55 protein-coding genes and 1 other RNA gene (2 of these 56 only partly in view) are annotated in these 57,671 nt (G+C 41.2%); 25 read left to right on the top strand and 31 right to left on the bottom strand.

Annotated elements, in window-relative coordinates:
- Positions 1-109: the 5' portion of a glucose-6-phosphate isomerase gene (gene pgi, locus HUS61_RS10470; protein ID WP_175082793.1), read on the bottom strand. Its footprint begins 1,538 nt before the window's first position; the window shows 109 of its 1,647 coding nt (coding positions 1-109); it begins with the start codon at positions 107-109; its stop codon lies off the left edge, out of view.
- 348 nt (positions 110-457) lie between these two features.
- On the opposite strand from pgi, the gene HUS61_RS10465 reads away from it, so the two are divergent.
- Positions 458-1,489, top strand: coding sequence for a LacI family DNA-binding transcriptional regulator (locus HUS61_RS10465; RefSeq protein ID WP_175080223.1), 1,032 nt, complete (start codon positions 458-460; stop codon positions 1,487-1,489).
- Positions 1,490-1,561: 72 nt separating this feature from the next.
- Here HUS61_RS10465 and HUS61_RS10460 read toward each other — a convergent pair whose 3' ends face one another.
- The 3 genes from HUS61_RS10460 to HUS61_RS10450 all read right to left on the bottom strand — a co-directional run bounded on the left by HUS61_RS10460 (position 1,562) and on the right by HUS61_RS10450 (position 5,214).
- Positions 1,562-3,817 (bottom strand): aminotransferase class V-fold PLP-dependent enzyme, encoded by a 2,256-nt coding sequence (locus HUS61_RS10460; RefSeq protein ID WP_175082794.1) that lies wholly within the window; start codon positions 3,815-3,817, stop codon positions 1,562-1,564.
- Positions 3,818-3,935: 118 nt separating this feature from the next.
- Positions 3,936-5,003, bottom strand: coding sequence for an AI-2E family transporter (locus HUS61_RS10455; protein WP_062566945.1), 1,068 nt, complete (start codon positions 5,001-5,003; stop codon positions 3,936-3,938).
- A complete protein-coding gene (locus HUS61_RS10450; RefSeq protein ID WP_054563605.1) occupies positions 4,996-5,214 on the bottom strand; it encodes a hypothetical protein in 219 nt (72 codons plus the stop codon). Before HUS61_RS10450 ends, HUS61_RS10455 begins: the two co-directional genes overlap by 8 nt.
- A 155-nt stretch (positions 5,215-5,369) precedes the next feature.
- Here HUS61_RS10450 and HUS61_RS10445 point away from each other — a divergent pair, with 155 nt between their 5' ends.
- The 5 genes from HUS61_RS10445 to HUS61_RS10425 are packed head-to-tail and all read left to right on the top strand — an operon-like array spanning position 5,370 to position 8,905.
- On the top strand, positions 5,370-6,035 hold the full coding sequence (locus HUS61_RS10445; protein ID WP_175082795.1) for a hypothetical protein: 666 nt from the start codon (positions 5,370-5,372) through the stop codon (positions 6,033-6,035).
- A gap of 1 nt (position 6,036) precedes the next feature.
- Entirely contained in the window at positions 6,037-7,497 is a 1,461-nt protein-coding gene (locus HUS61_RS10440; protein WP_175082796.1) for a M48 family metalloprotease, read from the top strand.
- Between the two features lie 54 nt (positions 7,498-7,551).
- On the top strand, positions 7,552-7,899 hold the full coding sequence (gene arsC, locus HUS61_RS10435) for an arsenate reductase (glutaredoxin) (RefSeq protein WP_054563602.1): 348 nt from the start codon (positions 7,552-7,554) through the stop codon (positions 7,897-7,899).
- Positions 7,899-8,453: an NAD(P)H:quinone oxidoreductase gene (gene wrbA / locus HUS61_RS10430; RefSeq protein WP_063528399.1), complete on the top strand. Its 555-nt coding sequence runs from the start codon at positions 7,899-7,901 to the stop codon at positions 8,451-8,453. The genes arsC and wrbA overlap by 1 nt, the downstream gene beginning before the upstream one ends.
- Positions 8,450-8,905 (top strand): DUF2069 domain-containing protein, encoded by a 456-nt coding sequence (locus HUS61_RS10425; RefSeq protein WP_062566939.1) that lies wholly within the window; start codon positions 8,450-8,452, stop codon positions 8,903-8,905. Before wrbA ends, HUS61_RS10425 begins: the two co-directional genes overlap by 4 nt.
- Positions 8,906-8,991: 86 nt before the next feature.
- Here HUS61_RS10425 and HUS61_RS10420 read toward each other — a convergent pair whose 3' ends face one another.
- Together HUS61_RS10420 and HUS61_RS10415 are read right to left on the bottom strand one after the other, a co-directional pair.
- The gene (locus HUS61_RS10420; protein ID WP_175082797.1) at positions 8,992-10,329 is read right to left on the bottom strand and encodes an ankyrin repeat domain-containing protein; all 1,338 of its coding nucleotides are present in this window, start codon (positions 10,327-10,329) and stop codon (positions 8,992-8,994) included.
- Between the two features lie 300 nt (positions 10,330-10,629).
- Positions 10,630-11,223 (bottom strand): phospholipid-binding protein MlaC, encoded by a 594-nt coding sequence (locus HUS61_RS10415; protein ID WP_062566938.1) that lies wholly within the window; start codon positions 11,221-11,223, stop codon positions 10,630-10,632.
- 235 nt (positions 11,224-11,458) lie between these two features.
- Between HUS61_RS10415 and HUS61_RS10410 the strand changes: the two genes are divergently transcribed.
- Both HUS61_RS10410 and HUS61_RS10405 read left to right on the top strand, forming a co-directional pair.
- Positions 11,459-11,995, top strand: coding sequence for an acyloxyacyl hydrolase (locus tag HUS61_RS10410; protein ID WP_175082798.1), 537 nt, complete (start codon positions 11,459-11,461; stop codon positions 11,993-11,995).
- A gap of 39 nt (positions 11,996-12,034) precedes the next feature.
- Entirely contained in the window at positions 12,035-12,181 is a 147-nt protein-coding gene (locus HUS61_RS10405; RefSeq protein WP_175080216.1) for a DUF2897 family protein, read from the top strand.
- 33 nt (positions 12,182-12,214) lie between these two features.
- On the opposite strand, the gene HUS61_RS10400 is transcribed toward HUS61_RS10405, so the two are convergent.
- Both HUS61_RS10400 and bamC read right to left on the bottom strand, forming a co-directional pair.
- Positions 12,215-13,582 carry a YjiH family protein gene (locus HUS61_RS10400; RefSeq protein ID WP_175080215.1) on the bottom strand — a complete coding sequence of 456 codons (1,368 nt, stop codon included), beginning with the start codon at positions 13,580-13,582 and terminating at the stop codon, positions 12,215-12,217.
- Positions 13,583-13,653: 71 nt separating this feature from the next.
- Positions 13,654-14,715: an outer membrane protein assembly factor BamC gene (bamC, locus tag HUS61_RS10395; RefSeq protein WP_175082799.1), complete on the bottom strand. Its 1,062-nt coding sequence runs from the start codon at positions 14,713-14,715 to the stop codon at positions 13,654-13,656.
- 368 nt (positions 14,716-15,083) lie between these two features.
- Here bamC and HUS61_RS10390 point away from each other — a divergent pair, with 368 nt between their 5' ends.
- Positions 15,084-15,617 (top strand): glycine cleavage system protein R, encoded by a 534-nt coding sequence (locus tag HUS61_RS10390; RefSeq protein WP_054553746.1) that lies wholly within the window; start codon positions 15,084-15,086, stop codon positions 15,615-15,617.
- Between the two features lie 10 nt (positions 15,618-15,627).
- Positions 15,628-16,107: a thioredoxin-dependent thiol peroxidase gene (gene bcp / locus HUS61_RS10385; protein ID WP_055199277.1), complete on the top strand. Its 480-nt coding sequence runs from the start codon at positions 15,628-15,630 to the stop codon at positions 16,105-16,107.
- A gap of 226 nt (positions 16,108-16,333) precedes the next feature.
- Here the strand turns inward: bcp and queE are convergent, their stop codons facing one another.
- Positions 16,334-16,999, bottom strand: coding sequence for a 7-carboxy-7-deazaguanine synthase QueE (gene queE, locus HUS61_RS10380; protein WP_175082800.1), 666 nt, complete (start codon positions 16,997-16,999; stop codon positions 16,334-16,336).
- A gap of 122 nt (positions 17,000-17,121) precedes the next feature.
- On the opposite strand from queE, the gene queC reads away from it, so the two are divergent.
- Positions 17,122-17,802, top strand: a complete 681-nt coding sequence (queC, locus tag HUS61_RS10375) for a 7-cyano-7-deazaguanine synthase QueC (RefSeq protein ID WP_268795049.1) — start codon at positions 17,122-17,124, stop codon at positions 17,800-17,802.
- Between the two features lie 40 nt (positions 17,803-17,842).
- On the opposite strand, the gene HUS61_RS10370 is transcribed toward queC, so the two are convergent.
- The 4 genes from HUS61_RS10370 to HUS61_RS10355 all read right to left on the bottom strand — a co-directional run bounded on the left by HUS61_RS10370 (position 17,843) and on the right by HUS61_RS10355 (position 22,431).
- Positions 17,843-20,017: an exonuclease domain-containing protein gene (locus tag HUS61_RS10370; RefSeq protein WP_175082801.1), complete on the bottom strand. Its 2,175-nt coding sequence runs from the start codon at positions 20,015-20,017 to the stop codon at positions 17,843-17,845.
- A 66-nt stretch (positions 20,018-20,083) separates the two neighbouring features.
- Entirely contained in the window at positions 20,084-20,272 is a 189-nt protein-coding gene (locus tag HUS61_RS10365; protein WP_054553751.1) for a DUF3185 family protein, read from the bottom strand.
- A gap of 75 nt (positions 20,273-20,347) precedes the next feature.
- Positions 20,348-21,757, bottom strand: coding sequence for a cell wall metabolism sensor histidine kinase WalK (locus HUS61_RS10360; protein WP_175082802.1), 1,410 nt, complete (start codon positions 21,755-21,757; stop codon positions 20,348-20,350).
- Entirely contained in the window at positions 21,757-22,431 is a 675-nt protein-coding gene (locus HUS61_RS10355; protein WP_175082803.1) for a response regulator transcription factor, read from the bottom strand. The genes HUS61_RS10360 and HUS61_RS10355 overlap by 1 nt, the downstream gene beginning before the upstream one ends.
- A gap of 175 nt (positions 22,432-22,606) precedes the next feature.
- On the opposite strand from HUS61_RS10355, the gene HUS61_RS10350 reads away from it, so the two are divergent.
- The 3 genes from HUS61_RS10350 to HUS61_RS10340 are packed head-to-tail and all read left to right on the top strand — an operon-like array spanning position 22,607 to position 26,592.
- Positions 22,607-24,550, top strand: coding sequence for an LTA synthase family protein (locus HUS61_RS10350; RefSeq protein ID WP_175082804.1), 1,944 nt, complete (start codon positions 22,607-22,609; stop codon positions 24,548-24,550).
- A gap of 15 nt (positions 24,551-24,565) precedes the next feature.
- Positions 24,566-26,191 (top strand): phosphoethanolamine transferase, encoded by a 1,626-nt coding sequence (locus HUS61_RS10345; protein WP_258536012.1) that lies wholly within the window; start codon positions 24,566-24,568, stop codon positions 26,189-26,191.
- 20 nt (positions 26,192-26,211) lie between these two features.
- Positions 26,212-26,592, top strand: a complete 381-nt coding sequence (locus HUS61_RS10340) for a diacylglycerol kinase (RefSeq protein WP_175082805.1) — start codon at positions 26,212-26,214, stop codon at positions 26,590-26,592.
- On the opposite strand, the gene HUS61_RS10335 is transcribed toward HUS61_RS10340, so the two are convergent.
- From HUS61_RS10335 to HUS61_RS10315, 5 genes are all read right to left on the bottom strand, one after another.
- Positions 26,589-26,822, bottom strand: coding sequence for a hypothetical protein (locus HUS61_RS10335; protein ID WP_054564076.1), 234 nt, complete (start codon positions 26,820-26,822; stop codon positions 26,589-26,591). The genes HUS61_RS10340 and HUS61_RS10335 overlap by 4 nt on opposite strands.
- 79 nt (positions 26,823-26,901) lie before the next feature.
- Complete coding sequence (locus tag HUS61_RS10330) at positions 26,902-27,651, bottom strand: hypothetical protein (protein ID WP_175082806.1); 750 nt, start codon at positions 27,649-27,651, stop codon at positions 26,902-26,904.
- 3 nt (positions 27,652-27,654) lie between these two features.
- A complete protein-coding gene (locus HUS61_RS10325; RefSeq protein WP_175082807.1) occupies positions 27,655-28,374 on the bottom strand; it encodes an SIMPL domain-containing protein in 720 nt (239 codons plus the stop codon).
- 154 nt (positions 28,375-28,528) lie between these two features.
- Complete coding sequence (locus HUS61_RS10320; protein WP_063528277.1) at positions 28,529-29,374, bottom strand: HDOD domain-containing protein; 846 nt, start codon at positions 29,372-29,374, stop codon at positions 28,529-28,531.
- A 187-nt stretch (positions 29,375-29,561) separates the two neighbouring features.
- Positions 29,562-29,861, bottom strand: coding sequence for a hypothetical protein (locus HUS61_RS10315; RefSeq protein WP_063528276.1), 300 nt, complete (start codon positions 29,859-29,861; stop codon positions 29,562-29,564).
- 280 nt (positions 29,862-30,141) lie between these two features.
- Between HUS61_RS10315 and HUS61_RS10310 the strand changes: the two genes are divergently transcribed.
- The 4 genes from HUS61_RS10310 (at position 30,142) to HUS61_RS10295 (ending at position 35,183) form a co-directional block, all read left to right on the top strand.
- Complete coding sequence (locus HUS61_RS10310; protein ID WP_175082808.1) at positions 30,142-31,932, top strand: ATP-binding protein; 1,791 nt, start codon at positions 30,142-30,144, stop codon at positions 31,930-31,932.
- A 225-nt stretch (positions 31,933-32,157) separates the two neighbouring features.
- Positions 32,158-32,358: a hypothetical protein gene (locus tag HUS61_RS10305; RefSeq protein WP_058586260.1), complete on the top strand. Its 201-nt coding sequence runs from the start codon at positions 32,158-32,160 to the stop codon at positions 32,356-32,358.
- A 244-nt stretch (positions 32,359-32,602) separates the two neighbouring features.
- The gene (locus tag HUS61_RS10300) at positions 32,603-33,982 is read left to right on the top strand and encodes an alpha-amylase family glycosyl hydrolase (RefSeq protein WP_175082809.1); all 1,380 of its coding nucleotides are present in this window, start codon (positions 32,603-32,605) and stop codon (positions 33,980-33,982) included.
- A 226-nt stretch (positions 33,983-34,208) separates the two neighbouring features.
- Entirely contained in the window at positions 34,209-35,183 is a 975-nt protein-coding gene (locus HUS61_RS10295; RefSeq protein ID WP_175082810.1) for a transposase, read from the top strand.
- A gap of 444 nt (positions 35,184-35,627) precedes the next feature.
- Here HUS61_RS10295 and ffs read toward each other — a convergent pair.
- An RNA gene (gene ffs / locus HUS61_RS10290) (signal recognition particle sRNA small type) lies at positions 35,628-35,724 on the bottom strand.
- A gap of 136 nt (positions 35,725-35,860) precedes the next feature.
- The gene (locus HUS61_RS10285; RefSeq protein WP_175082811.1) at positions 35,861-36,724 is read right to left on the bottom strand and encodes a DUF3014 domain-containing protein; all 864 of its coding nucleotides are present in this window, start codon (positions 36,722-36,724) and stop codon (positions 35,861-35,863) included.
- A gap of 134 nt (positions 36,725-36,858) precedes the next feature.
- Here HUS61_RS10285 and HUS61_RS10280 point away from each other — a divergent pair, with 134 nt between their 5' ends.
- Entirely contained in the window at positions 36,859-38,004 is a 1,146-nt protein-coding gene (locus HUS61_RS10280) for a patatin-like phospholipase family protein (RefSeq protein WP_054562027.1), read from the top strand.
- 7 nt (positions 38,005-38,011) lie between these two features.
- Here HUS61_RS10280 and HUS61_RS10275 read toward each other — a convergent pair whose 3' ends face one another.
- Entirely contained in the window at positions 38,012-39,985 is a 1,974-nt protein-coding gene (locus tag HUS61_RS10275) for a monovalent cation:proton antiporter family protein (protein ID WP_062566896.1), read from the bottom strand.
- A gap of 139 nt (positions 39,986-40,124) precedes the next feature.
- Here HUS61_RS10275 and HUS61_RS10270 point away from each other — a divergent pair, with 139 nt between their 5' ends.
- A complete protein-coding gene (locus HUS61_RS10270; RefSeq protein WP_175082812.1) occupies positions 40,125-41,021 on the top strand; it encodes a GGDEF domain-containing protein in 897 nt (298 codons plus the stop codon).
- A gap of 25 nt (positions 41,022-41,046) precedes the next feature.
- Here the strand turns inward: HUS61_RS10270 and HUS61_RS10265 are convergent, their stop codons facing one another.
- From HUS61_RS10265 to lpxB, 6 genes are all read right to left on the bottom strand, one after another.
- Positions 41,047-41,391, bottom strand: a complete 345-nt coding sequence (locus HUS61_RS10265) for a hypothetical protein (protein ID WP_062566895.1) — start codon at positions 41,389-41,391, stop codon at positions 41,047-41,049.
- Positions 41,384-42,694: a tRNA lysidine(34) synthetase TilS gene (gene tilS / locus HUS61_RS10260; RefSeq protein WP_175082813.1), complete on the bottom strand. Its 1,311-nt coding sequence runs from the start codon at positions 42,692-42,694 to the stop codon at positions 41,384-41,386. Before tilS ends, HUS61_RS10265 begins: the two co-directional genes overlap by 8 nt.
- A gap of 91 nt (positions 42,695-42,785) precedes the next feature.
- Positions 42,786-43,742: an acetyl-CoA carboxylase carboxyl transferase subunit alpha gene (gene accA, locus HUS61_RS10255; protein ID WP_054553102.1), complete on the bottom strand. Its 957-nt coding sequence runs from the start codon at positions 43,740-43,742 to the stop codon at positions 42,786-42,788.
- Positions 43,743-43,758: 16 nt separating this feature from the next.
- Positions 43,759-47,250 (bottom strand): DNA polymerase III subunit alpha, encoded by a 3,492-nt coding sequence (dnaE, locus tag HUS61_RS10250; RefSeq protein ID WP_175082814.1) that lies wholly within the window; start codon positions 47,248-47,250, stop codon positions 43,759-43,761.
- Complete coding sequence (rnhB, locus tag HUS61_RS10245) at positions 47,250-47,855, bottom strand: ribonuclease HII (RefSeq protein WP_175078522.1); 606 nt, start codon at positions 47,853-47,855, stop codon at positions 47,250-47,252. Before rnhB ends, dnaE begins: the two co-directional genes overlap by 1 nt.
- Entirely contained in the window at positions 47,845-49,002 is a 1,158-nt protein-coding gene (lpxB, locus tag HUS61_RS10240; protein WP_175082815.1) for a lipid-A-disaccharide synthase, read from the bottom strand. The genes rnhB and lpxB overlap by 11 nt, the downstream gene beginning before the upstream one ends.
- A 421-nt stretch (positions 49,003-49,423) precedes the next feature.
- Here lpxB and HUS61_RS10235 point away from each other — a divergent pair, with 421 nt between their 5' ends.
- The 5 genes from HUS61_RS10235 to cydC are packed head-to-tail and all read left to right on the top strand — an operon-like array spanning position 49,424 to position 55,814.
- The gene (locus tag HUS61_RS10235) at positions 49,424-51,010 is read left to right on the top strand and encodes a cytochrome ubiquinol oxidase subunit I (protein WP_058586269.1); all 1,587 of its coding nucleotides are present in this window, start codon (positions 49,424-49,426) and stop codon (positions 51,008-51,010) included.
- Positions 51,007-52,146, top strand: a complete 1,140-nt coding sequence (gene cydB, locus HUS61_RS10230) for a cytochrome d ubiquinol oxidase subunit II (protein ID WP_063530294.1) — start codon at positions 51,007-51,009, stop codon at positions 52,144-52,146. Before HUS61_RS10235 ends, cydB begins: the two co-directional genes overlap by 4 nt.
- Positions 52,147-52,158: 12 nt before the next feature.
- Complete coding sequence (cydX, locus tag HUS61_RS10225) at positions 52,159-52,311, top strand: cytochrome bd-I oxidase subunit CydX (protein WP_175078524.1); 153 nt, start codon at positions 52,159-52,161, stop codon at positions 52,309-52,311.
- Entirely contained in the window at positions 52,301-54,061 is a 1,761-nt protein-coding gene (gene cydD / locus HUS61_RS10220; RefSeq protein WP_175082816.1) for a thiol reductant ABC exporter subunit CydD, read from the top strand. The genes cydX and cydD overlap by 11 nt, the downstream gene beginning before the upstream one ends.
- Positions 54,054-55,814, top strand: coding sequence for a thiol reductant ABC exporter subunit CydC (cydC, locus tag HUS61_RS10215; RefSeq protein WP_175082817.1), 1,761 nt, complete (start codon positions 54,054-54,056; stop codon positions 55,812-55,814). The genes cydD and cydC overlap by 8 nt, the downstream gene beginning before the upstream one ends.
- Here cydC and HUS61_RS10210 read toward each other — a convergent pair.
- From HUS61_RS10210 to lpxD, 4 genes are all read right to left on the bottom strand, one after another.
- Complete coding sequence (locus HUS61_RS10210) at positions 55,811-56,179, bottom strand: septal ring lytic transglycosylase RlpA family protein (protein WP_175082818.1); 369 nt, start codon at positions 56,177-56,179, stop codon at positions 55,811-55,813. The two genes, cydC and HUS61_RS10210, sit on opposite strands and share 4 nt — an antisense overlap.
- A 111-nt stretch (positions 56,180-56,290) precedes the next feature.
- A complete protein-coding gene (gene lpxA, locus HUS61_RS10205; protein ID WP_175082819.1) occupies positions 56,291-57,061 on the bottom strand; it encodes an acyl-ACP--UDP-N-acetylglucosamine O-acyltransferase in 771 nt (256 codons plus the stop codon).
- A gap of 2 nt (positions 57,062-57,063) precedes the next feature.
- A complete protein-coding gene (gene fabZ / locus HUS61_RS10200; RefSeq protein ID WP_054562040.1) occupies positions 57,064-57,516 on the bottom strand; it encodes a 3-hydroxyacyl-ACP dehydratase FabZ in 453 nt (150 codons plus the stop codon).
- 10 nt (positions 57,517-57,526) lie between these two features.
- Positions 57,527-57,671, bottom strand: partial view of a UDP-3-O-(3-hydroxymyristoyl)glucosamine N-acyltransferase gene (lpxD, locus tag HUS61_RS10195; RefSeq protein WP_054562041.1) — the 3' portion only. 896 nt of this gene lie beyond the right edge of the window; the window shows 145 of its 1,041 coding nt (coding positions 897-1,041); its start codon lies beyond the right edge, outside the window — the gene reads right to left on this strand; the stop codon is at positions 57,527-57,529.

Genomic DNA, 57,671 nt, shown 5'->3' with positions numbered 1-57,671 from the left:
CGAAACGCGTGCTATCTTTGGCAAATAAATCTTTAAGATGAATTTGTTTCATCTTCTTGGCACTTTCAGATAGTGCTTGCCAACTAGCTAATTGCGAACGGCTGCTCATATATATAATCCCCTCAAAACTTGCAACAAACTGATTTTTAACTATCTTTTTATTAATGTTGAATAAAGACAGCAATTAAAAACACGATGAAAATTAACACTAAGTTAAAATGACAACGCTGTCAATGTTCTACTTTTACATTTTATAGTCGAGATAATAGCGCAATTTTTCTCTTTTGACACCGGTATCATAAAAATTATCTCAATTATTTTACTGCTAATTTGGTAGAACATTAGATACACTAACTAACTTATATTAAATATTGATGTACCTATTCAGAAAAAGCGCTCTGGTGAACACTTTTCGATATTATTATAATACAAATATAACTAACTATAAAGTAACAGTATGAAAGTAACCATAAATGATGTAGCCAAACTCGCTGGTGTTTCAATGAAAACCGTATCGCGAGTAATTAATAAAGAGCCATCGGTCAGAAAAAAAACGTACGACATAGTGATGGACGCTGTTAACACGTTGAACTATCAACCAAACCTTGCAGCTCGAAACCTAGCAGGCACATCGTCTTTTACTGTTGGTTTAGTTTATGACAACCCGAATGCTTATTATGTCATCGATATGCAAAATGGTGTGTTGTCGCGCTGTAAAGAAGAAGGCTATGAGCTGGTGATTCATCCATGTAACTACCTTGATGGCAACATGGAAGAAGACTTTAAAACCATGATCAAGCGCTCTCGCTTAGCAGGCCTTGTATTAACGCCACCGCTGTCAGAGCAAAGCAGTATCATCGAGATGCTTGATGAAATGGGTATTCATTATGTACGCGTACTCTCTGGTCGCCCTACAGAAGAAGACCAAGACACTTGTATCTATGTGAACGACTACGCCGCTGCGTACGAAATTACTTCTCACCTACTCTCGCTAGGCCATAAGAATATTGGTTTTTTATGTGGTGACAAAGAGCATAAATCAACAACTGAACGCTTAGAGGGTTATCAGGCCGCATTAAAAGATCACAGCATCTCGATGAATGATGAGCTGATCTATGAAGGCCAGTATTCTTTTGAATCAGGTGTAGAAGGTGCAAAAGCATTGCTGGGTGAAAATAACCCTAAAAACATCACTGCCTTACTAGGCGGTAACGATGAAATGGCAGCAGGCGCGTTATTCGCCTCACGCTTAATGGGGATCGAAATTCCACAACAATTATCAATTACCGGCTTCGAGGACTCACCGTTCTCGCGTCAGACTTGGCCTAAACTCACTACAGCTCATCAGGCAAATGATGTGATTTCGCAGCATGCAGCGCGTTTACTGTTTAGAAAAACCCGTGGTGCACGTAATCAAGATAAGGACATCATCACGACCTTTACCCCTTCATTAGTGGTACGGGAAAGCTCAGGCCCAACCTCAGCTTAATTTATTCAAGTTACGAAAAAGCCGCTCTATAGCGGCTTTTTTAATGACTGATTTATATGTACTTACTAAACATTAAAGCAATGCTAAACCGCCATTTAAGTTATAAACGTTTTCAAACCCTAACTGCGACAAGTTGTTTGCGGCTTGTTTAGAGCGATTACCACTTCGGCAAACCAAAATGTAGCTATGGTCTTTCTCAAGCTGCCCTTGCACGATGGCGTTTGCCATACGACTGAGTGGAATATTGATCACTTTACTATCAGCAACTGTGAATATTTCAGCCAAATTATTCGCACCATGCTCATACGGTTCACGAGTATCAATTAAGTAAGTGGCTTTATCGTTTAGCATTACTTTAGCATCACTTGCAGCAAGCTGTTTCATTGGCGCACTTTCAAGTGTTTCAACATAGCCACAAAGAGAATGACTTACAGTATGCTTTTGCTCATCCGCATGTTGCTTTAATTCAACAAACTCATCATCTGATACTTGTTCACTTAATAGTTTTGCTAATAACGGCGTCGTTGCCTTTTGAGCATGCCAATCCATAGCAAAACATTGCTGATAATCATGCCCTGAACAAATTACCGTAGAATCTTGCACTGCCATAGCAAGTTGTTTTAATGATTGAGCCATTTTCGCAGCATCGCCACCGCTAATTGCTGTGTTACCTAAGCCACCTGGTAGGATTAAATCACCACAGAAGCAATAGCTGATATCACCGCTTTGTGTATCTGACAATAAATAGCTAACACTATCGTCACTATGACCCGGTGTCGCTACTTTAGTTAAGCGTGCATCGCTTAATTCGATGGTTGCTGAATCTTTAGGCCAGCCAAGTTCATCTATTTCATTAGCAACAAAGCGTTCTGCGAGCTCTTTTGATAATAAACAACGAGCCGATAAACGCTCTTGGTGATTGTGGGTATCTAAAATCGCTTTGACTGATAGACCTTGTGTCGCGACAATTTTCGCCATACGCGGAATAAGCTCGATAATAGGATCAATCACCACTGCGTTTTTATCGCTGTCTACATATAGCCAACAGCACGCTGCTTGATGACGTAGCTGTGTTAAGCCAATCGCACACACTTCGTGTTGAGGCGATGTACTATCAGACACAACCAAGCAGTTTGCTTCTAGAATCGGTTTTAAAGAGCGGATTTTTTCACAAGCAAAGTCAATTTCTTGCTGGCTTGCAGCTGGGCCGAATGACATGCGAATCGCATTTTCACTTTGCCAATCACTGGCTCCCATCGCATCTAAAACAAAACTACGATTTGCACCTGAGCTACACGCAGAGCCGCCACTCACACGGATACCCGCAGCATCAAATAAATCCATTACTTCTTTACTGGTTAATTCGTTCACAGCAAAGTTTAATGTTGTTGGCACTGAATGCTCAAAACTGTGATTAAACGTGATGCTACCAAAGGTGTCTGTTAATGCAGCTAATAATTGCTCGCGAAAAGCATGTAGCTGCTCAATTGGCTTGAATGTTTGGTTTTGTTTATCAAGTAATAACGAGAACAGCTTATTTAAACCGGCAATGCCTGGTAAGTTTTCGGTGCCTGAACGCATACCGCTTTCTTGACCGCCGCCAGCAATAAATGGTGTATACGCACTGCCTTTACGAATATAAAGTACGCCAATACCTTTAGGGGCATACAATTTATGGCCAGAGAATGGAGCGTAATCAATGGTTGTTTGGCTTAGCGCTAAGTTGGTTTTACCTAATGCCTGTACGCAGTCAACCATCCAAGCCACATGGCTGTTTTCACTACGAATGACTTGCTCAATAGCGCTTAAATCTTGGAATACACCGGTTTCGTTGTTCACTGCCATGGTACAAATCATCAGTGCATTCGCAGCATGTTTGCGAATAAAATCGTGATCTAAAATACCGTTATTATCGACAGGAATAGCTAATACCTGTGCGTTTATATCAAGCACGCTGTTCCAATGTTTTAGGGTATTTGGCACCGCTTTATGTTCTGTTGCCCCATAAAGTAATACCGGATTCTCGATTTGATGACTTTTTGCAGCAATAAGCGTAGAAACAACCGCCGTTTGAATCCCCTCTGTTGCACCAGAGGTAAATAAAATATCACCGTCGGTAGCGCCAATGACTTCACGTGCTTTGTTACGCGTTTGTTCTAATAAGTGTTTTGCTTGAATACCCGTAATATGAGAGCTTGATGGGTTACCAAAACAGACTTGCATCGTGTGCGAAACCACATCGGCAATTTCAGGAAGTACAGGAGTCGTTGCATTCGCATCTAAATAAATTTGCTGATTAGCATCGTCAGGAAGGTAAAAATTTGCCATGTAAAACGCACCATATTACTAAAAGATATATCTTATAACCTATTTTACATTTTTCACGGCTAAATTATAATAATCAATTAGTCAGTAAAGTGCGTTTTCTATACTTTTTAAGACTAAGCTAACCTTCTATTAGCTCAACCTGCTTAGAAGACCAGGCATTTATAAGCGCTTTTACTAATGAAGCCAGCGGTATTGCAAAGAACACCCCCCAAAAGCCCCATAAACCGCCAAAAAACAATACCGCAACGATGATAAACACAGGGTTTAAATCTACCGCTTCAGAGAACAGTAACGGCACTAACACATTGCCATCAAGTGCTTGGATCACGCCATAGATAATTAATATGGTCCAAAATTGTGTTTCTAAACCAAACTGGAATAACGCCACCGCAGCGACAGGAATAGTCACCAATGCCGCTCCTACAAATGGAATAAGCACAGATAAGCCAACTAACACGCCAAGTAAAGCCGCATAGCGAAGATCAAGCACAGCAAAAGCAATAAAAGATGCTGTACCAACAATTAAAATCTCAAATACCTTACCGCGGATATAATTCATGATTTGCTGATTCATTTCTTGCCAAACCTGAATAATCAAGCGGCGCTGCTTAGGCAATAAGCGTTCGGCACTTTGTGTGAGCTCTAATTTATCTTTAAGCATAAAGAACACCAGGAGCGGCACTAAGATCAGATAAATCAGCCAAGCTGCCACATCTTTTATCGAGGTAAGTGACACCGATAGCACCAACTGACCAAACTCAATCGCTTTGGTCTCTACACTGGTAACAATTGATTTAACCTGATCTTCAGTAATCAAACTTGGGTAATCTTCAGGAAGATGTAAAAGCAGCGCTTTACCTTTTTCAATCATGTAAGGGGTTTCTTGAACTAGATTGCTGGTTTGCTGCCAAAGCACAGGCCCCATGCCGACAATAATCATGATCATCAAGCCACTGAATACCAACATAACAAGAATCGTTGCGGTAAAGCGTTTTAAACCCAGCTTTTCTAAGTGAGCAACAGGCCAATCAAGTAAATAGGCAATCACCAAGGCAACTAAAACTGGCACGATTAACGAGCCAAAGAAGTAGAAAAATGCAAAGGTTGCAATAAGCAGTAACAACAAGGTTACTGAATGGGGATCAGAAAATTTATTTTCGTACCAGGCTTTTACATACTCAAACACGAATGGGCTCCACAGTTAGTACACCTAATTCTAGGTCAATTTTAAAATGGTAATGATGTTTTTCTAAAAATCGCTGCATATCGTCCGTTGCCTCAGCAGCATTAAATGTAAAAGTCACGGGTTGTTTAATTGATGTTGCCTTATTCAACCCTAATTTAAACTGAATAAATTGTTGAGGGCACTTATAGCCTCTTAAATCAACCGTTAACATAGCGAATCAACTGCGTTATTAATATGAATAATAAGTATAAGGTGTAGGCTGCTTGCGAAAATAAGTCTTTATAATGAGAAACAACTCATTTTTTTCTTAAAACACGCAAAACAATAGTTTATCCTTAATCTATAACTGGTAGTAAAGGAAACTCCATGCCTGGCTCGCATAATAAAGCGCAATTACCTGCGAATCCAACTCTTAAAGAGATAAACTGGTATAAAAAACAAATAAACTGGGGCGAGCTGCCGCCTTTTTATCATATGGTGGCATCATCGGTTAGCGAATCTGAAGGGATTTTAGACCACGGTTTTGATAATGCCGTTAAACAATTAATTGATCCACGCAACTGGAACCTTGATTTATTAGGTGGTCATGAAACCGACTTGGGCGAAATTATCTGTGAGCAAAAACCGCGAATAGCTTTGCATCAGAGCTTTACGGACCGAGGTTTCGAATTATGGGCCTACCCTTATGCTAAAGATGTTATGGTAGACCAATACATCAAAGACAATCGCTTTATGGAATTTAAGGTGTGGGATCCGCACACCATGAAAAACCTCATTCGCTTTAACCAGCTTCATAAATTCATCGCTTTTTACTTTGAAAGAGGCGATAAAGCTGACAAAGCCTTAATTCTTCACGCCCATAAAGTAGCGCATAAAATCATAACTTTTTTACAACGAGAGTTGAACGTTGTTAAGCTAGATGGAGTCACAATAAAAGATTTCTATCAATTGTGCGAAAAAGACAGCCGAGCATGCAGCGACGAAATAGACTTAGCAAAAGTCATGTTAGGTGAGCAAATCAACAAGGAATAAGATGCGACTAAAATCAGCCTTTATTACACTGTGCAGTGCATTACTGACGTTTTCAATACTGCATAGTGAGCCGTTGAAGGCGCAAACAAACTTCAAGCTGCCCGATTTAGGGACCTCAGCTTTACAGGCTTTGCCGATTGAGAAAGAGCAAGCGATCGGTGAAGTGATGATGATGCAAATTCGTGGCTCATCACCCGTTGTAAGTGATCCTGTTCTTGATGAGTACCTGACCACTTTGGGCCGTCGTTTAGTCGCAAACGCCAACGATGTGCGTTTTCCATTTTCATTTTTCTGGCTAAACAACGCTGAAATTAATGCCTTTGCCTTTTATGGTGGCCATGTGGGTGTGCATACGGGTCTTATCGCACAAGCCGATAACGAAAGCCAATTTGCCTCAGTACTTGGGCACGAAATAGCTCACGTAACGCAGCGCCATTTAGCCCGTCGTATTCAACAGCAGCAAGATAACAGCGCGTTAACTATCGCTGGTATGATTGCAGGTATTTTAGCAACCGTTGTTGCACCAGATGCCGGCATAGCCATTATCTCAGCAAACCAAACACAAGCGGCATTTAGTCAATTAACTCATAGCCGTGCTGCTGAACAAGAGGCAGACCGTATTGGTATGCAGACCTTAAACAATGCAGGGTTTGATCCTCGCCAATCGAGTGAGTTTTTAACTAAACTTGCTGCACAAATTCGCTACAAATATAAGCCGCCAGCCTTTTTGCTCACTCACCCATTGCCTGAAAGCCGTGTCTCTGATGTACGCTTACGTGCCGAGCAGTATCCAAAAAGACACTACTCCGACAGCCTAGAGTTTAACCTAGCTAAGAGTCGTGTTATTGCTCGTTATCAGCAAAAATCAAAAGCCGCTGAAGATTTGTTTCGTAAGTTAATGCGTGAAAATACCGTTCATAACGACACTGCACTTAAGTATGGCTTGGGTATTAGCTTGTTGGACCAAAAAAAGCTTGATGAAGCAGCCAGCATTTTGAATCCATTGCTTGAGCAAGATCCAAAGAACTTATTTTATATTGATACCCACACCGACTTACTCATTGCGCAAGGTAAAGCGAATGAAGCAGTAGAGTTTTTAGCTAAGTTAGATATCGATAGACCTAACAATCAGGTGATTGCCTTAAACTATGCAAATGCCGCTATTGAAGCTAAACAATTTGAGCTTGCTGAACGTATCTTAAAATCTTATTTATTAGCAAAACCTGAGAACAATCTTGCCAAAGAGCTCATTGCTGATGTCTATAAAAAGCAAGAAAATATGGCTTCCTACCATGAAGCGCATGCCGATGTGCTTGCCCAATATGGCGCTTATTTAAAAGCAGCTGATGAAATTCAAAAAGCACTAAACTTTGTTGAGCCAGAAGAGCTAGTTAAACAACAACGTTTAAAAGCCCTACTTACACAATACCGTCAATTACAAAAAGAGCTTGCGAGACTTTAAGTCTCGCGGCGCTTGCCCTAAAATAAGCCAAATTATTAAATGTGAGAACACACTATGTCTGTGACTATTTATCATAATCCACGTTGTTCAAAATCGCGTGAAACACTTGCCCTATTAGAAAGCAATAACGTACAACCAAGTGTTGTTGAATACCTAAAAACACCGCTTAATGAACAACAAATCTCGACTTTAATTAGCCAACTGGGCTTTACTTCAGCGCGTGAATTAATGCGTACTAAAGAAGACATCTACAAAGAGCTTGAGCTTAAAAACGAACAAAACGAAGACAAATTAATTGCTGCAATGGCTGCCAATCCAAAACTAATCGAGCGCCCAATTGTTGAAAATAACGGTAAAGCTGCTCTAGGTCGTCCACCAGAAAACGTATTAAGCGTACTTTAATGGCTATAAACATTGTTGTGCTATACCACTCAAGCCATGGCTCTGTAGAAGCAATGGCGCATGAGATAGCCGAGTCGATTGAGCAACAAGGTGCTACAGCCTTGCTGCGCACATTTGTAAAGCGACAGCCACACGATATTGTGATCAGCAAAGACGATCTTATTAATTGTGATGGCTTAGCCTTTGGCACCCCTACGCGATTTGGCATGATGGCCTCACAAGCAAAAAGCTTTTGGGAAACCACCAGTGATCTATGGCTTAAAGGTCAGCTGATAGATAAACCTGCTTGTGTTTTTTCGTCATCAAGCAGTATGCATGGTGGTAACGAAGCCACCTTGTTGAATCTATCTTTGCCACTGTTACATCATGGCATGATGCTGCTAGGTGTGCCTTATGAGGTGCCTGAGTTATTAGCAACTGAAACCGGCGGTACGCCATACGGTGCGACTCATGTGGCCGGTAGCAATAACAGCAATGTATTAAGTAAAGACGAAATTAAAATTTGCCAAAGCGTTGGAAAACGCTTGGCACTGATTGCGAGTAAATTACAATGAGCTTGGAACCTGAGCTAAATCAGCCTGTTGCCAAAAAACCAATTACAAAACGATTCCAACGTTTTGCACTGATTGGTTATATCGGCTTATTAGTTTTAATGCCAATTTGGCTGTTTTTAATTGCCCCAAGAGAAGGCCACAGTAACGCCTTTATCTTTGTTGTTTATATACTGCCTCTACTGTTACCACTTAAGGGCATTATTCAAGATAAGCCTTACACCTACGCGTGGGCAAACTTTATCGTGATGTTCTATTTTATTCATGGATTTACATTACTATGGGTCGCACAAGAACAGCTGATTTGGGTATTACTTGAGTTAACCTTTGCTAGTCTGATGTTTATTGGCTGCACCTATTATGCTCGCCATCGCGGACAAGAGCTTGGCCTTAAGATACGCAAATTAAAAGAAGAGCTGGCCGAAGAAAAAGCCGCTCATGAACACGATAAATAATACCGATTCGTTTATCAAAAAATGAAACAAAAAACGGCAACTTAGGTTGCCGTTTTTTTATGTCACTTTATATAATTTTTATGTGATCACACCAACTCTGCCAAGGTGGCTAGTGCGACAATACTTGCCAGACCCACTTGGCCTGTTAAGCTAAATAATGAGAACAACCTTAAAATAAACAGCCCCCATGGATGGCGAATATGCGGATAAAGCGCACAGCGTTTCAAGCTTGTGGCAAAGAAAAAGCATAAGATCGAAACCAGCGTAAAACTCAGCGTTAACTCACTTTTAATAGCAATGCTATCGTCAAAAAAGAAGAACAACTGCACAGGTAGTAACACAGTTACAATCGCATGTAGTAAGTGCACTTTTTTAACGCGATCAAACTGCCCTTCTGGCGAAAGCTCTTTAATGCCAAAGTCATGCTCAAGGCACTTGACTAAGTTATCCGCTTTAATGCTAACTGCTAGTCGGTAGCAACTTAGACCGTCGTTGTTACGAACTCTAAAGTCATAGCCCGCTTTTAAAAGCAATACCAGTAAAGGTCCATTCTCGGCTAATACAGCGTAATGTAATGCTGTATTACCTTTATTGTCTTGGGCTTTCTTATCTTGATGTTCAAGTATTGTCTCAACAACATTCACATAGCCTTTTTCAGTAGCCCACATAAATGCTGTTTTACCGTTTTCGTCAGCTAAAGCACCTGTTGCGCCTTGCTCAATGAAACGCTTTGCCATGGTTTGTTTAGCATTTTCGTGGCTTAAGTGGGCTAGTAAAGCTTGTTCAAGTAACGATGCTGAATCAACATCAGGTGATACAAGTTTTAGTAAGGTGAAGTAATCTTCACCGTGAGCAACTTTTTCAGCCGCAAGCGCTGTTAATGGTTCAAGATCAGCCACTGAATCAGGAATAAAACCACTAAAACGCTCTCTAAAGTCAACTTCGGTCCACAACTCTAATACATCGTCCGCAGACATTTTTGCACCGTGATTAAGAACATGTTCAATCACAGTAAAATAGCGACGATTAAATAACTGGTGGATGAGAGTTATAGGCGTTTTAACAGCCGATTGAGCAAATGCGCTAGCATACTTCTCTAAGCGCTGGCATAACATTAAAACAAGACTTTCAGGGGTGTAGTCGTTTTCTAAAAAATGCGTTTTCATAGCATTAATATAATGCAACGCAGCTTCATCAAACTCAGAAATATGTTGGAAATAACACTCTTCAAACGGTTCAAGAGGAGTCAACCAAGTAAGGTAGTAAATAGGCGGAAGAACCGTCGTACACACACCGTCATCTTCATTAGTAGAACGACATGCCGGCCAAGCTTCTAAAGCATCTAAAATATAGGCCCCGTTTTGCTCAGCTAATCCTTTGATTAGTAACGGGTATTCCTTTGGCCAAATCAGTACATTTTCCATTAAAAAAACACAACTCCGCTGCACATTATTCGATGTCTTATTAAGCAACTAGTTATAGCAAAATTTAACTGACAGTTTGCTTAATATTGCGACCAATAACACAGTATCTGAACAGATACTTTGGTAAACAAGAAAAGTAGCATGATTCTACCACAGAGGGTTACAGGTGCTAGCGCAAAGTAGGTGATTTTTAAAGAAAATAGAAAAGCAGCGGCACATGGACGGTACTCACTGCTTGGTTGGAGACTGAAAGTAGCTAAAATGCTCGATGAGGTGAAGGTAATCGAGCTTTTGGCTAACTTACTTACTTGCTAATTCGCTTGTGACTTCGTCAATACCTACTTGACTGATGCGCTGCAATACTTCTTTTTGCTTCGCGCTTAACAGTGAAATACCTTCAGCAACGATATCGTATACTTTCCACTGCTTATCTTTGCCTTGACGTAATTTAAAGTGCAGATCGATGGCTGGCGCATTATCATCAACAATTTGCGTTTTAACAGTTGCATAACCATCGTCGATGAGCTGCGATTGATCAAAAATAACTTTTTGCCCTGTGTATTTCATTAGTGCCCCGGCATACGTTACTGTTAAGTAATGCTCAACCGCAGCAATAAAATCAACAGCTTGCTCACGGCGTAGGCCTTTAATGTGCTTACCTAAAAGCTTATACGATACAAACTTAATATCCATGTGCGGCAATAAGCGTTTTTCTACAATGTTCGCCATTGCTTCTGAGCTTGCATCGCCTTTTGCATTTACATTTGCGATATCAACAAATAAATCTGCTGTGACTGATTCTAATAGTTGCTTAGGCGAGCGGTCTTCACTGGCAAAAGCAGTTGCTGTAAAAAGCGCAGCAATTAGCAAAAATGAGTTAACTAGTTTGGTCATCGTATTCACCTCTCAACGAAAATTTTCGCTAATATACCGATATTAAACCCATAAAAAAAGAAACAATCCGACACCGTTTTAATGCCAATTTAGCACCAATAAATTTTTCCCATAGTTTTCAGTTAATTGCTAAAAAATATGAGAATGTGCACAGCTTCTGTGTTTTTACGCACATTGAAAAGTTCTTACCCCCGCCCTTATCTACTTGCTCACAGTCATAATGAGAAGTACCGAGATGAAACTAAAACACCCACTAAAAGCACTTATGTTAGGTGTAGCCGCCCTACTAGCAACACCGACTTATGCTGTTTCAAACCATGGCTATGCCGTTGATTACATTCAAGGTGAAGGTGATGTAAAAGGCTTAAAGCTGGCCTACCAATACCATATCCCCAATGAAAAGCTGCCCTTTCAACACGCCCGTTTGTACTTCGAGTCTAGTTTTAATATTTGGCAGTATGGCAAAGACAATAAACATCAAACGAATATCGTGTTAGCTATGTCTCCGGTGATCCAATACCCTGTATTTAATGTGAAAAACATGCCTGTTTATGTAGAGTTTGGGATTGGCGTTTCACTGTTGGATGACACCCATTTTGCAGGTAAAAACGTTAGTACTCACTATCAGTTTGAGGATAGGTTGGGCCTAGTTGCCGATCTAGATGACGACTCAACCTTAGCACTTAGGTATTTACATTACTCAAATGCGGGGTTCAAAAGCCCTAACCCTGGCCTTGATTTTATTTCACTGTCTTATGCAAGGCGATTTTAAGTGCTACTATATCGCTATGTATATCGGCAGGATTTAAAGATGGAAACTTGGCAAATTATAGCCATTTTTGTTGCCGTATTTGGTGTAGTAATTGGTAACCTTATGTTGCTAAAGCATGCAGCAAAAATGGACTTCAAAGTGCCTAAAAGCGATGATAATGAAGATAAAAAAAGCCCTGATGAATAATCAGGGCTTTTCTATTTAAGACTTCAGCTTAGTTTACACTAACCAGTGTGCCATTAAGACAATCACCGGTAATGTTACTAAGGTTCTTAAAATAAAGATGAAGAACAATTCGATAATATTAACCGGAATTTTGCTACCTAAAAGCAGTGCACCTACTTCCGACATATAAATCAATTGCGTCACACTCATTGCAGCAATGATAAAGCGTGTTACATCACTTTCGATACTACCAGCCGCAAGAATCGACGGAATAAACATATCAGCAAAGCCAACCATAATTGTTTGTGCCGCAGCTTCAGCTTCTGGTACTTGTAATAGCTCTAAGAATGGTACAAACGGTTTGCCCATATATTCAAAAATTGGCGTATATTCAGCAATAATCAAGGCAAATGTGCCCACAGCCATAACCACAGGTAATACAGCAAATACCATATCAAATGCGTTATGTAAGCCTTCTTTTACTGTACCAGCAAAGCCCGGCGCAGTGCGTGCTTTAGCAAGTGCCACATCAAGTGAGTGAGAAACCAGTGTTTTACCTTCAGGCACTGATTCTGCGTCTTTATCAGGCTCTGTTCCATCTACATAGAGGTCTTTTTTAAAGCGTAGCGGTGGTAAACGAGGCACAATTAGCGCTGCGGCTAAACCTGCTAAACACACTGTTAAGTAAAACGGTGCGAAAAGGTGCTCAAGCTTCACTTGGCCAATCACAACTAAACAAAAGGTAATTGATACAGCTGAGAAAGTGGTACCAATAATGGCCGCTTCGCGCTGCGTATAATGTTTGTCTTCATACTGACGAGCGGTCATCAAAATACCCACACTGCCATCACCTAACCAAGATGCTACACAGTTAACCGCACTTCGGCCTGGCACACCAAAAAGAGGGCGCATAACTTTAGTTAATAAGGTACCAACTAGCTCTAACAAGCCGAAGTTTAATAATAACGGTAATAGTAAGCCCGCTAAAACAAACACAGAAAACAATACTGGCAACAAGTCGTTTAAAACCAGTGCGCCGGTATTACCGGAAATAATCATTTCTGGCCCTTGTTTTGTGTAGGTCAAAACGATAAAAACCATACCCAGTAATCGAACACTCAGCCAAAGCCAACTAACATCAAATAAATGTTTAATTATAAAGAACTTAAGTAATGGCTGCGGTTTAAACAACTTTATCACTAAAGATAAAATACCGGTAATGCAAACAATGCTGGTAATTAAACCCAGTGCAAATGGGCCAATCCACTCTTGCACTGCTTTTGCCATAACAGCAATCGGAATGGTCATTGCTTCACCTATGGGTACCGGCGTCATAAACAAGAAGACACCTATAAGTGAAGGAACGAAAAAGGTAAACAAGGTTCGCAAGTCACTGCGATTTGCTGTGTTTAAGTTAGACATATTTTCAACCTGTAAAAACCACAAAAAGAGCGGCTAAGCTCTTTTTGTGGTGGTTTTGACTTTTTTAATTATTAAATATTGATACCGCGCTGACGCAGTGCATTTTCCAATGCTTGCTGGAGGTCGTTCATTGTACCAGGCTCTAATGTCGAACCTTCAGAGTCCATCCAAGTTAAACTTGTGCCGCCATCATTGGTGCGACTAACAAGAATTTGGTATTGGCCATCTTCAATTGGAAGTTCAGCTAACTCTTCGCCCCAAATTGAATCCCATACGCTTGACTCAGGCTTTTTGTAATCGGCCGTGATCAAACCACGCTCTTGGTCAATCTCTACGATAGTGAAAGATAAGCGCTCTAAGAAACCTGAGAAACGATCAAACACCATGTTGTAATCTTGCTCTGTAACCAGTGCCGCATTACCTTTGTTATCAAAGCCCATTTCTAATGAAATAATGCCTTGTTGTTTACGCATATCAACTTCAAGTTGACGGTAACGATAATCAAACTCAGCAATCACTTGGTTTAACGCACGAACTTCAAGCTGTTGCTGTAGTAATGGTGTTAATGGTACTGAATCACTTTTATAATCAGCCAGCTTAGAAGTTAACGAAGCTGTACGCTGATGCGACTTTTCTTCAATTGTGAAGATAAAGCGCTGTTGTGATACTTCAGTTTCAGTTTCCCAGAACCAACCTTCTTCAGGTTTAATAATGGCATACCAACCTGTTTCAATTGAATTAGAGGCTTTGTCTTCTTTTAAAGCGGCGGTATTTTTTTCTGCTAAAACAGCTTTGATAGAATCCCAGATAAATACATCTAAATCTTCGATACCATCGTTTTTATCAAAATAAACACGTGCTTCTGTGTCACCTTCTTCAACCCAAGTACCTTGAGCAATGGTAATCACTTGCGCTGGCGGACGGTAGTTTTTAGCTTCAGGATTGTTGTCGTATTGCGCAACATCCATTTTATAAGTTGGATCTTGAGCTGGTTGCGCTAATCCTGCTGGAGCTTTCACCGCTTCGTTAGCACGATAATTGCGTTTGTGGTGCGCTTCATCGGTGAATACACCGCACCCTGTTAAACTTACCATTACGCTTACAGCAAGCGCCTTTGAGATCCAATACTGCACAGATATTTCTCCTTAGCAAACCCTTAATTTTTTTAACAAATATATGAGTGGGTAATGCCGATTTGGTTCACTGTAAAATCACTTTTAACTTTACATTTATTGTTTTTATGCAAAAAACCCGAATAGATTGGGCTAGCGTAACGTATTTGATTGCTTATCGCCTTGCAAAATTTTAACTATGGTACTTTCTGATGCCCCTAAAAACAAGAAAGAGCGCACTTTATTCACGGCTTAATTAATCGCCGCTATCGTTAACGGAGCAAATTATGTTAAACTTCGCCGCCGTGCGGTATTAAACTCACGTGAAATCAAAGCTTATTTAAGCTTATATCCATTGGTATTGTTATTTACTAGGTATTTAAAATTCCATGACTGCTTTTACAAATCATCAGATAGTGCTCACTGCGATTGGCGAAGATAGACCCGGTATCGTTAGCGAATTAACTCAGTTAGTGAGTGATTGCCATTGCAATATAATTGACAGTCGCATTGCTATTTTGGGCAACGAATTTACCTTTATCATGCTATTAGCAGGTGATATGTCGGCAATTAGCCGTATTGAACATACATTGCCAACTAAAGGTATGGAACTTGGTCTTTTAACCATGATGAAACGCACCGCAAGCCATGTTGCATGTGAATTTTGTGCCGGTTACACCCTCGAATACACAGGTATTGATACACCAGGAACATTAAGTAAAGTTACGCGCTTTTTTGCTGATAACAACATCAGCATTTGTTCTCTCAAGTCAGACACTTACGATGAAGATGACGAGCTTAAAATGCGCTGCGAACTCGAGTTTAATATTCCTGTTGAAGTCGATATTGATAACTTTAAAGTGAGCTTCGAAGATCTTTCTCGTAGTTTGAACGTAGATTATATTTTCAGACGCATTCGCTAAGGAGCAAAGCATGAAAACAATTAATCCATTACAAGCAGGCGATACAGCCCCTGCTTTTAGCTTACAAAATCAGAATGACGAAACTATCGTGTTAGCTGATCTTTTAAAAGAGCAGCAAGTACTGGTTTATTTCTACCCTAAAGCGTCAACACCAGGTTGTACTGTACAAGCAGAGAACTTACGTGATGAAAAAGCTGAGCTTGCTAAATTAAATACGCGTGTTGTGGGTATCAGCCCAGATCCAATCAAGCGTTTAAAGAACTTTGAAACCAAAAAAGAGCTTAACTTTGATTTATTAGCCGACGAAGATCACGCAATTGCTGATGCTTTTGGTATTTGGGGTTACAAGAAGTTTATGGGTAAAGAATACGAAGGAATTCATCGTATTAGCTTCCTTGTAGGCCAAGACGGCAAAATCAAACATGTGTTTGATAAGTTCAAAACCAAAGACCATCATCAGGTGGTGTTGGACTATTTAGCGCAGAATTAATAGTTACAAGTTACAAGTTACAAGTTACAAGTTACAAGTTACAAGTTACAAGTTACAAGTTACAAGAACATAGTAAAAAAGCGTTGCCATGGTGCAACGCTTTTTTGTTTTTAACTAGAAATATTAAACCCCGTGTCTACTTTATCGGGGTCAGATCATCGGGGTCAGATCAGACGGCTGACGGCTGACGGCTGACGGCTGACGGCTGACGGCTGACGGCTAAACCCTAACTAATTCCTAAATACTTATGTACTTGAACCGATAAACGCCAGTTCTTTGCAATACAGGTTTCAATGGCAAGTTTGGTTGCTGAAGTTTTTTGGCTAATTGGTTGTAGATACACTAAACGCGGATTCACACCTGTTTTTAAGAATAAATCTTCGAGCTCTTCCACATGCTTTTGCATTGCCACTGGGTGTTTAATCTCATCAGCACGCTGCATTGCACTGCGTAATACTGTATAGCCACCACGCATATTAATTTTTGGTGAAACAGTCACCCATGTCTGCTCAGGAACTAAAATTTCAAATGTACCGCTGGTTTCAATTTGAGTCGAATAGCCATTTGCGTGTAATAATTCACACACTGGATTTAGGTCATACATGCAAGGCTCACCACCAGTGATCACCACATGCTTTGCGTTGTAGCCACGTTCTTTAAATAACGCTAACACTTGCTCAGCTGTTGCTTCAGCCCAATGATCTGAGTCTGCTTTTTTCTCAACGGTGTCATCAAGTGACACTTTATATACGTTATCAACGTCCCATGTTTGTTTTGTATCACACCAAGCACAACCCACAGGGCAGCCTTGTAAACGTAAAAAGATTGAAGGTGTACCCGTAAAACTCGCTTCACCTTGAATTGTTTCAAACACTTCGTTAATTTTGTACAAAAGACATCTCACTTACGACGCAACGGTATAAAATACATACCATCAAAAAAACCAAAAACACGCGCAAAAATTGTTATTTAGGCCCGAGCCGTGTAGTATATCGCGCCCTGAAGTAAACCTCTATCAAAAGTAAGAGCAAAACAGATATGACGCAAAAAGTAGTTGTGATTTATTCCGGCGGTATGGATTCATTTACCGTATTAAATAAAGCCCTGCAACAAGGCCATGAAGTATATGCCCTGTCGTTCGACTACGGCCAGCGTCATGTTAAAGAGCTTAAAGTAGCTGCTCAAGTATGTGAAAAGTTAGGTGTTTCTCACAAGATTGTTGATATTTCAGCGATCAACCAGTTGATTGGTGGCTCATCACTAACTGATGATATCGAAGTACCAGAAGGTCACTACGAAGAAGAAAGCATGAAGAGCACAATTGTGCCTAACCGCAACATGATTTTACTATCCCTGGCTGTGGGTTATGCGGTGTCTTTAAAAGCTAGTAAAGTTTATTACGGTGCCCATTCAGGCGATCATGCAATTTACCCAGACTGCCGCCCTGAGTTCGTACAAAAAATGGATGATGTTTGCCGTATTGCCAATTACGACGCTGTTGAAATTTTCAGCCCGTACTTAAACAATACCAAAATCGACATTTTGACAGACGGTTTAAAAATGGGTCTTGATTACAGCCAAACATGGACCTGTTACAACGGCCGCGATAAAGCCTGCGGTAAATGTGGCGCCTGCCAAGAGCGCTTAGAAGCCTTTGCTTTAAATAACGTTACTGACCCTATCGAATACGAATAACCTTATTTAGAATGGGGCAGATTAAGTTTAAAAGGCGAGTTTAACTCGCCTTTTTTGATTGTGCTTGTTGAATAAGATTTAACAGTTCTGCTGTGGCAGTTGCATCGGCTAACGCTCTATGATGATTCGTTAAATTCAATTCAAAATGTGCCGCTAAGTTACCGAGCGAATATGACTTAAGCTTTGGAAATGCCTTGCGTGATTCAACTACGGTACATAGCTTTGGCATTTTAAAGCCCTGCCCGATTGCACTGTATTCTTTGCGAATAAAGCCGTAATCAAAATTCACATTATGGGCAACAAATACGCTACCTTTTAATAGTGAGCGCAGGGTATCAGCAACCTCTTCAAAGCGTGGCGCATCACGAACCATAGCGGCGTTTATCCCCGTTAACTTGGTGATAAAAGCAGGAATACTGCGCTCAGGGTTGATTAAACTCGCCCATTGTTTAATTACTTCGCCCGCTTGTAACTGCACAACGGCTATTTCAGTAATTTTATTATTACCTTGAACACCGCCGGTGGTTTCTATATCGACCACACTGTAAATTCGATTCGGATCATTAAACCAATTTACCGCAACGATATTCACTGCAAAGCCATGTTGCTTTAACACCTCAATACTGACAAGTTGGTTGCGCCTTAGTTTATCGCCTGGGGCTTTCACTTCCTCAAAGGTGAGCTTATCCCCTTTAAGCACCATCAAATCTGGGTAGCCATCTTTGAGCTGCTTAAAGGTTTTTGTCATTTGCAATAAATGCGCTTTTAAATTTGCAAGCGGGCTGTGTTTTATTAATACCTCTAGCGGCTCTAACATATCGCTGTGCCACATAAACATAGCGTTAGGCGCTTCATAAAACTGCCCTACGTTTTTACAAACATATTTATATAAGGCTTCATTGCTAGTGAATTTTGCAAGCTTTTGCTCAATTTGTGTTTGTTGCACTGTATAAAAACAATCAGCCAGTAACACCTTTGGATAAAGATCAAATTCATTACACGGCGGGTGCGGCGTCTCTATAAAAAGTTCTTGCCAAAACGTTAACGTAAAAAGACTCAACCAAAGATTATTCTCGGTAAAAAATACCGTATTACCAAGCTGTTGATAATACTCACACACTCCTTGCTCTACATCGCCACGATAAATGTCATCAACCTCTAATTGATGCTCTGTATCAATGAGCATTTGTGTTAGGCGTGAGCGTTGTTGCTTATTATATTTACGCTGTAAAAAGTCCTCTGCAAAATACAAAATGCCATCATCAAGCGGGTCTTGAATAACTTGCTCAAGCTTTTGTTCAACCCAGCTTTTATCACCTTGTTTGTAACGGTGGCGAATTGCTAGCTCTTGCGCTTCACTGCTACCTTCACAGTGCTCAAGTAATTCAAATGCAAATGCTAAATCATGATCTTTTAGCTGCTTATATAAGCGGATCAGTAATTTGTTTTTGATACTCTGGGCTAATTCATCTTCAGAGCTAATGGCTAAAAGTGCTTGGGCTAGGTTCTGATACTCTGTGTGTGACTCACTTTCTTTGAACTGCATTCGCAGCTTATTTAATTGATAATGCGTTTGTGCTTCGGCTAGTGTTTGAAAACGCGATATGCTCTCATTAACATCACCACGTACTTTTGCAATTCCTAAATCACGCATCACAAAACGATTTTGATGATTGATATCACCGCCACTTAGTCGGCCGCTATGTAAAAACTCAAAGTATTCATAAAACTGACTGCGGCTATTGACCACGAACTGACTAAACAACGACTCTAATTCACTGTGGTTACGATCAATATGCTCTTTACACAGTTGAGTTAAGCGCTGTTTACTGGCTGACTTTTTGTAATCAGGTTGAGTCGCCATTAACTCATCGTTTGCCAATAAGGTTAACAGGGTTGGTTTGGTTAAATGCTCAAGCAATAGATCTAATTCATCGCTGCTAGGATGTGCCACCAGCCCTTGCTGCTTTAGCTTAAAAATAGCACCGTGCAGATTAGGGATCTCTTCATAATTTAATGATGACAACGCGATGATTTTTGGCTTTCGAGAATAAATACGCAGCAAAGTACATAAGCTTTGCTCATCAAGCTGAAGGAGTTTTTCAAGAAATAACTGCTGCTCTTCTATAAGCAGATGCCTGCACTGAGCTTGAATAAATTCAGCAAGCTCCAAGAAGTGACTTAAATAATATTTTGCTGGTAGTTGTGTTTTCATAACCAAACCTGACACTGTATATAAATACAGTATCAGGTATTAGCTAATTGATTTCAATGTTTGTGGTTATTTAACTTTTAAAATACCCACAATTGCGCAAATTGCGCCCCCGACCATACCTAGCCAAGCTTCAATTGGTGTATCACCACTAAACGTGCGGCTGATTTGCGCACTTGCAGAGTCATACACGTTATATCCCCATACGGCTAGCGCCACACCAATAACGATTAAAGCAATACCTATAATTTTTCCCATCGTGTTGTTCCTTATTGTTATTAATTTCTTTTTGATAACCTCAGTGTTGCACACATATTAAACGCCTGCAAAGCCTTAAGAAATAATCAAACTAAAGGTTATGTTTTGCCCACTTAACGACACCTGAAGTTCAGCATCAATTGCTTTACTTAACGCTTTGGCAATAGATAAGCCTAACCCAAAGTTATCATTAGAGGTTCTGGCACTGTCTTTTTGCCAAAGCGGATCAAATAACTGGCTTATATCTTCTTCTGTTAAGGGTACTTGTAACTCATTCATAACAGAGAATTGCAACTTATTCTCTTTATTCAGTAGCGTGCTTATAGTTACATCACTCTTGTCAGGGCTATATTGCTTGGCGTTATTTACAAGGTTGGTGATGATTGATTCAAGGGCAAATAAATTACTGACAATGGCAGGAATATCATCTTGAAACTCAAACTTAATTCGCTCTAAATCATATTTTTCTAAGGTACGTAAAATAACCTGGTTTAAATCACATGCATCTTGCTTTGGAAGTGCTTCATCACTGTACTTATGCAGTAATAATAAGTTCGACACAATACTCTTTAAACGCTGGCTGATTTTTAGCACTTCGGGTTTAAAATCTGCCTCAAACTCTTTTTCATTTGGAAAACGAATGGCCACTTCAGCCATATTAATAAGCTCAGCTATAGGCGTTTTTAACTCATGAGCAATATCCGAGGTTAAGCGTCTTTCACGAAAATAAAGCTGGCGGTTTTCCCGTATAAAGGCATTTAAGCTATCAACAATGGGTTGCAGCTCTTTAACAGGCTCTTTTATTGTTATCACGGCATTTTTATCAGCGATACTGAGCCGGCTAATATCCCGGTTTAGTTTATTCAGCGGCGCCAAAGAGCTGTCGACCGATTTACGCACAAATAGACGAATAAATACGATTACTGACACAGTAGAAACAACAAAAATAACGTCGATGAGCCATAAAACAAAGTCAACTTCTTCTGATGAAGCCGCATAAGCTAAGGTTATGGGTTGTTGCAAAGAGGTGTTAACGCCCTCAATAAAGTCTTCATCATCGTCTAGGTCTAAAGGCGGTATAAAGCGAGTGTAAATAACACGGCCATTGCGACCATCAGGTAACTCAGTATTGATGATTTTTGTCTCGCCAAGCTTTATTTTCTCTAGAGGTAGATTCTTTTGTGAGAAAAGATGCAAGCTTTCTGAACGCGCAAACACGCCAGACTGCGACCAAATTTGAAAATACTCAGTTTCTGTACTGCCAGAAAACTCAGGCATGAATTGCCCTGAAAAATCAAAATCAATTTCTTCTTCGTCAATATCAATCAATGACATAAGCATGCCGGCTTTTGATTTCAAACCACGATTAAATTCGTTATCAATCCAACTATCAACGGCGATATCGGTTGCAACTAAAATACTCAGCACTAGCCCAGTTATAGTAATCGATAATGTGGTTACTAACTTACTGCGAATTGATTTCATTATTTTCCTTGAATGATATAACCAAAACCACGCTTAGTTTGAATAGGTAACTCGCCACCTGCTGCCCTCACCTTTTTACGCGCCGATGATAAGTGCGCTTCAATGGAGTTTTTTGAAACTAAGTCATATTGCCCAGCAATATAGGTACTTAACTTTTCGGCTGTGATCACTTTGTTTTGATTACTAAACAAGCACTCGACTATTTTATATTCGTTGGGGGTGAAATCGATGACAGTGTCGTTAACTTGCAAAAGTTTTAATTGTAAATTTAAAGCCAAGTTATCGATGCGGATCACATCGCTGATTGTTTTCAGGCCGCCGCGACGCATTAAATTTAATAACCTTGCATGCAGCTCATCAAACGAAAATGGTTTGGTCAGGTAGTCATCGGCCCCGGTGAGTAGTCCTTTCACTCTATCTTCTGGTTCTTGCTTGGCAGATAAAATAAGCACACGAACGTCAAGCTGCTTTGCTCTTATGGTTTGTAATAACGTAATGCCATCAATACTGGGTAACATAATGTCGAGTATGATTAATTCGTACTCACCTGTCATTGCCATACTCAAACCTTCAGCGCCATCGCCGGTTTCATCAATAGTAAAACCTAGGTTCTCAAGACCAATTCGTAGACTACGTCTTAATGACACCGAATCTTCTATAATCAACAATTTCATATGTTACTCATTTAGGTAAAAAGCGCTTTAGCGTCATCAGCTTACGCTTTGAATCTTAAGATCCACTTAAGATTTACTGAAGTTTTTCTAGTTTAGAAAATATTAAGATTACCATAAGGATTTCTTAAGTTTCGATTCCTAGTATTGCCGTAGTTTCGATTAAGTAAGTACGACTATGACAACAAAACTTTCTGTTTTAAAACCTTTATTCCGTTTTTCATTAATTTTAATGTCAGTATTTATACTGTCGAGAATTACCTTGCTTGTATGGCAACACCAAAGGTTAGCTGATGGCGATAGCCTAGCCGTTTTATTTGGAGGCTTAAGAGTCGACTTAAGCAGCTTAGGCTACTTGTCAGCCTTGGCTGTTTTAATGTTACTCGCTAATGTACTTTTGCGCAGCAAAACCGCTTTATTTCAGCATGTTTTTACTTTTTATAGCAGTATAGTTATAACTTTAATCGTGGTTGTAGAGGCTTCTACTCCCGCGTTTATTACCCAGTACGATGTACGACCAAATCGTTTATTTGTCGAATACCTAGACTACCCTCAAGAAGTCTTTTCTATGCTATTACATGGCCACCTATTTGCCATGATAAGCACCTTAATTATTGCAACGCTTAGTTGTGTGTTTACGTATCGTTATATTAATGCTGCATTTAGCAAACAGCAAAATGCTAAAACGGTTAGCCAAGTGGGGATACTCGTTACGGCTTTATTAATTTGCTTAATTAGCGCAAGAGGCACTGTAAGCCATCGCCCGTTAAACCCTGCATTAGTGTACTTTTCAAGTGACTCACTAGTTAACTCCTTGGCACTTAATTCAACTTACAGTGTCGCATTTGCTATTAAGAATATGGGCAATGAAAAAAATGCCAGTAGTTTATACGGTACTATGCCACGTGATGAGATTTTACAAACAGTAAAGCAAGCAGCCTATAAACAGCAGTTTATCACTGAGAGTATCCCTACCCTTGCCAACAACACACCTTTTAACACAGGCAAACAAAAGAATTTAGTGATCATTTTAGAAGAAAGCTTAGGCGCACGCTTTGTTGGCGAACTAGGTGGCATAGGTGTGACTCCTGAGCTCGATAAGCTTTATCAACAAGGCTGGGGCTTTGATAACTTATACGCCACTGGCACACGCTCTGTTCGAGGTATCGAAGCAGTAACAACTGGGTTTACCCCATCACCTTCGCGCTCGGTGGTCAAACTTTCTAAATCTCAGCGTAACTTTTTCTCACTTGCTGATGTATTAAGCCGCACAGGCTATACCACCCAATTTATTTATGGTGGTGAAAGTCATTTCGATAATATGAAAAGCTTTTTCTTAGGCAATGGCTTTAGCGATATTGTCGATATTAATGACATGCAAAACCCTGAGTTTATTTCGTCATGGGGAGCAAGCGACGAAGACTTGTTCAATCAAGCTGATATAGAGCTAAGTGAGCTAAATAAATCAGGCAAACCATTTTTCAGCCTTGTGTTTACCTCAAGTAACCACGACCCATTCGATATTCCAGAGGGTAAAGTAACACTGCCTGAAGGCCACGACCCAGAAAACTACAAACGCGATCTAGCAATCAAATATGCAGACTATGCTCTTGGTAAATTCATCGCGAAGGCACAAACGCAAGATTACTGGCAAGACACCGTCTTTTTAGTCGTTGCAGATCATGATGTGCGCGTGTTTGGTTCTGAGCCTGTGCCGCTTAAATCTTTCCACATCCCTGCTGTGATCCTAAATAGTGATATGGATGCAAAGCGCGATACACGCTTAGTCAGCCAAATTGATTTACCTGTTACTTTGTTGTCGTTATTAGGCGTTGAGCAAGCAACCCCCATGCTTGGTTATGATTTAACTCAACAATACCCTGTTGAGCGCGCCATGATGCAGTACTACGACAACTTTGCTTACGTAGAAAATGGTGAAGCCGTGATCCTGATGCCAAACCAAAAAGTGAGCTATTGGCGCTATGACTCTACAAGTAAAACGCAAGTTGCCATCGATAACACAGATAGCAGAGTTGAGCTTGCCAAAAAAGCCTTAGCACACGTCTTATTTAGCAATTTAGCTTATACCGAACAGTTGTATCGCTTACCAAATAAATCGTAGCGATGAGGAATGATTATGAGCATGCAAATTAAACAACTCCTTACTAAAAAATGGCACGTTAGCTACAGCCAATTTGTCTGGCTGGTGTCGTTGTACTTGGTTATTGCATTTAATGGCCTGTTTTTATTTAACATGCTTGAAGCAGCCAGCAAACCTCAACATGTCAATTGGTTATTTATAGCAAGCGTACCGTTTTTCTTATTAGCAGTGACGGCAATGGTGTTAAGTTGGTTATCGCTAATCACCTTTGTAAAACCCGTGCTTTTAACAAGCATCGTGGTTTCATCGTTGTTGTTTTATGCAACCTTAAATTACGGTGTTATCTTTGATAAAAGCATGCTGCAAAATATCTTAGAGACAAATTCAGGTGAGGCTTTTTCATACCTTAATGTACAAGTTATCGCTTTTATTACTGCGCTAGGCGTACTGCCTGCTTACTTGTTTTCTCGCTTTAAAATTGTCGGAAACTTTCGTGTTCGTCTTAAAAGCTTTGCGCTTCTTAACGTTACAGCGTTTATTGCTGTAGCTGTTATTGCCGTTCCTTTTTATAAAGATTACGCCTCTGTAGGGCGTAATAATCGTCAATTAACCAGCTACATTACCCCCTTTGCATTTTATACTGCGGGCTATAAGTACCTGCGCGATAATTATTTTTATCCACCTTTACCATTTAAAGTCTTAGATAAAACACCGCACCTATTAGCTAAGCAACAAAGTTCACTGACGATTATGGTGGTAGGCGAAACAGCACGCGCAGCAAATTTCTCACTGCAAGGTTACGACAAGCCAACTAATCAATATACCCCTAAACTTGGCGTTAAATATTTCAGTGATGTTAGTTCATGTGGCACCGCAACGGCCATTTCTGTACCTTGTATGTTCTCGCGCTTAGATCGCAATCACTATGATTCGCGCATCGCGCAAAGCCAAGAAAATGCCCTAGATATCATTCAACGAAGTGGTGTCGAAGTAACGTGGATTGATAACAATAGCAGCTGTAAAGGGGTTTGTGTGCGGGTAAACTCAGAAACGGTAGAACCAACAAAGAGCAACCCACTTTGTGACGGACGCTATTGTTTTGATGAAGTACTGGTTGAAGAATTGGCTGCAAAGCTTGCCAAAAGTCATGCAAAGCACCAACTAGTGGTATTACATATGATTGGTTCACATGGGCCAACCTACTATCGCCGCTATCCAGAAAAAGACAGTAAATTTTTGCCTGATTGCCCACGTAGCGATATCCAAAACTGTAGCAGTGAGCAACTTACCAATACCTATGATAATACCATTGCTTATACCGACCTAGTGCTGAGTAAACTTATTAATTTACTGCAAAACAGTCAGGCGGATGACAAAGCCCTGCTGTATGTTTCAGATCACGGTGAATCACTAGGTGAAAAAGGCTTGTACTTACATGGCTTTCCGTATGCGTTAGCGCCTAAAGAGCAAACCCAAGTGCCTATGCTGTTTTGGAGTAATAAACTAGCCGATACCCGCTTTAATCAATGTATCGAACAGCAGCGTAATCATGCTTTTTCGCACGATAACATTTTTGACACCCTACTAGGCTTAACCCATGTACAAAGCACTGAATATCACCCAAAGCAAGATATCTTTAATGCTTGCTCAACACAAAGCTAACGAAATAGAGATTTCATACTATGCAATTTGATAGCACTAACAAACCCATTGGCATTAAACGTATTCGCCTTGCATTCAAAAACTCCCAACGAGCATTCACGTGGTTGGCAAAGCATGAGTCTGCTTTTAAACAAGAGCTGATACTGTTGGTACTTGCCATAGCGGTGGTTTTTGTATGGCAGATTAGTCTGTATGAGAAAATTATGCTGCTTGTATCAGTGCTATTTGTGATGTTTGCTGAAGTCGTCAATACGGCAATTGAAGCCGCCATAGACCGAATAGGCCTTGAAATTCATCCATTATCAGGCCTAGCTAAAGACTTAGGATCTGCAGCCGTACTGATTGCTCTATCAATTTGTGCGTTGGTATGGGGCGGCGTGTTTGTTAATAACCTAAGCTAACTCGCTTTTTTATCATCTGGGGTGTCATTACAAAGTGCACAGTGGCGCCCTTTTGATGAATGATATAAACGGGTTGCGATAAAAATGGCCGTTGCAATAAATGACCAAAGTAGCGCAAAGCCTAATGCGCTCATTGTCTCGTGACCTTTTAGAATTTCCACCATAAATAACAAAATTGCCACCAGCGTAAAAACTTTAGTGGTTCTTAATATCCAAAATTTTGTACCCACAACTTACTCCTTTAAATGAGGCCCCTTTAAGCGAGACTCCTTTGAAAGAATAAGTGTAGTTCAAAATAAGAAAAATCCCCTAAAAACTCGAAGCAGGCTCAGACAATATTTGTACATTATTTTTGAATACCTCTAAAAGCCCCGGCGATGAGTGTTCAGTACCAAGCACTGTTACATGACAAACGTAACGATAACCGTTGTTAGTAAAGGTATAAAAATGATTGCCCCCACTGCCATCAAAACTTAACGTGCCCCCTGTGATCACAAGGCTTGGCTCATCTTTCATAGATTGATCAATCCCCCATGCTGCATAGCGGTACTGATTATCAGCCAGTTCATCGATACGAATTAAATGCTGTTTTGTTTGCCACGTTAATATCGGCTTTATAAATTCACGAAGGCTTTTGTGTAATGCTTGTTTTTGCTCGTCAATCAGTGCTTCACGTCGTGCTTTTTCTGCCTCTGATTCATAAGGCACAGCCCAAATAGAGCCATCAAAGTCTAACCACAATTTGCCTGAATCAAACATGATGCCGCGCCACCCCATCATTTCCCAATCATGGCGAATATTTGAGTTCACGATTTTTTCGACAAACTCTTTATCAAAAATTTGCTCAAAGTTTTCTATAAGCATTTGCTCATTTTCAATTGCTTGCAGCGGCTCTTTGCGCTGCAGTGGATAATGCACTCGCTTAGCAATGGCAGCTTTATCACCTGCCTTAAATGCCGCAACCACAGGTTTGACAATATTTATGTGCTTTGTTGCGGCAAGACCACTGAATGCCATCAACAAAAGGAATAGATAAACGCTGTACTTAAAAAATCTCATTAATTACTCGACCACCAAATCAAACACAACATTGACACTTGCTCTGAAGGTAATCGATTCTTGTAAATACTTACCTTCTGGGACTGTATTAATACGTGAGCCCGTGACCATGATTCGTTCAATATTTGTATTGCTACCATAGCCAAAGTGACTACCTATCTCTTGCGATTGAATACTATACACCCGACCAAGTTTCGCTTCGAATGCGCTTGCAAGGCTACTTCCCTGCTGTTTGGCATTCGCAACTGCTTTATCAAGAGCGGCTTGCTCGTAATCTGAGGCTTTGGTTGATAAAAGTTGAATTTGATCGATTTGATTGACACCCACTTTAAGCGCAAAGTTTAAAAAGCCGTCCAAAAGGGAGAGTTTTTTAAGGCTGACTTTGACCTTGCGCGTGGCTCGAAAGCCATCTTTAACTTGGTTATCATTTTCGTCATAACGCATGTTCGGCTCTACGAAAATTCGCCCCGCAGAGATACTTTTTTCGTCTATTGAGAAATTATTTAAGCCCGCCAGGAGTTCATTAACTTGCGTATCGACTTGCTGCTTAGCCTGCACGCTTTCAGCTTTTACAGCTTCAAACTCTAACGTGATATCAGCCCTATCGGGGGCTGTACGCACAACTGCCTCACCTTTAACAACAATATGACGATTATCCGGCAGACTTGTTGCAGCCATCGCAGAACTTGAACATAAAACTAATGGTAACAGTAATTTAAGCATCGTAACCTCTCCCTAGAAAAAGTTATGATGCCTTGCTACAGCAGGAAAGTATAGTAATGCATACTTTCTTTCGATGTAAAAAAGCGAGTGATGATAACTCACCACTCGCAAACTCATCGAAGTTAAGATGATAGGAAATAAACGCTAATTGGCTTTAACTTGCCATCGCATTGTCGACGTAATCTTCGACCATATCGGCAAAATCTTGATCAACAATACCCAGCTCTGCAAAGCACTGCTCTTTAATTTTAAACCACTCGCTCGAATACTGTTGGTGGCGGGCATAGTCCACAGCACTTTCTGCACATTTTAAGATGGCATACGCCATACGTTGTTGCTCATCATTGTTTTGCTCTAAAAAGTGCGTGTTGTGATGATTTAAAATAACGTGACAAAGTGGCTTTGGAAGGTGCCAAGATACCGAGATAAAATAACCAATCACCGCATGATCACACTGATAACGAGCCTGCTCTAGGTCGGTAATCGCGTGCTCTTTTGCTAGGTTTGCTTGTTTAAGAACCTCGACATAATCTCTGAATTTTAATGCCATTGCAGCAATACCGACATTATGAAAAAGCCCTAAAGAGTAAAGCTCATCCACTGGCATTAATGACTTATAACTGTTACCTAGCAGTACACAGGCATTCGCAACTTCAACCGACTCATCCCAAAAGCGCTCTAAGCTAATACAGGCATTGCCTTTAAAGTTTTGCTTAAGCAAGGCCAAGGTTACTAGCCGATTAAGCTGATCTAAGCCTAAAAACATCGCCGCTTGGCGTATATCACTAATGGTGCGTTGTAAACCAAACACCGGGCTATTTATTGTTTTTAATAATAAAGCTGAAAGACTGATGTCTCTTGATATTAGCTGAGCTATTTTATCTAAGCTTGCATCCGACTTTTGCATTTCATCGGCAATTTGGCTCAATAGTTCAGGTTTTGGTGGAATATGAAAACCGCGTTCAAGCGAAACTAGGCGTTGTTCATCTAAGTTGATCATTTGCCCAAGAGCCTCCGTTAATAAGCAACGAGCAATTTAATGGTTTAGATGTGTAAAGTAACCTAAGAAGTTCGCCTTAGTATTGTTTGAGATCAATGTGTTGCGAAGAAAGGAAAATAATTAATGAAAGGCTAACACGGCACATTATGACAACTTGCTATAATGTGCCGTCTTTTTGAAGATTTGCTTAGTGAGCAAGTACGCTTAGCCACTCATCTGGGTTTGCTAGAATGAACTCAAATACATCGTTGTTATTTAAAGTAATGCGAATTCCATCTGCTGTAATTGGTAGAATACCCGCGCCTTTACCCGAACACTTATCAACGTTATTGATGTGCGCTCGTGAAAGTGTGTATGGACCTAAGCCTAACTCTTTATTAAACGGTTCAAAAACAATCTCTTGCTCAGTCACTAAAAGCTTACCATCCGCTTTTGCGACACCCGATTGAATAGTCGCTGTTGATTCTTTGACTGTGTGTGCGTGCATATCCTTTACTCCACTTAACAAATGAGTGTGGCTTACACTCAATTAAATCATAAAAATTTCGTACCAACTTAAGATACAATAAGTACGAAAAAAGTACAGTGCTATTGATTTAAAATATTTTTATAAAAAACTTAATTATTCGCTTTAAGTTACTTTTACCTTAGTTATTAAGATTTTTTATTACCCTCATAAAAAGTCATTCTGAATTAACCCCTTTCTTATGTGAACGAAAAAAATACTGCTATGCTTAAATTAACAACAGGATAGGTGCGGTAAACTGATGACAAAAGCACTGCAGCAAACTAAAAACAAGTTGAAAGTGAATGCAATTATCGTGATTGCATTAGTAACGTCGCTCACTGTTACCTCATTATTCTTTTACAAAAATGTCGACTCTCAATGGCATGACTATTCAAAAACCGCCGCTAACGTTTATGTTCTACACGACAAGCTAATTCAAAAACTCGGGTATGGTGGCTTTATTCACCATTTTAAAAACCTAGTGCTCAGAAAAAATACAGAGCTATACCTACCGCCCATTGAAAAGGAACTCATCGAAATAAAAGAGATCCTTGCCAAGCTTAGCGCAATAAAAGAATACGACAAAACTGCACTTACTGACGTTAAAAAAACGGTTCTTGAATATGAAGACAAACTCGATATTGTTTTAAGAATGATAGCTAACGGCGCGACTAGCGAGCAGATAGATACCACTGTAAAAGTAGATGATACAGATGCATTGAAGGCACTTGCCGCGTTCGAGCGACATGTAAAGTTAATGCTTCAAGATAAAAGCATCGCCATTGATGAAAACTTCCAAATTGCTTACATCGTGCATGTGTTAACAATCATATTGCTAACTAGCATATTGCTTATTTATTTTAGAAAGCTTTCTAACTCTTATAAACAACAGATTGAGCTAACTGAGCGTGCATTAGAAGGTGCGAGAATAAAATCAGAATTTTTAGCCAATATGAGTCATGAAATACGCACCCCACTTAATGGCATTATGGGGCTTTTACAAATTTTGCAGCCGAACATTCAAAAACCGAAAAATATAGAAGTTGTTTCTAAGGCGTTGTTTTCTTGTCGGTCACTCCTTACCATCATCAACGACATTTTAGACTTTTCGAAAATGGAGGCGAACGAGCTTTATATTGAACAGGTAGATTTTTCGATGTCGAAGGTTGTTGAGTCGATCAATTCTGATTTTCTGCCGCTTTGTAACGAAAAAGCAATTGAATTAAACATAGATATAGACGATGACGTTGAAGATTTATGGATAGGAGACCCAGTTAGGGTTCGACAAATTATTTTAAACCTGGTTTCTAACGCCGTTAAATTTACCGAGCAAGGTGGCGTGCAAGTAAAGATTAATAAATCTTTGCAAAACCAAAAGCAAGGTGTTGAGATAGAAGTGATTGATACCGGCATCGGTATGAATAAAGAAGGTTTAATGCATCTGTTTAACCGTTTTCAGCAAGCCGATAACAGTATAACGCGACGTTTTGGCGGGACTGGATTAGGAATGTCGATCACCGCGAATCTTATTAACCGCATGAACGGCACTATTGATGTTGACAGCGCGCTCGGTAAAGGCACCCATTTCACCGTCTATTTACCGCTCAAAGTATCTGAAAAGCAACACTTACATGATAGCTTTACTGATGTAACCGCACCTGACTTATCGGCTAAAACACTATTAATTGCTGAAGATAACCCACTCAACACCATGATCATCAAATCAATGCTTGCAGAAACCAACGCAGAGCTTCATTTTGCAAAAGATGGCGCTGAAGCAGTCGAGCTATTTAAACAACTCAATCCCATTTTAGTTTTAATGGATATACAAATGCCAACTATGGGGGGAATCGAAGCCTGCTCACATATTCGTAGTATTGATAAAGAGGTGCCTGTTATTGCCTTGACTGCCAACGTGATGAAAGAAAATATCATCGAATACATGAATTGTGGTTTTAATGGCCACGTAGGCAAACCCATTGAAAAGCATTTACTATTTAAAGCGCTGCATGATGTCATTGCAATTAGCCGTGACGAGCTCATAGACTAGGCTTCCCAAGCAGAAAATTTTTACCTTCACTTTATTTTCAATGACTTAAAACTTTACTTCTACGTTTCTCCTGCTGATTCAAGATCGTGTAATTTTCATCCAATATTGATTGACTTGGCTAAAAAGATCCCTCATAGTCGAAAAAATCATCAGTACACATTAGACCAAATTATAAAACCAAGTAGCAACTAAAATGCTATCACAAAAATGTGGAGGAGATGCGTTATGAACCGTAAGTCAAAATTAATCTACCGTATTATGTTGGCCTCTAAGCTTCATAGCCGTAATAAAGAGATATCACTCGATACATTAAAACAAGGCTGCTGCCTAAGTGACTCTGAATTACTAACCATTATAAAAGAGCTAGAAATTAAAAAACTGATCAGCTGGGATGCCAGTAAATCTACTTTTATGATTTCAGCCTAGCTCGGCATATTTAAACGACAGCTTCGCTTTTTCTTGCTGTCGTTTAACATACCACCATCCAATTTAATCATTTAAGTATTTAGCCCCCATCCAAATATAATTAAGCGTAATATTGCTACTTAATCGATTATGTAACCACACTGTGAATACGTATGCATTTAATTGTAAATATTAGCTCAGGGTATATATTTAGTCGAAGTGTTGTTTTTTCATACAACACCTTTATTCGACAACAAGGCCTGATATGAATTCATTGCTAACCAAAAGTTTGCTTATTTTATTACTAAGCCTCATTACTGCATGTACACACACTAAAACTACAAACACTGCCTATGAGCCCAAGCCTTACGTAAAACTAACTCATCCTGAGTGGTCAAAAAATGCGGTGCTTTATCAATTAAATACGCGTCAATTCACTAAAGAAGGCACCTTTAATGCAGCACAGCAGCAATTGCCACGCTTGAAAGAGTTAGGCGTTGATATTATTTGGCTTATGCCCATAAACCCGATTGGTGAAGAAAACCGAAAAGGCAGTTTAGGCAGCCCTTATTCTGTAAAAGATTACCGTAAAGTAAACCCTGAGTTTGGCACATTAGAAGACCTTAAAGCCTTTGTGAACAAAGCCCATGATATGGGGATGTACGTCATTTTAGATTGGGTAGCAAACCACAGTGCATGGGATAACAGGCTTCGATTTGAACATCCCGATTGGTACGACCGAGACTACAAAGGCCAATTTAGGCCAACACCGTGGTGGGATTGGTCTGACATTATTGATTTTGATTATTCAAAACCTGCTCTACGTGAATACATGACAGAATCGATGAAATACTGGGTAAAAGAAGTCGGTATTGATGGCTATCGCTGTGATGTAGCTGGCTTTGTGCCGGTAGATTTTTGGAATAACGTCCGCCGTGAGCTTGATAACATAAAGCCTGTTTTAATGCTGGCTGAGTGGGAGTCTCGCGATTTACATGCCGAAGCCTTTGATATGACTTACGCGTGGTCTTGGTCTGAGCACATGCATAAAATCGTAAATGGCCATGCAGATGTCAGCGCCCTCTTCGTTTATTACTCATGGAACGAAAGTGCATTCCCAGCAGAAGCTTATCGCCTTGTGGGTGTTGCCAACCATGACACAAATGCATGGGAAGGCACCATGTTCGAAAACTATGGCGATGCACTTGAAGCCGTTATTGCATTATCTGTCGTTGGCGAAGGCTTCCCTATGATTTACAACGGCCAAGAGGCAGGTAACGATAAACGCCTCGCCTTTTTCGAACGAGACCCAATCAAATGGCAAAAGCACCCCATTGGTGATTTATACCAATCACTATTTGGACTCAAACATAGTAATGAAGCTCTGTGGAATGGCCAATTTGGCGGCCGCATGGTGCATGTACCAAACAGCGCACCAAAACAAGTGCTAAGCTTTGTTCGTGCAAAAGGCAACGATAAAGTATTTGCCGTATTCAATCTATCGAAAGAGCCACAAACAGTTAGCTTTAAAGAGCCATTGTTTTTAGGTAAATACACTGATGCTTTTTCAAAGCAAGAAATAGAATTTGCTCAAACAACAGAACTTACAATTCCAGCATGGGGATTTAGAGTATTTGTAGAGTAACTTACAGCCTCACTCTACTTACTCAAAATAACCAAATTTGATCCCATAACTAAAGCTATGGGATCAAATAATCAATTAATTTACTAATAAGACACCCATATTAATTTCTATCACTCCACAGAGCTAAACCTATTAAAAAACCTCTAACTAGACACCCAACTTAAAATTTCTCACTTCTCAAAATTATGACTAAACTTAAATTGTTCAACTCATGGAGGAGAAGAGCATGGCAACCCCCCGTAGAAACTTAATAAGCGTTTCAAATACACCTTACTATCACTGCATATCACGCTGCGTTCGTCGCGCCTATTTGTGCGGACAAGATCCACTAACGGGTCGTTCATATGAACACCGGCGCGATTGGGTTGAAAAGAAACTATTTCAACTTGGCAGGATATTTTGTATTGATATTTGTGCCTACGCGGTTATGAGTAATCACACTCATCTAGTTCTTCACATTGATATAGCAAAAGCTAAGCGTCTAAATAATAAAGCGATTCTTATTAGATGGCACAAATTATTCAAAAGTACATTCCTTTGCCAACGATTCTTAAATGGCGAATTGCTAACACAAACCGAGCTCGCTGCGGTTAATGCCAGAGTAAATTTATATCGAGAACGGCTCAGCAGCATTAGTTGGTTTATGCGAGTTCTTAACGAGGGTATTGCACGAAAAGCGAATCTAGAGGATGAATGTAAAGGACGATTTTGGGAAGGTCGCTTTAAATCACAAGCTTTACTTGATGAAGCAGCACTTGCCGCTTGCCTTGCATATGTTGATTTAAACCCTGTTAGAGCAAAAGCGGCTGATTTACCAGAAGAATCTGACTACACCAGTATTAAATCTAGAATTTATGCAGCTCAAAATAATAAGCAACCAAAATCACTTATGCGCTTTGCAGGTAAAACACGTAAACATATGCCTAAGGGACTACCATTTGAGCTCAAGACATATCTGCAACTTGTAGATTGGACAGGCCGTTCAATACGAGAAGATAAGCCAGGGACAATCCCAGAAAATGCGTTACCAATACTTGAAAGACTAGATATTTGTACTGACAACTGGCTTACACTCACCACTTCCTTTACCCGCTCGTTTAAAAATACGGCTGGTAAAGAGCAAGCTATAACTGCTTATGCAAATCACATGAAACGAAAACGAAGAAGCTCTATTAGCACTAGTCGTGCACTATTTGCCTAAACTGAAACTCGAAAATGTTTAAAGTAACCTGCCTTTGGACTAAGCCTGCCCGAAATCAGGTACTACTCAGGCAATGCCCTACAAAATCTTGTAAACATAACATTTTGATGTATAGATTAATTTAGTTAATTAATTTTGAGCGACTAAACTAGTTGCTCTTAGAGTTAGCTATTAAAAACTCCTACTATAGTGGGTGTCTTAATAATTTTTATAACCTCTACCTGACTAACTGTGTCTCTTTCAAATCAATCATGTACATAAAAACGAAGTTCACATTTTTAATATGGGTGTCTAGATAACTCTTAAGTGGATGTCTCGATAACTTAAAAAATAAACATACTTAAAGTTGAGTTTAACTAATACAGAATAAAAAAGAGTTCTAAAGAAAGCTTTAAAATGGAATTTAAATGAGGAAAATCACCCAAATAGAATTTTGGGTGGCAGTCTTACCAGCCGCATCTCGGCACACACGTCACACGCTGTGGCTGCTCCCTTCCGGGCCTGACCAGGTTCACCTGCTAGTGTTGCGAGAGGACCAATAAGACTACCATTGAGGGCCTTGTTTGGCGCGGGAGGGATTATCTCTACTTTTAGCCTGTTATTCAAGGGATATTCGAAAAAGAAAGTGCGATTGCATACTTGGTATACAATCGCACTGTCATTAAGGGGGTTATCGCTTACTTTTCAAGTTCAGCTTTAATGTTGCGCAGCGCAGCTTTCACTTTTTTCATATTTTCTGGGCCCATACGCAGTAATTGTTTTTGCGCATCAGGTAGGTTTTCCCACTCAGAGTAAGCATATTGATACGTAACTGAGTTGCGAACGAGTGGCATATCACCTTTTGGCTCTGGCGTATCAAGCAGTACGTCAATTGCCTCTTCTAGCGTGCCAGTGAATGCATCACCTTCGTAGCCAATTTCTGCATAAGCTTCGTTGATAAGTGGTTTGTATTCATCGTACATACGAATAACTTGAGCAGCGCTAAGGCTGGTAAATAGTTTTACGTATGGCGTGTAGCGCTCATAGCTATTTGGGTCGATTGTTAAAATGTCGCCCTCAATAACTTTAAACGACTCTTTGGGGCGTTCAACTGGCGCGTGGCTCAATGCCACTTTACCTTTGGCGATGTTATCAACATACACAACACCACGGCGAATAAGGTCATCGGTCACCATTAAGCTCATCACTTGGTCATTTAGTAACTCATCCATACGAGCAACAACCACTTCATCGCTTTCATTTAACGTTGGTAGTGGCTCAACTTCTGGAACTGGCTCTGGAGTGCGCTCTGGAGCAGTATCGACTACAACTAGTTCTGGCTCAGGCTCTGTCACTTCAGGTTCTGGTTCAGGCTCTTGATACTCAACAACTGGCGCTTCTTCTGCAACAATGTCTTCAACAACTTGCACTGGTTTATCTTCAGGCTTCAATAAAATAAACGCTGCCACACCAGCAACAAGGATAAGCACAACCACCGCAAAAATCAGGTTGTTATTTGATGAACCCTTTTGTACTTCAGGCTCTGACGAATGCTCTGACATAGACACTCCCTTAAAAATAAAACAGATAAAAATACGAAAAAACCATTTAGCCTTGAGCTAATCTTTGCTTCTTCTAGCTTAAAGACTTACAGTTGATAAATAAAGTAAAGACGCACAACTATTTAAATGCAACCATGAGCAGTAAGTTAAAAAAAACACAGCACTCTAAAATCGCTTTATTACTAACAGGTGGTGGCGCGCGAGCGGCTTATCAAGTTGGTGTGCTTAAAGCGATAACACAAAGCATGCCCCGCACAGCACCGCTGCCCTTTACTATTATTAATGGGACATCAGCTGGCGCAATTAATTCCGCTGCATTAGCATGTTATGCATCCTGTGCGCATTTAGCATGCAAAAAACTTGAATGGGTGTGGAAGAATTTTTCGACTTCTCAGGTTTATAAAAGCGACTTTTTAAGTGTGTTTTTGCATATTACTCGCAACATGCTTACGAGTTTTCAATCTGAACATATTAATCACCCACCAGCGAGTTTGCTGAACAATAAACCACTGCGAAAACTGCTGCACGAAATACTCGATTTATCGCGTATCGAACGAAATTTACATAAAAACTACCTAGATGCAGTGTCGATTACTGCTTCGAGCTACACCACGGGTGACTCTGTCGCATTTTTTCAGTCACTTACACAAAAACCGTGGCGCAGAGCAAAGCGTGAAGGGCAGGCAACCCGCATTAATGTTGAGCACTTAATGGCATCGAGCGCTATTCCCATGGTGTTCCCGAGCGTGAATGTTTATAACCACTATTTTGGCGATGGCTCTATTCACCAACTTTCGCCACTGAGTCCGTCGGTTCACTTAGGTGCTGAAAAAATCTTTATTATTGGTGTTGATGAGCCAAAAGAATTGCATCCACCGGGTTACCAGCCTCATTACCCGGGTCTTTCTAATATTGCAGGTCACTTACTCGATAGCGTCTTTACCGACACGCTACAGTCTGATTTAGAGCGCTTACAGCGTATTAACCGCACGCTAAGCCTGTTACCTGCCCGCGACAAACACCAAGAGTTAAAACAAATCGAAACTTGCGTGATCAATCCATCGCAAAACTTTAATGCAATCGCAGCTCAGTTTTATGATGACATGCCTATGGCAATCAAACTGTTACTACGCATGATAGGCGTGAAGAAACGTTCGCAATCGAGTTTAACGAGCTATTTACTGTTTGAAAAACGTTATACCCAAAAGCTCATTGAAATTGGCTACCAAGATGGCCTTAAAAAGCTACCTGAAATTCGTAAATTCTTAGAGCTGGAGTAGCTAAAAGCTACTCCATACCATCGAGTAAAAACCTTTCTACCCGCTCTACTCGGCGAGGCTTGCCTTGTAACACTAAAATGTCGCCTGCCAATAAAATAGTTTGTGATGAAGGTGCGTCAATTTCTCGGTCTTGTCGGCGTAGCGCTCTAACCGACACACGGCGCTGCTCAAGTTTAAGCTCACTAATTTTCTGATTAACCGCATAAGCGTGTTCTGGCAGAGCTATAACATGTAAATACTCAAGCCTATCTGAACTTGCCTCTTCGCCATCGAGTTTATCGCCAGTGAAAAAGCCATTTAAGAACTTATAACGATTACGCCGCTCTTTACTTACTCGGCGTATGATCCGTGTCATCGGCACGCCAGACATATAAAGCACATGCGAAACTAACATTAGGCTTGCTTCGAGTGTTTCAGGCACTACCTCAGTAACACCAAGCTCTTTAAGCGTTTCCATTTCGGTATCATCGCGCATCCGTACCAGTATTTTCACGTCAGGAGCTATTTGCTTGATGGCATCAACAACAATTTGCGTTTGCTCAAAATCAGTAAAAGTAATAATGACTAGCCTTGCCCGCTCTACACCCGCTGATTTTAAAATATCTTTTTGATTTACATGGCCAAATATCACTGGCTCACCAGCCGCTTTTGCTTCTTGCAATAAGATGGGGTTGCTCTCAACCGCTACGTATTCAATTGCTTCGGGCTTTAAAAAACGCGCAACGGTTTGCCCAACACGAGAAAAGCCACAGATCACAATATGATTTTGATACAAAGGGCTACTTGTCGCAGGCTGCTGCCAATACTGCCCTGCATGGCTTAAAAGGCCAAGTTTTTTAAGAATAAGCGGTGTTTTTTCAATAAGGTAAGGCGTTAGCGCCATTGAAAGCACGCCAACTGCAATTAAAAATGAAGCTTGCTCTGAGCTTATTAACAAGTGCTGCGAAGCAAGTGCAATTAATACAAAGCCAAATTCTCCCATTTGCCAAAGCATAATACCCGCCGATACCGCATCTTGCTTACGCTCCCCCATCACTTGCGCAGAAATTGCGAGCACCGCAATTTTGAATAGCAATAAGCCAATTAATACCGCGATGATCCAGTACCAACTATTAAGTACATAGAGCACATCTAACTGCATACCGACGGTAACAAAAAAGAGTCCCATCAAAATATCGCGAAACGGTCTAATATCGGCTTCTAGTTGGTGACGATAATGGCTTTCTCCTAACATCATGCCGGCTAAAAAGGCGCCTAACGCCATCGATAAACCAAATAGGTAAGTCAAGCCTGCGGCAAACAAGGCAACCAATAAAGTCGTTAGCATAAATAGCTCATCGGTTCTTACCAGCGCTATTTCGCTAAACACTTTAGGCAAAATCCATTTACCTATGCCGAACAATAAAATACACACTAAAGCGCCTTTAGTGAGTGCAAAAGCCAATGCTCCAGCAATTTCTTCAGAGCCACTTTGTGCTAGTAAAGGGTAAACAATGAGTAGAGGGACAACAGCAATATCTTGAAATAGCAACACCCCTATTGCCAACTGGCCGCGGCGCTGGTTTAAATCTCCAGACTCTTTAAGTAACTTAACCACCACCGCCGTAGAAGACAGTGCCATTAAACTGGCGATGGTAAAACTATTTAAAAGGCTGTGCTCTAACAGCAGTAAAATCAGCATAAATACAATGCTAGTCACCACGACCTGTAAGGAGCCAAGGCCAAATACAATATTGCGCATTGCCATTAAACGCGGCAATGAAAACTCAAGCCCTAAACTAAACAGTAAAAATACAATGCCGAGTTCGGCAACAAAGTGCATTTCGTGGCTTTGCGCCATCCAGCCAATACCATGACTCCCCGCCAACACGCCTGTGGCAAGATAAGCAAGAATAGGTGGTAAACCAATTCGTTTGAAGAACCAAACAAATAATACGGCAGCGACGAGCAAGCCAAACACTTGAATCAGCACATTTTGCAAGCAATAAACTCCCTTCTACTTGATGATAAAGCTGTACCCTACCTTAAATATAGCAACCATCTGTTTTTCAGCCAGTTTAAAAATGTGGCACAAATCTCGCTAAGTATGAGTATCTAAACACTCCGGGGGGAGAATTATCATGGAAAATGTCCATATTTTGACGCAGCGGGTGTCTGCGCGAGGCGAGTTTCTGCCGTTTTCGGCAGAGCATTACCGAATAAATGAAACAAATAGTCCACACGATTTGGTCGCAAGGTTACAAACTACGTTATCAATCGAAGAAATTTTGACAATTTTTGCCGAACACGCAAAACAACTGATCAATTTATCTGGATTACAGTTCCAATCTGCACTCGGAGTGTCACAAAGTGCTGGCAGCGATACCAGTCAAACACCGTACTCTTTTGATTTAGATATCGAAAGTGAACGCTTAGGGCAGTTAATTTATTTTAGCCAGTTCCCTATGGGTAAAGCGATTGAAGCAAAATTAAAGCATCTTCATACAGCACTCGTTTACCCATTACGTAATGCGCTTATGTATACCCGCGTATTACGTTTAGCGACTAAAGATGCGCTAACAGGCTTAAACAACCGTAGTCAATTTAATGACAGCTTGGCACAAAAGCTAGAACGTTGCCGCCGTCAGCATCGTCCATTTAGTTTAATGCTGCTTGATTTAGATAACTTTAAACAAGTTAACGATAACTTTGGTCATAAAATTGGCGATGATGTACTGCAAGAATTTGCTAATGTATTACGCACTAGCGTGCGTGGCACTGACTCAATTTTCCGCTTTGGTGGAGATGAATTTGCATTATTAATCGACGACCCTGAATTCACCACTAATAAGGTAATTGCTGATCGTATTATGAGTTTGGTTGCTAGCTCAGGGTTGATGGCTCAATATGATGTAACATCAAGCATTGGTTATACACTCGCCAATAACCAAGACTGCGAAAACGAAGTGTTTGCCCGTGCTGACAAGGGTCTTTATAAGGCAAAAGCTGCAGGAAGAAACTGCGCAAGAGCTTACTAATTGAGTAAAAGCCTAGCATCCCCCGCTAGGCTTTTTTGTTTATAAATTTATAACCAAGTAATACTAACCAAAAACCAGCGAAGAAGCCGCTTAATAAGTAAAGCAAGGCAGCCATGGTGGTAAGGGGCGATACCATCACTAAAGCCAGCGGCGTAAGTACGCCTAGAATAAAGAAAATACCGCCTTTGCCTGACCAGTAACCTAGCAGCAATAATGAGCAAACTAAGCCGCCAGCTAGTGCATAAAAAAGTGTATTTATTGTCAGCTCTGCATAAGCAAAACCAGCAATTACAGCCACTAGCACCGACAACGCAAAGCCAAGTGGTGCCTTATTAACTAGTGATAAACCAACATGTGGTTGTTCACTCATAGATTGTCTCCCAAAGAATTCCATCTTCAACACTGTGCTGCTCACTAATAAAGTAGCCAACTACTTGCACAAGTTGATCGTTATAAAAAATAAGTGGTGTCTGCGCACGTAACCAAGGAGCTACTTTGGCATCTTTAAACCAATGCTTTAAAGTATTTGAACCGGGTTTATGCAAAGGTTTTATACGCGCTTGCGGCTTATTAAATTCAACCCTTACTTGCTCATCCTGCCTTGGTTTTCTAATCCCCTTGCCCGCTTTCACTATTAGTTTTCGGCCACCAATCAGTTCAACGCTTTGCAAAGTTATATCCATCGCCTCAGGTATTGCCTGCTCTTTCACAAAGTACCAATGCTGCTGATGCCGGCGAACATCACCGCTTTGCAAACAAATTTTTATCTGGGCATCGGCTTTTGCCGTTAAACCTTGCTCAATAATTTGCTGTAGCTGATTCTCTGAAGGTAATTGATGGGTAAACTGATTCAGCCACGCACGTATAAGGTTTGCTTGTCTGGGCTTACTAAACCCCGCAATTGCCTCGCAGCTTAAACCACCCTGCTTATTTTGACAGTGTGTAAGGTCGTTTTGAGTATATTCATCGAGCAGCGATTGCTGCTTTTGTAACAGCCGAATACTGCGCGCTGCACTTTTTTCAAATCCTTGAAAACGCTCCATTAAAATAGGCAAAACTTGATGACGTAAAAAATTGCGGTCAAAGCGCTCATCAACATTTGAATCATCGGTGATATGAGTAATTGCAAATTCACTGGCAAATTGTTCAATTTGCTCACGAGTGATATTAATCATCGGCCTAAAACATACACGCCCAGACGCTAACAATCGCGTTTGTGGCATTGATGCTAAGCCTTGCAAGCCAGAGCCCCGCTTTAGGCGAAGTAAGAAGGTCTCAAGTTGATCATTTAAGTGCTGACCAAGCAGTATTACACTACCTGATATACAGTTTTCGTCGAGTGCTTGGTACCGCGCCTCTCGCGCTTGTGCTTCAAGTGAAGTTCGCGAGCGCTCATAAATTTCAACGTGTACCGCTTTAAATGCGACATCGAGCTCTTCACATAGCGATTGGCAAAACCCTTGCCACTCATCGGCATACTTGCTCAAACCATGATTAACATACACAGCTTCAAGTTTAAGTTCTAAGTGTTGCTGTTGAGCTTGTTTCATTAAATGTAACAATACAACCGAATCAACACCGCCAGATAAGGCAACGCTAAAGCAACTTTGCTGAGCGTTCAGCAAAGGCTGCAATTGTGCTAAAAAATGGTGGTATAAATCTGATGTTTGCATTAAAAACCAATGAGTATACAAGCGTCTGTGTTATCGGCATTATAAAACAAAAAAAGCCGCAAAAGCGGCTTTTTTCAATTTTAAGCTGTGTTTAGCAATAGCCAAACGACATTAAACGTTTGTAACGCTGATCAAGCATTTCATCTAGTGAAAGGCCTTGTAAGTCAGCTAGGTCACGCTTAAGTTGGTTTTTAAGGTTACGCGCCATCGCATCGTAATTACGATGTGCGCCACCAAGTGGCTCATCAATTACGTTGTTGATTAAATCAAGCTCTTTAACACGTGCAGCTGTTACACCCATGGCTTCTGCAGCTAATGGTGCCTTGTCTGCGCTTTTCCATAAGATTGATGCACAACCTTCTGGCGAAATTACAGAGTAAGTGCTGTATTGCAGCATGTTAACGCGGTCGCCCACACCAATTGCTAATGCACCACCAGAACCACCTTCACCGATAACAGTACAGATAGTTGGTACTTTTAACGCGGCCATAACTTTAAGGTTACGCGCAATTGCTTCACTTTGACCACGCTCTTCAGCGCCAACACCTGGGTATGCACCTGGGGTGTCGATAAATGTCATGATTGGCATTTTGAAACGCTCAGCCATTTCCATTAAGCGTAATGCTTTACGGTAACCTTCTGGCTTTGGCATACCAAAGTTGCGTTTAATTTTTTCAGCCGTGTCACGCCCTTTTTGTTGGCCAATAACCATCACTGGTTGGCCTTCAAAACGTGCAACACCACCTAAAATAGCTGGGTCGTTAGCAAAAGTACGGTCGCCTGCTAGTTCGTCAAATTCCGTGAAAATGCGCTCGATGTAATCACGAGTATAAGGACGCAACGGATGACGGGCTAACTGAGAAACCTGCCAAGCACCTAATTCAGAGAAAATTTTCTCTTTCATTTCAGCACTTTTCTCTTTTAATCGACTGACTTCCTCTTCTAATCCAAGGTCTAATTCGCCAGCGCGGCTTACATTTTGTAATTCTTCAATTTTTGCTTCTAATTCTGCGATTGGAAGCTCAAAATCAAGATAATTGAGGCTCATGCTCTAAACTACCTAATTAATTAAATTCTAGTTCTACATCTTGCGCCGCCATCAGCGATAACTTGTGAATTAAGTCATCACTCGGCGTAACACACCATTCGGTTCCTAAGGTAATCTCAGCCAACGCATCCGGACGTTGATAGAATACTTTAATAGGACAAGTACCAAACTTATAAGGTTCCAGTACTTTTTGTAAATTATCGAAGAAGTTCGCCTCGATCTGCACCATATTCAAGGTCATTTTAATCGCTTTTATACGTTTTTCTCGCGCCTCAGCGATGGTGCATATGTCTCTAGCGGTCATTGTAATGCCACCAGAGAAGTTATCAAAGCTGACCTGTCCAGATATTACCAAGATATTGTTTACTTGCAGCAAATCTTGGTACATTTCAAACTGTTCTGGGAATAAGCGTACATCAATACGGGCACTCTTGTCATCTAAAGTTACAAGACCCCATCGATTTCCCTTTTTGTTTATTAAGGTACGGGCAGAAATTACTAAGCCTGCGGCCGTTGACTGCACATCGCGGTTAGTGGGTTGTAAATCGACCAGCCTTCCTGATGTATAATGCTTTAACTCTTTACGATACTGATTAATTGGGTGGCCAGTTAAATACAGACCTAAAGTTTCTTTCTCACCATCTAGCCACTCATTGTCGGTTAAATCTGTGGCTTTGATAAATGCTTGTTCAACTTCATCTGGCTCTGTGGCAAGTAATCCAAATAAATCTGCCTGCCCTAATGACTCAGCCTTATGATGCTGATCGGCCGCTCGCATGGCATCTTTTAGGCTTGCTAATAAGGTTGCACGGCCAGGTTGGGTTTTGTCTGGTCCAAGTTGATCGAGCGCTCCGGCATAAATAAGCTTTTCAACAACTCGCTTGTTTAAACGCTTTAAGTCAACACGGGCACAAAAATCAAATAAGTCCTTAAACGGGCCACCTTCGCTACGGGCTTCTAAAATAGCTTCAACAGGCGCCTCACCAACTCCTTTAATGGCACCGATACCGTAAACAATTTCACCTTGTAGATTAACTGTAAACTTGTACTCACCGGCATTTACATCCGGCGGTAACAAGGTCAGTTTCATGTTTTCACATTCATCTACCAAGGTAACAATTTTATCGGTGTTATCCATATCCGCCGACATTACCGCAGCCATAAACTCTGCTGGGTAGTGGGTTTTCATCCACAACGTTTGGTACGATACTAAGGCATAAGCAGCTGAGTGAGATTTGTTAAAACCATAACCTGCGAACTTCTCTACCAAGTCGAAGATTTTCATTGCAAGTTCGCCGTCAACTCCGTTATTAACAGCTCCCTCTTCGAAGGTTGAACGTTGCTTTGCCATCTCCTCTGGCTTTTTCTTACCCATCGCACGACGCAGCATGTCAGCGCCACCTAGCGTATAACCAGCCAGTACCTGCGCAATTTGCATTACTTGTTCTTGATAAAGAATGATACCGTAGGTCGGTTCTAGAATGGGTATCAAGCTATCGTGTTGCCACTGCACATCAGGATAAGATAGCTCTTCGCGGCCGTGCTTACGGTCGATAAAGTTATCTACCATGCCTGATTGCAATGGACCAGGGCGGAATAGTGCTACCAGTGCGATCATATCTTCGAAGCAGTCGGGCTTCAGACGACGAATAAGGTCTTTCATACCACGAGATTCTAACTGGAATACCGCGGTGGTTTCGGCGCGTAGCAGTAACTCAATACTTGCCTTATCATCAAGTGGAATAGCGTTGATATCAACCGGCTCTTTACCCTCTCGGGCTAAGCGCTCGTTAGTCATATCAATTGCCCACTGCAAGATGGTAAGTGTTCTAAGACCTAGGAAGTCAAACTTAACTAAACCCGCCGTCTCAACGTCGTTTTTATCAAATTGCGTTACCGGGAATTTACCCTCATCATCACAATAAAGAGCAGCAAAGTCAGTGATGGTGGTTGGTGATATTACAACACCACCAGCATGCTTACCGGCGTTACGTGTACAGCCTTCGAGGATGCGACACATATCAATAAGCTCTTTGACCTCTTCATCACCGTCGTAGGCTTCTTGTAAACGCGGCTCAACATCAAACGCTTTAGCCAATGTCATGCCCGGATCGCCCGGTACTAGTTTAGAAATACGATCAACAAAGCCGTATGGGTGACCAAGTACACGGCCTACGTCACGGATAACCGCTTTTGCAGCCATGGTACCAAAGGTAATGATCTGAGATACCGCATCACGGCCATAAAGCGCCGCTACGTGATCAATTACCTCATCACGCCTATCCATACAGAAATCGACGTCGAAATCGGGCATTGAGATACGTTCTGGGTTCAAGAAACGTTCGAATAGTAAGTCAAATTCGAGCGGATCGAGGTCGGTGATCTTCAGTGCATAAGCAACCAATGAACCAGCACCAGAACCACGCCCTGGACCTACCGGAATATTGTTATCTTTACTCCACTGGATGAACTCCATTACAATCAAGAAGTAACCTGGGAAACCCATTTGGTTGATTACGTCGAGCTCTATTTTCAGACGCTCATCATACTCGCCACGTTTCTCTTTACGCTCTTGCTCATCTGGGAATAAAAACTGTAAACGCTCTTCAAGGCCATCTTCAGAGACTTTAACCAAGAAGTCTTCAATTTTCAGTGAACCGGTTGGGTAATCTGGTAAGAAGTAAGTTCCTAATTGTACGGTCACATTACAACGCTTAGCAATTTCAACGGTGTTTTCTAACGCTTCAGGAATATCGCTAAATAGCTCAGCCATTTGCTCTGCTGTTTTAAGATATTGCTGCTCAGAAAAACGTTTTGGTCTACGTTTATCTTCTAAGGTGTAACCGTCATGGATTGCCACGCGGATTTCATGGGCTTCAAAGTTTTCTGGTTTTAAAAACACCACTTCGTTAGTTGCCACTACAGGTAACTGCTCTTTTGTAGCAAGCTCAACAGCTAAGTGTAAATAGTCTTCTTCTAACGCACGTTCCGTACGAATAAGCTCAATGTAATAATGATCGCTAAAATGTTGCTTATAAAAACTAACAACCGATTCAATAAGCCCGGGGTTACCTTTTAATAGGGCTTTACCTAAGTCGCCATCTTTAGCACCAGATAATAAAATAAGGCCGTTTTTGTGCTCGACCAGCCATTCACGGTCAACCACTGGGCGGTGAAATAGATGTCCACGCTGGTATGCTTTAGAGATCAATAAAGTAAGGTTTTTATAACCTTCGTTATCTTTCGCTAAGATGGTAATTCGGCTAGGTTCATCTTCAAATTCAGGGCTTCTTAACCAAAAGTCTGCGCCAACAATAGGCTTAATTCCAGCGCCATGGGCAGCGCCATAAAAACGCACCAAACCACATAAGTTCATCTGATCGGTGATAGCCAACGCAGGCATTTGCAGCTCTTCTGCTTTAGCGACAATTGGCTTAGTTTTAGCTAGGCCATCCACCATTGAGAAATCTGAGTGGACACGTAAGTGAACAAATTGCGGCGCAGGCATTACAATTGCTCTCCTTTCAACGCCAAAATGCGCTGAACAGGTTTAAAGCTCTTACGATGCTCTGCAATTGCCCCGTATTGTTCGAGTGCTGCAAAGTGCGCTTTAGTTGGATAGCCTTTATGACCTGCAAAGCCATAGTCAGGATAACGCTTATCAAGCTCAATCATTTCTTCGTCACGGGCAACTTTCGCTAAAATAGATGCCGCAGAAATCTCTTCTACGAGGCTGTCACCTTTTACTACCGCCTGTGCTGGCACAGTTAACTGGCTAGGCACACGATTACCATCAATAAAAACAAACTCAGGCTTTACACTTAAGCCTTCAACCGCACGGCTCATTGCAAGCATAGTGGCATGAAGAATATTTAACTCGTCAATTTCAGTTGGGCTGCAACGGCCAATAGCATAACAAAGGGCTTTTTCTTTTATTTCTACCGCTAATAATTGGCGTTTTTTATCTGATAACTTTTTAGAATCTGCTAACCCTGCAATAGGCTTATTCGGATCAAGTATTACCGCAGCGGTAACAACATCACCCACTAATGGGCCACGGCCAACTTCATCTACACCAGCAATATAATTAACATTCGGTCGTTCAATTTGCATTTAGTAACTCCGCGACTGCTGCTGCAGCTTGTTCATTGGCATTTAATCTAATGTTTTTATGTATGGCTAAAAAGCGCGCTTTTAGTTCGCTATTATCGCTATTAAGCATAGGCGTTAGCGCTGCTGATAAGTTTTCAACATTACACTCAGTTTGTAAGTATTCTGGAACGAGTTCTTCATCGGCTAATAAATTAGGCAACGAGAAATACTTAATGTTAAAAGTGAATAAGGTTTTGAAAATCCAGTAACTCAGTGGCTTAATTTTATAACCCACAACCATCGGCTTTTTATACAGCATACCTTCAAGCGTTGCTGTTCCTGAGGCAAGTAAAATGGCATCAGCGGCTTGCATTGCAAGATTTGACTGACCATCTAATAATTGCAGTTTTAGTTCAGGGGCTGTTTTTTCTAAAATCTCACAAAACTGAGCTTTTCGTTTTTCATTGACTAAAGGCACCACAATTTTAAGGTCTGGATTTTGCGCCTGTAATTTCGCTGCTGTTTGAATGTAGGTTTCGCTTAAAAGCCCTACTTCAGAACCTCGGCTACCTGGTAACAACGCAAGTACTTTATCAGTTTGTGCTAAACCTAGTTGGTTACGAGCCTCGGTTTGGTCATGCTCAAGGGCAATATCATCAGCCAGAGTATGACCCACAAAGGTACAAGGTACATCGTGCTTATCGTAAAAGGCTTTTTCGAACGGTAAAAGTGCCAGCACTAAATTAGTGGCGGCACTGATTTTATGAATACGTTTTTCGCGCCACGCCCACACTGATGGGCTAACATATTGTACTGTTTTAATACCCGCCTCTTTTAGCGGCTTTTCGACACGTAAGTTAAAGTCAGGGGCATCAATACCAATAAATACATCTGGTGGGTTGTCGATAAAATGCTGCACCAATTGTTTGCGTATTTTTAGTAGGCGCGGTAATCGGCCAAGTACTTCAACTAGGCCCATTACAGATAATTCGTCCATATCGAATAATGTTTTACAACCAGCCGCTTGCATACGCGGGCCTGCAATCCCCTCAAATATGGCATCCGGAAAACGGCGCTTAAGTGCTTTTACTAGCCCTTCACCTAAAATATCACCTGATAACTCACCTGCCACCAAGGCAATACGTAACGGCTTTGTTTGTTCTTTCATTCGTTGATAATTCGCAACTTTTGGCACTAATAAAAACGAGTTTACCGTGTTTTAGCAGTCGGATAAATGTCACAGAGTTAATAAATACTAGAAATCGAAATTAGCCTGCCTACTTGCTCATTGGTTGAGCATTTATTTGCGTGTGTAGCCTGCAGGTTTACTGGCCACTATCTAAAAAGAGCTTAAAAAGAATAAAATAAGCCATAGCAAAACGGCTTTTTATAACGATTAAATATTTGAAACTTTAGAGCTTTATCTCTAATCTGTAGAAAAGATGAGCAGGATTAATTCATCTTTATTTCGTATTTTCCTATTGACTAAAATGAATACAGGTTTAATATTCACGAAGTTTCAATAATTACTGAAACTTCATAATCAATATTTGTCGTGTCTACCGCACCCGCTAACAAGGAGCTAAACAATGATAGATGAAACATTTGTGGATCTATCGCGATTGCAATTTGCAATCACTGCCCTATTTCACTTCCTATTTGTTCCCCTTACCTTAGGTATGACGTGGATTTTAGTGATCATGGAATCCGTTTACGTGATGACAGGTCGCGAAATTTATCGCGATATGACTAAGTTCTGGGGTAAGTTGTTTGGTATTAACTTTGCGATTGGTGTGGCGACAGGTCTAACCATGGAGTTTGAGTTTGGTACCAACTGGTCTTATTACTCTCACTATGTGGGCGATATATTTGGCGCACCGCTAGCGATTGAAGGCTTAATGGCTTTCTTCTTAGAATCAACCTTTGTCGGTATGTTCTTTTTAGGCTGGGAGCGTTTGAGTAAACGTCAGCATCTAGGTGCTACCTTCTTAATGGCACTAGGTACTAACTTATCTGCGTTATGGATTTTAGTAGCAAATGGTTGGATGCAAAATCCAGTAGGTGCTGAATTTAACTACCAAACCATGCGCATGGAAATGACTAGCTTTGCTGAATTGGTATTTAACCCAGTCGCACAAGTTAAGTTTATTCATACCGTATCAGCAGGTTATGTTGCAGCATCTATGTTTGTACTTGGTATTAGTAGCTGGTACATCTTAAAAGGTCGCGACCTTGCTTTTGCTAAGCGTTCGTTCTCGGTTGCTTCAGGGTTTGGTTTAGCGTCTATTCTTTGTGTTATTTTACTTGGTGATGAATCTGGCTACGAAGTTGGCGAAGTGCAAAAAGTCAAACTCGCAACCATAGAAGCTGAGTGGCATACCGAAGAAGCCCCAGCCGCATTTACTTTGGTTGGTATTCCTGACTCAGAAGAGCAAGTCACCCATGCCGCTGTAAAAATCCCTTATGCACTTGGCATCATTGCTACTCGCTCTATTGACGAGCAAGTAACGGGTATTAAAGATCTTGAAAAGCAGCACGAAGAACGTATTCGTAACGGTATGATTGCATACGAATACTTAGAAAAGCTTCGCGGTGGTGAAGACACCCCAGAAAACATTGCAAAGTTCGATACCTTAAAAGACGACCTTGGCTATGGCTTGCTACTTAAGCGCTACACCCCTAACGTGGTAGATGCAACTGAAGAGCACATTCAAAAAGCAGTGAAAGACTCAATTCCCCAAGTCGGCCCTATGTTCTGGTCATTTAGAATCATGGTTGGCTGTGGCGTGATCATGCTTGGTGTTTTCGTCCTCGCATTTTATTACAACGCACACCGCATTATTGAGCAAAAGCGCTGGTTATTATGGGCTGCGGTATGGAGTATTCCTCTGCCTTGGATTGCCATTGAGTTTGGTTGGATTGTTGCGGAGTACGGCCGCCAACCGTGGGCAATTTCGGAAATTTTACCGACCTTCTTGGCAACCTCGTCACTCACGGTGAATGACTTATTGATTAGTATTACTGGTTTCTTAGTTTTCTATACAGGTCTTGCTGCTGTAGAAGGCTGGCTGATGCTGCGCTTTATTAAACAAGGCCCAAGCTCACTTCATACCGGTAAATATCACCATGAACTTGCTAAAGCGGATTCACTTGCAAGCCAAGGAGCTCAGTCATGATTTTTGATTACGAAACACTAAAACTAATCTGGTGGCTGTTAATTGGTGTCTTACTGATTGGCTTTGCAGTGACCGATGGTATGGATATGGGTGTGGCAATTTTGCTTCGCCTAGTTGGTAAAACCGATGTTGAACGCCGTACAGTTATTAACACCATTGGCGCTCACTGGGATGGTAACCAAGTTTGGTTCATCACCGCTGGGGGTGCACTGTTTGCTGCTTGGCCTATGGTATACGCGGCCGCTTTCTCTGGCTTTTACTTTGCTATGATGCTGGTGTTATTTGCGTTATTTTTCAGACCGCTTGGTTTTGATTATCGCTCAAAAATAGATTCACCGCGCTGGCGAAACAACTGGGATTGGGGCCTATTTGCTGGCAGCTTTATTCCCGCTTTAGTATTTGGTGTAGCATTTGGTAACTTATTACTGGGCGTGCCTTATCATATCGACGACCTACTGCGTGTCAGTTATCAAGGTTCATTCTTTGCGTTATTAAACCCATTTGCCATTGTAGTTGGCTTAGTGAGTGTACTGATGCTGGTTGGTCACGCAGGTATGTGGTTACAACTTCGTACTGATGCAGAGGTTGCTAAACGCTCAGCACAATATGGTCAATATGCACTGATGGCGTTTATTGTATTGTTTGCCTTAGCAGGTGTGTGGGTATCGCAAATTGACGGTTATAAAATCGTTAGCATGGGAGATACCCAAGGCTTTGCAAACCCGTTGGCTAAAACTGTCACGCAGGCACCGGGTGCATGGCTTGATAACTATACAAAAATGCCATTAACCATGCTGTTCCCTGCCCTTGCATTCGTGATGGCGGCACTGGCGATTGTGTTATCTAAATTACAAAAACCAGCGATGGCCCTGATAGCGTCAAGCTTAATGCTCGCAGGTGTGATTTTAACTGCGGGTATGTCAATGTTCCCGTTTGTGATGCCTTCGAGCAACAACCCAAATATTAGTTTAACTATGTGGGATGCGGTTTCGAGCCATATGACACTTAACGTGATGTTTATCGCTGCGGTTATTTTTGTACCACTTATTCTTATCTACACAACATGGTGTTATGTGAAGATGTGGCGCAAAGTAACGATTAGTGAAATTGAAAACAACACTCACGGTAGCTATTAAGGAGATTTAAATATGTGGTATTTTGCCTGGATTTTAGGTGTTCTATTAGCCTGTACACTTGGGGTGATCAACGTAATGTGGTACGAATTTCACCAACATAAAGATTCGATTGCTGATGATGAGCTAGAGCTGTACGCGAGACTCAAAAACACCGATGACGACTAAACCCCGACCAAATCGCGCGCAGCAGCAAACGCTGCGCGCTTTTTTAAAGCAGTATAGCCAGTCCGCTTCAGGGCTTCTTAAATTAAGCATTAGTCTGGGCACACTCAACGCCTTATTAATGATTGCCTCTTGTTATCTTCTTGCAAGCGCGGCTCATCAAGTCATGTTTGAACAAGCAAACTTGCAAGCCGTAAGCCCAATATTATGGCCGCTGGCAGGGCTAATTTTAGTTCGTGCTTTGTTGGTTGCGCTAAGTGAACGGGTGAGTAACCTCGCCGCGTTAAAGATAAAAAACGTGATGCGTAATACACTGCTAGAAAAGCTCAGCAAACTTGGGCCAGCCTACAGTGAACAAAAAGGTCACGGCGCAACACTTAACACCTTACATAATGGGGTGGAAGCTCTACATCAGTATTACGCCAACTACATTCCGAGTGTGGCTTACAGCGCGCTTATTCCATTAGCGATATTGGTGGTGATTTTTCCAACCGATTACAAAGCAGGCCTCATCTTCCTTTTAACAGCGCCACTTATCCCCTTTTTTATGATTTTAGTAGGCCATAAAGCTGAGCAATTAAACCAAGAACGTTGGCAACAACTGGCGGTACTTGGTAATTACTTTTTTGACCGTTTACAAGGCCTGACTCAACTCAAACTCTTTAATGCAACCAAGCGTGAGCTAAATAGCATCAGTCAGATTTCTGATGATTACCGTGGTGCAACCATGGGAGTGTTAAAAGTCGCCTTTTTATCGTCTTTCGCCCTTGAGTTTTTAGCTACCATAAGTGTTGCTCTTGTTGCTGTGATCATTGGCTTTAGATTATTTTTTGGTACGCTCGATTTTGCCACTGGATTTGTGGTGTTACTACTGGCTCCTGAGTTTTACTTACCACTTCGACAAATGGGCACTCATTATCACGCAAAACTCGAAGGGATCAGCGCCGCTGCTGATATGGTCGACATAATCAATCAAAGCGACGCTGATGAACATGTAGGCTCATCTAAACTTGAGTTACCGCTAAAAGACATACAACTGAAAGCACTTACCTTTCACTACCCTGAAACAAACGAAGGGGTAACTGATATCAACTTAAGCTTGCCAAGCACAGGCTTAATTGCCTTTGTGGGTGAAAGTGGTTCGGGTAAAAGTACCTTGTTTGATTGCCTATTAGGTTTTCATCATCAGGCTAATAGTGCCATTAGCATTAACGGGCAACCACTGAGTGATACGGTATTAGCTGATTGGCAAGCACAGCTGGCATGGATCCCACAACAAGCCACATTATTTTATCGAACCGTTGCAGATAACCTACGATTAGCAAAACCAGATGCAAGCCAAACAGAGCTCGATGAAGCAGCAAGTAAAGCTGGAGCACTTGAGTTTATTACTGCCTTACCTGATGGCTTTGATACCTTGCTAGGTGAACAAGGCGAAGGCCTCTCTGGTGGGCAAAAGCAGCGCATAGCCCTTGCTCGTGCATTTTTGAAGAATGCCCCTGTGCTAATGCTAGATGAGCCTACCGCTCACTTAGACAGCCAAACAGAGCATTTAATCAATCAAGCTATCCGAGAGTATGCAAAAGACCATTTAGTGCTGGTTATTGCTCACCGACTGAATACGGTTAAACACGCCGATAATATTTACGTTATGCAGCAAGGTCACATTGTTGAATCTGGTCAGTACCAGCAACTGACTGAGCAAGCAGGCCTATTTGCTAAACTTGTGAGCCAAGGTGACGCCCATGCATAACTTTATACGTCTATTAAAACTGTGCAAACCTCATACTGGCATGTTGCTTTTAGGGGCTTTTTTAGCAAGCTTAACGGTACTCGCTAATGTGGGCTTGCTCGCTATATCTGGGTGGTTTTTAGCAGCCATGGCAGCGGCGGGCATTGCGGGTGTGCAGATGAATTACTTTACCCCTGCGGGGGTGATCCGCTTTTTAGCTATCGTGCGCACAGCGTCTCGTTACGGTGAGCGGATGATAACCCATAATGCTACCTTTTTATTACTGAGCGAAATTCGCGTAAACATGTTCAAGACTCTGAGCCAACTAAACAACGTTGACTTGGCAATGAGTCGTAGTAGCGATTTATTTAACCGGCTACAGAATGATGTAGATGCGCTGGATAAATTCTACCTCAATGTGCTGCTGCCGATTATTGTCGCCTTGATCAGCATTCCTATCGTAATGGCCTTCATGGCCATGTATAACGCTGAGGTTGCATTAGTTTGCTTTACTTCACTGATGATTATTGGCGTGCTGCTTCCCGCATTGTTAAGCCATAAGCTACACCAACAAGCGGATACCGAAACCCAACTTTCAGCCGAGTTAAGAGCTGAACTTGCCGATACACTATCAGGTGCCAGAGAGCTTGCTGTCTATCAAGCACAGGCGGCGCAATTAGCGCATTGTGACTCACTCAGTAAACAATACAACAACCAGCTCTATAATCGCCACAAAGCCGAGGCAAACAGTAATGGTTTAAGCACTTTGGTGATCCAACTCACCATGCTGGCCAGTGTATTTATGATAATTCCACTGGTTGCAATGGGGACTATGAAAAACGTTGAACTGGCGATGCTCGCGTTATTTGTATTAGCAAGCTTTGAAACCGTGCTCACCCTGCCTACGGCATTTATTGAATTGCCGCTTACTTTAAGTGCCGCAAAGCGACTGTTTGATCTTGAAGATAAACACAGCAGCTTAGCCGAAAAGCCAAACAACTTAGATGATCAGCTAGCAAACCAATTAGCTGACAAACCAGGGCTTGGTCTTGAGCTAAGCGAGGTCAATTACCAATACTTGGGGGCAAAAAGTAAAGCCCTTAGCAATATCAATTTTGCGATTACACCCGGCAGTAAAGTTGCCCTAGTCGGTGCCAGTGGCAGTGGCAAAACCACTCTAGTTAACTTACTCACGGGCCTTTGGCCGCTGCAATCAGGCTCATTAAAGCTCACCACCAAGCAAGATAACTTTGAACTTGAAAGCTTGAGCACTGCAACACGCTTTAAGCAGCTAACGATAGTTGCCCAGCAGCATCATATTTTTGATGGCACGCTACGTGAAAATCTTCGCTATGCAGCTTTTGATGCGACAGATGAAATGCTTATTGATGCCTGTGAACAAGCTGAACTTGGCTCTTGGCTTAAGAACTTAAAAGCCGGCCTTAATACCCGCTTAGGAACCGCAGGCAGAAAGCTTTCTCATGGTCAGTCACGTCGTATTGCCATTGCCCAAGCTCTATTAAGGCAAGGTAATTTAATCATTCTTGATGAACCAACAGAGAGCCTAGATAATCACACTAAGCAAAACTTGCTGACTACACTTGAGAAAATATGGGCAGATAAAACCATGTTGACCATTACTCACGACCCAGCAATGCTAAGTCGTGTTGATAAGGTTATTTGGTTAGAGCAAGGACAAGTAAGAGCCCTTGCAAGTCATGCTGAATTAATGGCTAATGAAGCCGACTACGTAGAGCTTATAACCCGTTTTTAATCGAGCTGCTCAACGGTGACGTCAATCACACCTTGCTTGACTGAGGCAATTTGTGAAAACGCCTTTTTTGATAAGTCGATAATACGACCGCGGATAAATGGGCCGCGGTCATTAATGGTAACAATCACGCTTTTATTATTACTAAGATTAGTAACTTTTACTCTGCTGCCAAAACCAAGCGTTTGATGAGCCGCGCTCAATGCCTGTTGATTAAACACCTCACCACTTGCTGTCGTTCGGCCATGATATTTATCAGCGTAATAACTGGCTTTGCCTTTTTCTATTGCTCCTTTTGATACTGAAGGCGCACTACTACAACCAGTTATAATTAAGCTTAACAACGCAAAAATGATGAGTTTGTTCATATTAGTAGATCCTTTTTTGCCGTGAAGATAGCAATCACTAACTTAGCAAAACCTGAACTATAACAACAAAAAAGCCACCTTACGGTGGCTTTTGTAGAAGTTCGCTTATGATTAGCGAATAATTCCGCGCTCAGAGGTTTTCACGAAGTCTATCATCAGCTGAACAGCTGGGTACTTCGCAGCATCTTCACTTAGCTCAGCGATTGCTTCTTCAACACCTAAGCTCTTACGATAAAGCGTTTTATATGCACGGCGTGTTGCCATGATTTCATCGCTTTCAAAGCCACGGCGTTTCATGCCTTCAGTATTGATTGCTACAGGGCCAGCCGGCGTACCAATGGTAGTTACAAATGGCGGTACATCTTTATTAACGCCTGAGTACATACCTACAAAGGCATGTGAACCAATTTTACAGAACTGGTGAACACCTGAATTACCTGCAAGGATCACCCAATCACCTACGTGTACGTGGCCAGCAACAGAGGCATTGTTAGCAAAAATAACGTTATCGCCCACTACTGCATCATGTGCAACGTGTGTGTAAGCCATAAATAAGTTATTGCTACCAATTTTTGTTACACCTTGGTCTTGAATCGTACCACGGTGAATTGTTGCACACTCACGGATCACGTTGTTGTCACCAATGATCAGAGTCGTTGGCTCATTCGCGTACTTTTTGTCTTGGCAAGCTTCACCGACCGAAGCAAATTGGAAAATGTGGTTACCAGAACCAATCGTCGATGGGCCTTTTACAACCACATGAGATTCAATGATACAGTTATCACCAATAGTTACATCGTTACCGATATAGCTGTAAGGGCCAACTGATACGTTATTTCCAAGTTTTGCACCTGGTTCGATTATCGCCGTAGGATGGATCACTATTAAAACTCTCTTCTCGCACACATGATTTCGGCAGTACACACTACTTTGCCGTCAACTTTTGCTTCTGCTGCAAATTTCCATATATTGCGGCGCTCTTTTACAAACTCTACATGCAAATGCATAGTATCGCCAGGTAATACCGGCTGTTTGAATCGCGCATTGTCGATCGCTGCGAATAAATATAGTTCGTTATCGCTACGATTTTCAACTGTCTTAAAACCAAGTAAGCCAGTTGCTTGAGCCATTGCTTCTAAAATCAACACACCTGGAAAGATAGGTTGATTAGGAAAATGACCCGTAAAAATAGGTTCGTTCACTGTTACATTTTTAATCGCATGTAACGACTCGCCTGGCGTGTAATCAAGTACACGGTCAACAAGTAGCATCGGGTAACGATGCGGAAGTAAACTCAAGATATCCTGGATATCAAGACTATTTAATTCATTTGCCAAAATAGCATCCTTATTTGTCTTCAATATTGAGTGACTTAGTCAGTGACTCAAGTGCTTTAATGCGGTCTTTCATATCGCCAAGGTTACGGATATGGGCAATACTACGTCGCCATTCTTTGTTGGTTAGATGTGGCAAGCCTGAAGAATAAATTCCA

Origin of the sequence: Pseudoalteromonas sp. 0802, assembly GCF_013350085.1 — a bacterium.
Classification (GTDB): Bacteria; Pseudomonadota; Gammaproteobacteria; order Enterobacterales; family Alteromonadaceae; genus Pseudoalteromonas.
This window is presented reverse-complemented; position numbering and strand designations above follow the sequence as displayed.

What these genes read in the sequence shown, in the direction of transcription:
- HUS61_RS10420 (WP_175082797.1), bottom strand. Translation starts at nt 10,329, where the DNA reads ATGGAAAATGTACTGATTTGGCCAAAGGAATACCCGTTACTAATCAAA.
- HUS61_RS10415 (WP_062566938.1), bottom strand. Translation starts at nt 11,223, where the DNA reads ATGACCAAACTAGTTAACTCATTTTTGCTAATTGCTGCGCTTTTTACA.
- HUS61_RS10450 (WP_054563605.1), bottom strand. Translation starts at nt 5,214, where the DNA reads ATGTTAACGGTTGATTTAAGAGGCTATAAGTGCCCTCAACAATTTATT.
- HUS61_RS10300 (WP_175082809.1), top strand. Translation starts at nt 32,603, where the DNA reads ATGAATTCATTGCTAACCAAAAGTTTGCTTATTTTATTACTAAGCCTC.
- lpxB (WP_175082815.1), bottom strand. Translation starts at nt 49,002, where the DNA reads ATGAAAGAACAAACAAAGCCGTTACGTATTGCCTTGGTGGCAGGTGAG.
- HUS61_RS10340 (WP_175082805.1), top strand. Translation starts at nt 26,212, where the DNA reads ATGCAATTTGATAGCACTAACAAACCCATTGGCATTAAACGTATTCGC.
- HUS61_RS10310 (WP_175082808.1), top strand. Translation starts at nt 30,142, where the DNA reads ATGACAAAAGCACTGCAGCAAACTAAAAACAAGTTGAAAGTGAATGCA.
- HUS61_RS10370 (WP_175082801.1), bottom strand. Translation starts at nt 20,017, where the DNA reads ATGAAAACACAACTACCAGCAAAATATTATTTAAGTCACTTCTTGGAG.
- tilS (WP_175082813.1), bottom strand. Translation starts at nt 42,694, where the DNA reads ATGCAAACATCAGATTTATACCACCATTTTTTAGCACAATTGCAGCCT.
- HUS61_RS10320 (WP_063528277.1), bottom strand. Translation starts at nt 29,374, where the DNA reads ATGATCAACTTAGATGAACAACGCCTAGTTTCGCTTGAACGCGGTTTT.
- cydD (WP_175082816.1), top strand. Translation starts at nt 52,301, where the DNA reads ATGACGACTAAACCCCGACCAAATCGCGCGCAGCAGCAAACGCTGCGC.
- cydC (WP_175082817.1), top strand. Translation starts at nt 54,054, where the DNA reads ATGCATAACTTTATACGTCTATTAAAACTGTGCAAACCTCATACTGGC.
- bcp (WP_055199277.1), top strand. Translation starts at nt 15,628, where the DNA reads ATGAAAACAATTAATCCATTACAAGCAGGCGATACAGCCCCTGCTTTT.
- HUS61_RS10365 (WP_054553751.1), bottom strand. Translation starts at nt 20,272, where the DNA reads ATGGGAAAAATTATAGGTATTGCTTTAATCGTTATTGGTGTGGCGCTA.
- HUS61_RS10295 (WP_175082810.1), top strand. Translation starts at nt 34,209, where the DNA reads ATGGCAACCCCCCGTAGAAACTTAATAAGCGTTTCAAATACACCTTAC.
- cydX (WP_175078524.1), top strand. Translation starts at nt 52,159, where the DNA reads ATGTGGTATTTTGCCTGGATTTTAGGTGTTCTATTAGCCTGTACACTT.
- HUS61_RS10405 (WP_175080216.1), top strand. Translation starts at nt 12,035, where the DNA reads ATGGAAACTTGGCAAATTATAGCCATTTTTGTTGCCGTATTTGGTGTA.
- HUS61_RS10315 (WP_063528276.1), bottom strand. Translation starts at nt 29,861, where the DNA reads ATGCACGCACACACAGTCAAAGAATCAACAGCGACTATTCAATCGGGT.
- HUS61_RS10400 (WP_175080215.1), bottom strand. Translation starts at nt 13,582, where the DNA reads ATGTCTAACTTAAACACAGCAAATCGCAGTGACTTGCGAACCTTGTTT.
- cydB (WP_063530294.1), top strand. Translation starts at nt 51,007, where the DNA reads ATGATTTTTGATTACGAAACACTAAAACTAATCTGGTGGCTGTTAATT.
- HUS61_RS10350 (WP_175082804.1), top strand. Translation starts at nt 22,607, where the DNA reads ATGACAACAAAACTTTCTGTTTTAAAACCTTTATTCCGTTTTTCATTA.
- HUS61_RS10440 (WP_175082796.1), top strand. Translation starts at nt 6,037, where the DNA reads ATGCGACTAAAATCAGCCTTTATTACACTGTGCAGTGCATTACTGACG.
- HUS61_RS10360 (WP_175082802.1), bottom strand. Translation starts at nt 21,757, where the DNA reads ATGAAATCAATTCGCAGTAAGTTAGTAACCACATTATCGATTACTATA.
- HUS61_RS10355 (WP_175082803.1), bottom strand. Translation starts at nt 22,431, where the DNA reads ATGAAATTGTTGATTATAGAAGATTCGGTGTCATTAAGACGTAGTCTA.
- HUS61_RS10390 (WP_054553746.1), top strand. Translation starts at nt 15,084, where the DNA reads ATGACTGCTTTTACAAATCATCAGATAGTGCTCACTGCGATTGGCGAA.
- HUS61_RS10445 (WP_175082795.1), top strand. Translation starts at nt 5,370, where the DNA reads ATGCCTGGCTCGCATAATAAAGCGCAATTACCTGCGAATCCAACTCTT.
- HUS61_RS10210 (WP_175082818.1), bottom strand. Translation starts at nt 56,179, where the DNA reads ATGAACAAACTCATCATTTTTGCGTTGTTAAGCTTAATTATAACTGGT.
- HUS61_RS10460 (WP_175082794.1), bottom strand. Translation starts at nt 3,817, where the DNA reads ATGGCAAATTTTTACCTTCCTGACGATGCTAATCAGCAAATTTATTTA.
- HUS61_RS10270 (WP_175082812.1), top strand. Translation starts at nt 40,125, where the DNA reads ATGGAAAATGTCCATATTTTGACGCAGCGGGTGTCTGCGCGAGGCGAG.
- HUS61_RS10305 (WP_058586260.1), top strand. Translation starts at nt 32,158, where the DNA reads ATGAACCGTAAGTCAAAATTAATCTACCGTATTATGTTGGCCTCTAAG.
- HUS61_RS10410 (WP_175082798.1), top strand. Translation starts at nt 11,459, where the DNA reads ATGAAACTAAAACACCCACTAAAAGCACTTATGTTAGGTGTAGCCGCC.
- HUS61_RS10235 (WP_058586269.1), top strand. Translation starts at nt 49,424, where the DNA reads ATGATAGATGAAACATTTGTGGATCTATCGCGATTGCAATTTGCAATC.
- dnaE (WP_175082814.1), bottom strand. Translation starts at nt 47,250, where the DNA reads ATGCCTGCGCCGCAATTTGTTCACTTACGTGTCCACTCAGATTTCTCA.
- HUS61_RS10465 (WP_175080223.1), top strand. Translation starts at nt 458, where the DNA reads ATGAAAGTAACCATAAATGATGTAGCCAAACTCGCTGGTGTTTCAATG.
- HUS61_RS10280 (WP_054562027.1), top strand. Translation starts at nt 36,859, where the DNA reads ATGAGCAGTAAGTTAAAAAAAACACAGCACTCTAAAATCGCTTTATTA.
- HUS61_RS10285 (WP_175082811.1), bottom strand. Translation starts at nt 36,724, where the DNA reads ATGTCAGAGCATTCGTCAGAGCCTGAAGTACAAAAGGGTTCATCAAAT.
- accA (WP_054553102.1), bottom strand. Translation starts at nt 43,742, where the DNA reads ATGAGCCTCAATTATCTTGATTTTGAGCTTCCAATCGCAGAATTAGAA.
- wrbA (WP_063528399.1), top strand. Translation starts at nt 7,899, where the DNA reads ATGGCTATAAACATTGTTGTGCTATACCACTCAAGCCATGGCTCTGTA.
- arsC (WP_054563602.1), top strand. Translation starts at nt 7,552, where the DNA reads ATGTCTGTGACTATTTATCATAATCCACGTTGTTCAAAATCGCGTGAA.
- HUS61_RS10325 (WP_175082807.1), bottom strand. Translation starts at nt 28,374, where the DNA reads ATGCTTAAATTACTGTTACCATTAGTTTTATGTTCAAGTTCTGCGATG.
- HUS61_RS10330 (WP_175082806.1), bottom strand. Translation starts at nt 27,651, where the DNA reads ATGAGATTTTTTAAGTACAGCGTTTATCTATTCCTTTTGTTGATGGCA.
- rnhB (WP_175078522.1), bottom strand. Translation starts at nt 47,855, where the DNA reads ATGCAAATTGAACGACCGAATGTTAATTATATTGCTGGTGTAGATGAA.
- HUS61_RS10425 (WP_062566939.1), top strand. Translation starts at nt 8,450, where the DNA reads ATGAGCTTGGAACCTGAGCTAAATCAGCCTGTTGCCAAAAAACCAATT.
- HUS61_RS10345 (WP_258536012.1), top strand. Translation starts at nt 24,566, where the DNA reads ATGAGCATGCAAATTAAACAACTCCTTACTAAAAAATGGCACGTTAGC.
- HUS61_RS10265 (WP_062566895.1), bottom strand. Translation starts at nt 41,391, where the DNA reads ATGAGTGAACAACCACATGTTGGTTTATCACTAGTTAATAAGGCACCA.